At 59.3% G+C, this 57,486-nt stretch carries 52 protein-coding genes (1 of these 52 only partly in view); 28 read left to right on the top strand and 24 right to left on the bottom strand.

The annotated features are described in order from the left end of the window. Positions 1–246: the 5' portion of a 16S rRNA (guanine(527)-N(7))-methyltransferase RsmG gene (rsmG, locus tag PMI37_RS20275; protein WP_008084403.1), read on the bottom strand. It extends 399 nt beyond the left edge of the window; 246 of the gene's 645 nt are visible here — the first part of the coding sequence; the start codon lies at positions 244–246; its stop codon lies beyond the left edge, outside the window. Beyond that, the gene (gene mnmG / locus PMI37_RS20270) at positions 243–2,141 is read right to left on the bottom strand and encodes a tRNA uridine-5-carboxymethylaminomethyl(34) synthesis enzyme MnmG (protein ID WP_008084400.1); all 1,899 of its coding nucleotides are present in this window, start codon (positions 2,139–2,141) and stop codon (positions 243–245) included. The genes rsmG and mnmG overlap by 4 nt, the downstream gene beginning before the upstream one ends. A 570-nt stretch (positions 2,142–2,711) precedes the next feature. Here mnmG and PMI37_RS20265 point away from each other — a divergent pair. The 3 genes from PMI37_RS20265 (at position 2,712) to PMI37_RS20255 (ending at position 6,720) form a co-directional block, all read left to right on the top strand. Continuing rightward, complete coding sequence (locus PMI37_RS20265) at positions 2,712–3,218, top strand: sigma-70 family RNA polymerase sigma factor (RefSeq protein WP_008084399.1); 507 nt, start codon at positions 2,712–2,714, stop codon at positions 3,216–3,218. Next, positions 3,218–4,165, top strand: a complete 948-nt coding sequence (locus PMI37_RS20260) for a FecR domain-containing protein (RefSeq protein ID WP_008084396.1) — start codon at positions 3,218–3,220, stop codon at positions 4,163–4,165. The genes PMI37_RS20265 and PMI37_RS20260 overlap by 1 nt, the downstream gene beginning before the upstream one ends. A gap of 119 nt (positions 4,166–4,284) precedes the next feature. Continuing rightward, entirely contained in the window at positions 4,285–6,720 is a 2,436-nt protein-coding gene (locus PMI37_RS20255) for a TonB-dependent siderophore receptor (protein ID WP_008084394.1), read from the top strand. Positions 6,721–6,763: 43 nt separating this feature from the next. Here PMI37_RS20255 and mnmE read toward each other — a convergent pair whose 3' ends face one another. From mnmE to rpmH, 5 genes are all read right to left on the bottom strand, one after another. Beyond that, on the bottom strand, positions 6,764–8,134 hold the full coding sequence (mnmE, locus tag PMI37_RS20250) for a tRNA uridine-5-carboxymethylaminomethyl(34) synthesis GTPase MnmE (RefSeq protein ID WP_008084392.1): 1,371 nt from the start codon (positions 8,132–8,134) through the stop codon (positions 6,764–6,766). 79 nt (positions 8,135–8,213) lie between these two features. After that, the gene (gene yidC, locus PMI37_RS20245; protein WP_008084390.1) at positions 8,214–9,893 is read right to left on the bottom strand and encodes a membrane protein insertase YidC; all 1,680 of its coding nucleotides are present in this window, start codon (positions 9,891–9,893) and stop codon (positions 8,214–8,216) included. Between the two features lie 2 nt (positions 9,894–9,895). Continuing rightward, positions 9,896–10,141: a membrane protein insertion efficiency factor YidD gene (gene yidD / locus PMI37_RS31400; RefSeq protein ID WP_010465488.1), complete on the bottom strand. Its 246-nt coding sequence runs from the start codon at positions 10,139–10,141 to the stop codon at positions 9,896–9,898. Beyond that, on the bottom strand, positions 10,134–10,535 hold the full coding sequence (gene rnpA, locus PMI37_RS20240; RefSeq protein WP_016984072.1) for a ribonuclease P protein component: 402 nt from the start codon (positions 10,533–10,535) through the stop codon (positions 10,134–10,136). Before rnpA ends, yidD begins: the two co-directional genes overlap by 8 nt. A gap of 16 nt (positions 10,536–10,551) precedes the next feature. After that, complete coding sequence (gene rpmH, locus PMI37_RS31395) at positions 10,552–10,686, bottom strand: 50S ribosomal protein L34 (protein ID WP_003213577.1); 135 nt, start codon at positions 10,684–10,686, stop codon at positions 10,552–10,554. A gap of 567 nt (positions 10,687–11,253) precedes the next feature. Between rpmH and dnaA the strand changes: the two genes are divergently transcribed. The 5 genes from dnaA (at position 11,254) to dinD (ending at position 18,505) form a co-directional block, all read left to right on the top strand. After that, a complete protein-coding gene (dnaA, locus tag PMI37_RS20235; protein WP_008084386.1) occupies positions 11,254–12,780 on the top strand; it encodes a chromosomal replication initiator protein DnaA in 1,527 nt (508 codons plus the stop codon). 39 nt (positions 12,781–12,819) lie between these two features. After that, positions 12,820–13,923, top strand: coding sequence for a DNA polymerase III subunit beta (gene dnaN, locus PMI37_RS20230; RefSeq protein ID WP_008084384.1), 1,104 nt, complete (start codon positions 12,820–12,822; stop codon positions 13,921–13,923). A 14-nt stretch (positions 13,924–13,937) separates the two neighbouring features. Further along, the gene (gene recF, locus PMI37_RS20225) at positions 13,938–15,041 is read left to right on the top strand and encodes a DNA replication/repair protein RecF (RefSeq protein WP_007911886.1); all 1,104 of its coding nucleotides are present in this window, start codon (positions 13,938–13,940) and stop codon (positions 15,039–15,041) included. A gap of 5 nt (positions 15,042–15,046) precedes the next feature. Then, the gene (gyrB, locus tag PMI37_RS20220) at positions 15,047–17,464 is read left to right on the top strand and encodes a DNA topoisomerase (ATP-hydrolyzing) subunit B (RefSeq protein ID WP_008084382.1); all 2,418 of its coding nucleotides are present in this window, start codon (positions 15,047–15,049) and stop codon (positions 17,462–17,464) included. 204 nt (positions 17,465–17,668) lie between these two features. Next, complete coding sequence (dinD, locus tag PMI37_RS20215) at positions 17,669–18,505, top strand: DNA damage-inducible protein D (RefSeq protein ID WP_008084381.1); 837 nt, start codon at positions 17,669–17,671, stop codon at positions 18,503–18,505. Between the two features lie 14 nt (positions 18,506–18,519). Here the strand turns inward: dinD and PMI37_RS20210 are convergent, their stop codons facing one another. After that, positions 18,520–19,239 carry a response regulator transcription factor gene (locus PMI37_RS20210; protein ID WP_008084379.1) on the bottom strand — a complete coding sequence of 240 codons (720 nt, stop codon included), beginning with the start codon at positions 19,237–19,239 and terminating at the stop codon, positions 18,520–18,522. Between the two features lie 169 nt (positions 19,240–19,408). On the opposite strand from PMI37_RS20210, the gene PMI37_RS20205 reads away from it, so the two are divergent. Next, positions 19,409–20,941 carry a sensor histidine kinase gene (locus tag PMI37_RS20205; protein ID WP_045123213.1) on the top strand — a complete coding sequence of 511 codons (1,533 nt, stop codon included), beginning with the start codon at positions 19,409–19,411 and terminating at the stop codon, positions 20,939–20,941. Positions 20,942–21,110: 169 nt separating this feature from the next. Here PMI37_RS20205 and PMI37_RS20200 read toward each other — a convergent pair whose 3' ends face one another. The 4 genes from PMI37_RS20200 to glyQ all read right to left on the bottom strand — a co-directional run bounded on the left by PMI37_RS20200 (position 21,111) and on the right by glyQ (position 25,522). After that, on the bottom strand, positions 21,111–21,890 hold the full coding sequence (locus PMI37_RS20200) for a lysophospholipid acyltransferase family protein (RefSeq protein ID WP_008084363.1): 780 nt from the start codon (positions 21,888–21,890) through the stop codon (positions 21,111–21,113). Between the two features lie 83 nt (positions 21,891–21,973). After that, positions 21,974–22,513 (bottom strand): D-glycero-beta-D-manno-heptose 1,7-bisphosphate 7-phosphatase, encoded by a 540-nt coding sequence (gene gmhB, locus PMI37_RS20195; RefSeq protein WP_174245032.1) that lies wholly within the window; start codon positions 22,511–22,513, stop codon positions 21,974–21,976. Positions 22,514–22,517: 4 nt separating this feature from the next. Continuing rightward, on the bottom strand, positions 22,518–24,572 hold the full coding sequence (gene glyS / locus PMI37_RS20190) for a glycine--tRNA ligase subunit beta (RefSeq protein ID WP_008084361.1): 2,055 nt from the start codon (positions 24,570–24,572) through the stop codon (positions 22,518–22,520). Next, complete coding sequence (glyQ, locus tag PMI37_RS20185) at positions 24,569–25,522, bottom strand: glycine--tRNA ligase subunit alpha (protein ID WP_025112261.1); 954 nt, start codon at positions 25,520–25,522, stop codon at positions 24,569–24,571. The genes glyS and glyQ overlap by 4 nt, the downstream gene beginning before the upstream one ends. An 81-nt stretch (positions 25,523–25,603) precedes the next feature. On the opposite strand from glyQ, the gene PMI37_RS20180 reads away from it, so the two are divergent. From PMI37_RS20180 to PMI37_RS20170, 3 genes are all read left to right on the top strand, one after another. Continuing rightward, the gene (locus tag PMI37_RS20180) at positions 25,604–26,161 is read left to right on the top strand and encodes a DNA-3-methyladenine glycosylase I (protein WP_008084360.1); all 558 of its coding nucleotides are present in this window, start codon (positions 25,604–25,606) and stop codon (positions 26,159–26,161) included. A 40-nt stretch (positions 26,162–26,201) separates the two neighbouring features. After that, the gene (locus tag PMI37_RS20175) at positions 26,202–27,089 is read left to right on the top strand and encodes a lysophospholipid acyltransferase (protein WP_008084359.1); all 888 of its coding nucleotides are present in this window, start codon (positions 26,202–26,204) and stop codon (positions 27,087–27,089) included. Positions 27,090–27,196: 107 nt separating this feature from the next. Then, positions 27,197–27,436 carry a PilZ domain-containing protein gene (locus tag PMI37_RS20170; protein ID WP_008084358.1) on the top strand — a complete coding sequence of 80 codons (240 nt, stop codon included), beginning with the start codon at positions 27,197–27,199 and terminating at the stop codon, positions 27,434–27,436. A 4-nt stretch (positions 27,437–27,440) separates the two neighbouring features. On the opposite strand, the gene PMI37_RS20165 is transcribed toward PMI37_RS20170, so the two are convergent. The 5 genes from PMI37_RS20165 to def all read right to left on the bottom strand — a co-directional run bounded on the left by PMI37_RS20165 (position 27,441) and on the right by def (position 32,153). Continuing rightward, on the bottom strand, positions 27,441–27,755 hold the full coding sequence (locus PMI37_RS20165) for a tetratricopeptide repeat protein (protein WP_008084357.1): 315 nt from the start codon (positions 27,753–27,755) through the stop codon (positions 27,441–27,443). A 168-nt stretch (positions 27,756–27,923) separates the two neighbouring features. Continuing rightward, the gene (trkA, locus tag PMI37_RS20160; RefSeq protein ID WP_008084356.1) at positions 27,924–29,300 is read right to left on the bottom strand and encodes a Trk system potassium transporter TrkA; all 1,377 of its coding nucleotides are present in this window, start codon (positions 29,298–29,300) and stop codon (positions 27,924–27,926) included. Between the two features lie 22 nt (positions 29,301–29,322). Then, positions 29,323–30,633, bottom strand: coding sequence for a 16S rRNA (cytosine(967)-C(5))-methyltransferase RsmB (gene rsmB / locus PMI37_RS20155; RefSeq protein ID WP_008084355.1), 1,311 nt, complete (start codon positions 30,631–30,633; stop codon positions 29,323–29,325). Beyond that, positions 30,630–31,589, bottom strand: a complete 960-nt coding sequence (gene fmt / locus PMI37_RS20150) for a methionyl-tRNA formyltransferase (protein ID WP_008084354.1) — start codon at positions 31,587–31,589, stop codon at positions 30,630–30,632. The genes rsmB and fmt overlap by 4 nt, the downstream gene beginning before the upstream one ends. Before the next feature lie 57 nt (positions 31,590–31,646). Beyond that, positions 31,647–32,153 (bottom strand): peptide deformylase, encoded by a 507-nt coding sequence (gene def / locus PMI37_RS20145; RefSeq protein WP_008084349.1) that lies wholly within the window; start codon positions 32,151–32,153, stop codon positions 31,647–31,649. 158 nt (positions 32,154–32,311) lie between these two features. On the opposite strand from def, the gene PMI37_RS20140 reads away from it, so the two are divergent. The 3 genes from PMI37_RS20140 to PMI37_RS20130 all read left to right on the top strand — a co-directional run bounded on the left by PMI37_RS20140 (position 32,312) and on the right by PMI37_RS20130 (position 35,132). After that, the gene (locus PMI37_RS20140; protein WP_008084348.1) at positions 32,312–33,337 is read left to right on the top strand and encodes a LysM peptidoglycan-binding domain-containing protein; all 1,026 of its coding nucleotides are present in this window, start codon (positions 32,312–32,314) and stop codon (positions 33,335–33,337) included. Between the two features lie 84 nt (positions 33,338–33,421). Further along, on the top strand, positions 33,422–34,519 hold the full coding sequence (gene dprA / locus PMI37_RS20135) for a DNA-processing protein DprA (protein WP_008084347.1): 1,098 nt from the start codon (positions 33,422–33,424) through the stop codon (positions 34,517–34,519). A gap of 55 nt (positions 34,520–34,574) precedes the next feature. After that, a complete protein-coding gene (locus tag PMI37_RS20130; protein ID WP_008084346.1) occupies positions 34,575–35,132 on the top strand; it encodes an L-threonylcarbamoyladenylate synthase in 558 nt (185 codons plus the stop codon). 112 nt (positions 35,133–35,244) lie between these two features. On the opposite strand, the gene PMI37_RS20125 is transcribed toward PMI37_RS20130, so the two are convergent. After that, positions 35,245–36,222 (bottom strand): quinone oxidoreductase family protein, encoded by a 978-nt coding sequence (locus PMI37_RS20125; protein ID WP_008084345.1) that lies wholly within the window; start codon positions 36,220–36,222, stop codon positions 35,245–35,247. Between the two features lie 149 nt (positions 36,223–36,371). Between PMI37_RS20125 and hemF the strand changes: the two genes are divergently transcribed. Together hemF and aroE are read left to right on the top strand one after the other, a co-directional pair. Beyond that, complete coding sequence (gene hemF, locus PMI37_RS20120) at positions 36,372–37,286, top strand: oxygen-dependent coproporphyrinogen oxidase (protein WP_008084344.1); 915 nt, start codon at positions 36,372–36,374, stop codon at positions 37,284–37,286. A 9-nt stretch (positions 37,287–37,295) separates the two neighbouring features. Next, the gene (gene aroE, locus PMI37_RS20115; RefSeq protein ID WP_008084342.1) at positions 37,296–38,117 is read left to right on the top strand and encodes a shikimate dehydrogenase; all 822 of its coding nucleotides are present in this window, start codon (positions 37,296–37,298) and stop codon (positions 38,115–38,117) included. A gap of 91 nt (positions 38,118–38,208) precedes the next feature. Here aroE and PMI37_RS20110 read toward each other — a convergent pair whose 3' ends face one another. From PMI37_RS20110 to betC, 3 genes are all read right to left on the bottom strand, one after another. Further along, positions 38,209–39,777: a SulP family inorganic anion transporter gene (locus PMI37_RS20110; protein ID WP_008084340.1), complete on the bottom strand. Its 1,569-nt coding sequence runs from the start codon at positions 39,775–39,777 to the stop codon at positions 38,209–38,211. A gap of 212 nt (positions 39,778–39,989) precedes the next feature. Further along, entirely contained in the window at positions 39,990–40,910 is a 921-nt protein-coding gene (gene choX / locus PMI37_RS20105) for a choline ABC transporter substrate-binding protein (protein WP_008084338.1), read from the bottom strand. Between the two features lie 16 nt (positions 40,911–40,926). Next, positions 40,927–42,441, bottom strand: a complete 1,515-nt coding sequence (betC, locus tag PMI37_RS20100) for a choline-sulfatase (RefSeq protein ID WP_008084337.1) — start codon at positions 42,439–42,441, stop codon at positions 40,927–40,929. Between the two features lie 114 nt (positions 42,442–42,555). Between betC and PMI37_RS20095 the strand changes: the two genes are divergently transcribed. Next, the gene (locus PMI37_RS20095; RefSeq protein ID WP_008084334.1) at positions 42,556–43,506 is read left to right on the top strand and encodes a choline sulfate utilization transcriptional regulator; all 951 of its coding nucleotides are present in this window, start codon (positions 42,556–42,558) and stop codon (positions 43,504–43,506) included. A 30-nt stretch (positions 43,507–43,536) separates the two neighbouring features. On the opposite strand, the gene PMI37_RS20090 is transcribed toward PMI37_RS20095, so the two are convergent. Then, a complete protein-coding gene (locus PMI37_RS20090) occupies positions 43,537–44,205 on the bottom strand; it encodes an NAD(P)-dependent oxidoreductase (protein ID WP_008084333.1) in 669 nt (222 codons plus the stop codon). Positions 44,206–44,287: 82 nt separating this feature from the next. Here PMI37_RS20090 and PMI37_RS20085 point away from each other — a divergent pair, with 82 nt between their 5' ends. Continuing rightward, entirely contained in the window at positions 44,288–44,614 is a 327-nt protein-coding gene (locus PMI37_RS20085) for a DOPA 4,5-dioxygenase family protein (RefSeq protein WP_008084331.1), read from the top strand. On the opposite strand, the gene PMI37_RS20080 is transcribed toward PMI37_RS20085, so the two are convergent. Beyond that, positions 44,615–45,016, bottom strand: a complete 402-nt coding sequence (locus PMI37_RS20080; protein WP_008084329.1) for a GFA family protein — start codon at positions 45,014–45,016, stop codon at positions 44,615–44,617. A 323-nt stretch (positions 45,017–45,339) separates the two neighbouring features. On the opposite strand from PMI37_RS20080, the gene PMI37_RS20075 reads away from it, so the two are divergent. The 9 genes from PMI37_RS20075 to PMI37_RS20035 all read left to right on the top strand — a co-directional run bounded on the left by PMI37_RS20075 (position 45,340) and on the right by PMI37_RS20035 (position 56,016). Continuing rightward, positions 45,340–46,647, top strand: a complete 1,308-nt coding sequence (locus PMI37_RS20075; protein ID WP_008084326.1) for a CitMHS family transporter — start codon at positions 45,340–45,342, stop codon at positions 46,645–46,647. A gap of 69 nt (positions 46,648–46,716) precedes the next feature. Beyond that, entirely contained in the window at positions 46,717–47,484 is a 768-nt protein-coding gene (locus tag PMI37_RS20070; RefSeq protein ID WP_008084323.1) for a TerC family protein, read from the top strand. 451 nt (positions 47,485–47,935) lie between these two features. After that, complete coding sequence (locus PMI37_RS20065) at positions 47,936–49,594, top strand: Na/Pi cotransporter family protein (RefSeq protein ID WP_008084321.1); 1,659 nt, start codon at positions 47,936–47,938, stop codon at positions 49,592–49,594. Between the two features lie 177 nt (positions 49,595–49,771). After that, positions 49,772–51,151 carry a M16 family metallopeptidase gene (locus PMI37_RS20060; RefSeq protein ID WP_008084320.1) on the top strand — a complete coding sequence of 460 codons (1,380 nt, stop codon included), beginning with the start codon at positions 49,772–49,774 and terminating at the stop codon, positions 51,149–51,151. A gap of 270 nt (positions 51,152–51,421) precedes the next feature. Then, a complete protein-coding gene (locus PMI37_RS20055) occupies positions 51,422–52,450 on the top strand; it encodes a DUF5924 family protein (RefSeq protein WP_008084319.1) in 1,029 nt (342 codons plus the stop codon). A gap of 54 nt (positions 52,451–52,504) precedes the next feature. Next, positions 52,505–53,653, top strand: coding sequence for an ABC transporter permease (locus PMI37_RS20050; RefSeq protein ID WP_008084318.1), 1,149 nt, complete (start codon positions 52,505–52,507; stop codon positions 53,651–53,653). After that, positions 53,650–54,453 (top strand): ABC transporter ATP-binding protein, encoded by an 804-nt coding sequence (locus tag PMI37_RS20045; protein ID WP_008084317.1) that lies wholly within the window; start codon positions 53,650–53,652, stop codon positions 54,451–54,453. Before PMI37_RS20050 ends, PMI37_RS20045 begins: the two co-directional genes overlap by 4 nt. Before the next feature lies 1 nt (position 54,454). Next, on the top strand, positions 54,455–55,393 hold the full coding sequence (locus PMI37_RS20040; protein WP_008084316.1) for an MlaD family protein: 939 nt from the start codon (positions 54,455–54,457) through the stop codon (positions 55,391–55,393). Beyond that, the gene (locus PMI37_RS20035) at positions 55,390–56,016 is read left to right on the top strand and encodes an ABC-type transport auxiliary lipoprotein family protein (RefSeq protein WP_008084315.1); all 627 of its coding nucleotides are present in this window, start codon (positions 55,390–55,392) and stop codon (positions 56,014–56,016) included. Before PMI37_RS20040 ends, PMI37_RS20035 begins: the two co-directional genes overlap by 4 nt. A gap of 121 nt (positions 56,017–56,137) precedes the next feature. Here the strand turns inward: PMI37_RS20035 and PMI37_RS20030 are convergent, their stop codons facing one another. Then, a complete protein-coding gene (locus tag PMI37_RS20030; RefSeq protein WP_007911793.1) occupies positions 56,138–57,367 on the bottom strand; it encodes a nucleoside recognition domain-containing protein in 1,230 nt (409 codons plus the stop codon). Positions 57,368–57,486 lie beyond the last annotated feature (119 nt).

The raw sequence follows: 57,486 nt of genomic DNA, 5'->3' as shown, positions 1-57,486 counted from the left end.
GCTGCCGACGTCGAGCCAGCGACCGTTTTCGATGAACGACATCACGCTGAGACTATCGAGCAAGTGGCGCGAAACCATTTCGTCCGGATCGCGCACAGCGGTCAGGTTGTAGGCCTGGTTCCATTTGATCAACAGGGCCAGATAACCCAGCAGCAATTCGTGCTGGGTTTCAGTGAGGTTGACACCGAGCTCGCGGGCTCCTGTGGATAACTCTTCGGCGTGTTGCGAAGTGACCTTAGAACTCAAGCGCTTTGCTCCAACTGACGGCCCGCGCCGCGTTTTTTCAAATGAATCATCAACAGCGAAATCGCTGCCGGGGTCACACCCGGGATCCGCGAAGCCTGGCCCAGCGTCTCTGGTCGAGTCGCGCCGAGCTTGCTCTGGATCTCCTTGGAGAGACCGGAAATGTTGGTGTAATCGATATCCACAGGCAATTTCGTGTCTTCACTGGCGCGCAGACGGGCGATTTCGTCCTGTTGACGGTCGATGTAACCGGCGTATTTGGTCTTGATTTCAACCTGCTCGGCAACCTGTGGATCTTCGGCGCCGTTGCCGGTCACTTCGACCAGACCAGCGTAGTCGATTTCCGGACGGCTCAAGAGGTTGAGCAAGTTGTATTCGTGGGTCAGCGGCGTGCCGAATTTCTCGGCAATCGCATCGCCCTGCTGCGTGTTCGGGCGAACCCAGGTGCTTTTCAGGCGCTGCTCTTCGAGTTCGATGCTTTCGCGCTTCTTGCAGAAGGCCGCCCAACGCGCGTCATCGACCAAACCGAGCTCGCGACCTTTTTCGGTCAAACGCAGGTCGGCGTTGTCCTCGCGCAGGATCAGGCGGTATTCGGCACGGGAAGTGAACATGCGGTACGGCTCTTGGGTACCGAGGGTGATCAGGTCGTCGACCAAAACGCCGATGTAGGCTTCATCGCGACGCGGGCACCAGGCTTCTTTGCCCTTGGCACGCAGTGCCGCGTTCGCACCAGCGAGCAAACCTTGGGCGCCGGCTTCTTCGTAACCGGTGGTGCCGTTGATTTGCCCGGCGAAGAACAGACCGCCGATGACTTTGGTCTCGAGGCTGTACTTCAGATCGCGCGGATCGAAGTAGTCGTACTCGATCGCGTAACCCGGACGCACGATGTGTGCGTTTTCCATGCCGCGAATCGATTGCACGATCTGCAATTGCACGTCGAACGGCAAGCTTGTGGATATCCCGTTCGGATACAGCTCATGGGTGGTCAAACCTTCCGGTTCGATAAACACCTGATGGCTTTCCTTGTCGGCAAAGCGGTGGATCTTGTCTTCGATCGACGGGCAATAGCGCGGGCCGATGCCTTCGATTTCACCGGCAGCGGAATACATCGGCGAACGATCGAGGTTCGCGGCAATGATTTCGTGGGTGCGGGCGTTGGTGTGGGTAATCCAGCAGCTGACTTGGCGTGGATGCTGTTCTTTGTTGCCCATGAACGACATCACCGGGATCGGCGTATCGCCCGGTTGCTCGGTCATCACCGAGAAATCCACAGATTTGCCATCAATACGCGGCGGTGTGCCGGTTTTCAGGCGCCCGACACGCAGTGGCATTTCACGCAGACGGTGTGCCAGGGCGATCGACGGTGGATCACCGGCGCGACCGCCGGAAAAATTCTGCAAACCAATGTGGATAAGTCCGCCGAGGAACGTACCGGTGGTCAACACCACGGAATCGGCGAAGAACCGCAGACCCATTTGCGTGACAACACCGCGGACTTGTTCCTGCTCGACGATCAGGTCGTCAGCAGCCTGTTGAAATATCCACAGGTTGGGCTGGTTTTCCAGAATTTCGCGGACAGCGGCCTTGTACAGAATCCGGTCAGCTTGCGCACGGGTCGCCCGTACAGCTGGACCTTTGCGGCTGTTCAACACACGAAACTGGATGCCGCCCAAGTCGGTAGCTGTGGCCATCGCGCCGCCGAGGGCATCGATTTCCTTGACCAGATGGCTTTTGCCAATGCCACCGATGGCCGGGTTGCAACTCATGGCACCGAGGGTTTCCACGTTATGCGTCAGCAACAGGGTTTTTGCCCCCATACGTGCTGAGGCCAGTGCTGCCTCGGTACCGGCATGACCGCCGCCGATGACGATCACTTCAAAACGGGAAGGGAAATCCACCACGCACCTCGTGCCTGCTTAAGTAGGTAATTCAGGAATAGTTTGAGATCAGGTTTTTGAACCTGGTCGACAAGTATAGGGACTTCGCCCTTCCTAAAGAACCCTTTGCACAAAATTTAACCAGCTGTGGAGAACTCGAGGTTAAAAGAATAAAAAAGAGAGAAATTTATAAAACCTTTGTTTTTATGTTTATTTCTACTGAGCCTACTTTCTGTGGATAGATCTCTACAGGCCTTTGTTTTCAATGTGTACAGAGATTCAAAACCCTGTGTTCATGTGCCAATGAGGGCCTTGGATAACCGGTTTAAGCCTGTGGATGAAAGGGGTGGTTATCCACAGAGGGGTTTATATCCAGTTTTCAGGCCCTGTTATCAACTGCCCTTAGTGGCAGTTATTCACAGGGCTTAATCCACAGAAAAACCATAAAACGCCTTTTTCAGAGTGCAAAAAAAACACCAGCGAGGGTTCGCTGGCGATAAAGAAGCCGATGGAGGGAAGTGCGCGGGCTATTGTGAGAGAACGTAACAGGGGCTAATAATAGGCATTATCATTAACTCGTCAGTTTTCCCCATGTCCCTACCCGCCCACACTGCTGCGATCGAGCGAATCTACGAGCAACACCATTCGTGGCTACATGGCTGGCTCAAGGGCAAATTGCATGACGCCTGCGATGCGGCGGATGTGGCGCATGACACGTTTGTGCGGATTCTGGCGGCGCGTAATGCCGCGCAGATTCGTGATCCACGTGATTATCTGGCGACCATTGCACGCGGTCTGGTGATTGACCGTTATAGAAGACAGGCTATCGAAGCCGCGTATTTGCAGACCCTCGCGGCTCGACCGGAAGCCACCGCCATCAGCGAGGAAGACAAGGCGCTGATCATCGAAACCCTGGTCGCTGTGGATAAAGCTTTAGCCGGCCTTGGCGCCAGAAGCCAACAGATCTTCATGCTCTCGCAGATCGATGGCCTGACTTATCAACAGATTGCTCTGCAGCTGAAGGTTTCGCTGACCACGGTGAAGAAGCACATGATCCGCGCGCTGACGGAATGTGCCCTGATCATGGCGCAACGTTGATGGCCATCGCCCCCAATCGCCAGATCTTCGAAGCAGCCGCCAGTTGGTATGTGCAGTTTCAGGCTGATCCGCCAACGCTCGCCGAACAAAAGGCCTGGCAGTTGTGGATAGATAGCGACCCGGCGCATCTGGCGGCGTGGAACCAGATGGAACAATTGCAGCGCCATCTCGGCACCCTGCCGCAGGATCTGAAACGTCGCGCATTAAATACCGGTCAGCAACGCCGCCAAGTGCTGAAACTGTTGCTGCTCGCGGCGGGCACGGGGTTCGTTGGCTGGAATGTTCAGCAACACACTTCCTTGGGAAATGTCTGGGCCGACTATAAAACCGGCGTTGGCCAGCGTCGCAATATCACATTGGCGGATGGCAGCCAGATTCAACTCAACACCGACACTGCGATTGATGTGTCTTTCGACCCGGCGCAGCGGCTGATTCGCCTGCGCTCCGGCGAGATCCTCATTCAAACCGGAAAGCTGGGTGATCAACGGCCCTTTTTCGTCGAAACCCGGGATGGCCGGATTCAAGCACTCGGCACTCGTTTCTCCGTTCACCAGCTATCGAGTTCTACCCGAGTTGGAGTGCTGGAAGACCGGGTCAGTGTTCAGCCCGGTGATACTTCAACGACCGCAAAAATCTTGCAGGCAGGCGAAGGCGCTGATTTTGATCGTCAGCACATAGGGCTCATTCATCCATTCAAATCCTCCGAAGTGGCGTGGATCAACGGCCAATTGATCGTCCTCGATGCGCGCTTGGGCGATGTGATTGAAGAATTGGGCCGTTATCGCAGCGGGATTTTGCATTGCGACGCGCGTGCCCGGGAGTTGCGGGTTTCCGGGACATTCCGCCTCAATTCAACCGACGCTGTCCTGGCCAATCTTCAGGCATCACTGCCGATCAACGTGCGCTACTTCAGCCGTTACTGGGTTTCGATCAGCCACAACGCTTGACCGAAATGTCACTTGGGCAAAATAAATCGACAACAGGGTTATCTTTTTTTGCCCTGACCCGGCCCTACAGGTAATCGCGATAAACGCGGCTCTTTGCCACCTTCAGGGCTTATCCACACATGCGTCTTCCCACGTTTCGTCAGCGTTTTTCCTACCACTGCATTGCTTACAGCCTCCTAATGACCAGTGCCGCTTCCTGCCTGGTGGTCAGCCATAACGCCGTTGCTGCATCGGCAGCCCAGCGTTATGCCATCGCCGCCGGCCCGCTGGACAATGCATTGAGCCAGTTCGCCTCGGCCGCAAACGTGATCCTGTCATTCTCGCCGCAACAAACCAGCCGCTTGCGCAGTGCCGGGTTGAACGGCAATTTCACCGTCGACCAGGGATTCGCCCAACTGCTGCAAGGCTCGGGTTTGCAAGCCGTACCCCAAGCGCCGGGCAGTTACATTCTGCAGGCGCTGCCGAACGGTGATTCGCTGGAGCTGGCTCCGACCAACATCAATGGTCAGTTGGCCAACCCGATGAATCTGGATTACGCCGCCGACGTCGGTTACAAGGCGCAGAACAGTCGAATAGGTACGAAAACCAGTACGCCTTTGTCGGAAACGCCGCGTTCGGTGTCAGTCGTCACCGCCCAGCGCATGAAAGATCAGAAATCTCAGACACTCACCGAGGTGCTCGGCTACGTGCCGGGGATCTTTGCCCCACCGTTCGCCGCCGGCGACAGCCTGGCCGGAGACCTGTTCTATATTCGCGGTTTCAACGCCACCGATTATGGCTACGGTCTGTTGCGCGATGGACTACGCGTACAGGGCAACCGCTATGACACCAGCACCGAGCCGTACGGACTTGAGCGGGTAGAGATTTTCCGCGGCCCATCTTCTCTGCTGTATGGGGAAAACGCACCCGGCGGTCTGGTCAATCTGGTCAGCAAACGCCCGACTGCAGCACCGCAGGGCGAAGTGCAATTGGGTTATGGATCGAACAATCGCCGGCAGATCGGCGTCGATGTCTCCGGCCCGCTCAATGACAGCGGCAACGTGCTCGGGCGCGTGGTGATGCTTGGACGCAAGTCCGACACCCAGACCGACCACGTACCGGATGACCGTATCTACATCGCGCCATCGCTGACCCTGAATTTCGACGATTACAACACGCTGACCCTGCTGGCCAACTACCAGAAGGATCACACCAACATGGAACTTGGCCTACCGGCCGCCGGCACTTTGCTGACAAACCCCAACGGCAAGTTATCCAAAGGCACCATGCTCGGCGACCCGGACTGGAACACCTTCGAACGGGAAACCTGGAGTACCGGCTACGAATTTAGCCACTCGTTCAACGACGACTGGCAGTTCCGCCAGAATTCGCGCTACATGCAGTCGCGCATTACCCGCCACGAGACCTGGCCGGGAAACCTCAACAACGCCGGGTTTGGCACACGCCTGAACATGACGGCGTACGATCGCTTCAACAAATCGATGGTGTACTCGCTGGATAACCAACTGGAAGGCAAATTCCAGGTCGGTGGTCTGGAGAACACCGTGCTGTTTGGCGCCAGCTACGATCGCACTTCCTTCAATCAGGACTGGAACGCCGGCATCGTCGGGCCGATTGATATGTATAACCCGGTTTACCTGCGCGACCCGACCACGCCGATTGCGGTGCAAAACACTTTACTCGAACAGCAGATGAAAGGGGTTTATGCACAGATCCAGAGCAAGTACGACCACTGGCTGTTCCTGCTCGGTGGCCGTCAGGATTGGGTCGACAGTGATTTTCGCGACAAGGTCGCTCAGTCGAGCGACATCAGCTCCGAGGATAAGAAATTCACCTATCAGGGCGGGGTGATGTACCAGTTCGACAACGGCATGACGCCGTATGTCAGCTATTCCACCTCGTTCGTGCCGGTACAGCAGATCTCCAATGCCGGCGCGCCACTCGACCCCATCACCAGCAGCCAATATGAAGTGGGCCTGAAGTACGAACCGATCGGCTGGGACACCGCGTTCACGGCGTCGGTGTACGACCTGCGCAAAAAGGACGACACCTACTTCGACGCCACTACATCGAGCTATCGCCAAGTGGGTGAAAGTCGTTCCAAGGGCGTGGAACTGGAACTCAACAGCAACCTGACGCAGAACCTCAACTTGACTGCGGCTTATACCTACACCGACGCGCGAATCACCAAGGATGCCGCGACTTCATTGGTCAAAGGCCATCAAATGACCGGCGTGCCGCGTAATCAGGCTTCGGTCTGGGCGAAATACCGCTTCCTCGATGGCGATCTGAAAGGTTTGTATGTGGGTGGCGGTGTGCGTTATTTCGACAGTGCCTTCGCTTACACCTCGCCTTCTCTCTATGGAAAGCTGGATGCCGGCGACGTCACCTTGGTGGATGCGGCCATCGGTTATCAGATCGATACGCACTGGAGCGTCGACCTGAATGCGAAGAACCTGTTCGACAAGGAATATGTGTCGGGTTGCAACGACGCGGGTCGTTGCTACTGGGGTGAGGATCGCACCCTGCTCGGTACGGTTTCCTACAACTGGTAAAACGAAAAAGGGGCTGTGGATAAATTGTCCACAGCCCCTTTTTTCATTTGCCGATACAGAAACTGGAAAAAATTCGTCCCAACAGATCATCAGAGCTGAAAGCCCCGGTTATTTCGCCGAGAGAATGCTGAGCCTGGCGCAAATCCTCCGCCAGTAACTCTCCGGCGCCAGCCAAGGTCAGCTGGGCGCGGCCGTGTTCCAGTGCCGCACTGGCGTGGCGCAGAGCCTCCAGATGCCGGCGGCGTGCGCTGAAACTACTTTCCGAGGTTTGCTCGTAACCCATGCAGGCCTTGAGATGGTCGCGTAACAGGTCCAGACCTTCACCGGCCGACTTGGCGCTGAGACTGATGGTCACGTGCCCGTCTTCACTGGTTTCCAGAACAATGGCCTCGCCAGTTAGATCGGCTTTGTTGCGGATCAAGGTGACTTTGGCCGGATCCGGCCGGGTTTCGAGGAATTCCGGCCACAGGGCAAACGGATCCAGCGCTTCCGGCGCGGTCGCATCGACCACTAACAACACTCGGTCGGCTTCACCAATGGCTTTCAATGCCCGTTCAACCCCGATCTTTTCCACATGATCATCGGTATCACGCAGGCCAGCGGTATCGACAACGTGCAACGGCATGCCGTCGATGTGGATATGTTCACGGAGGATGTCGCGAGTGGTGCCGGCGATCTCGGTAACGATTGCCGCTTCCCGTCCTGCCAACGCATTCAACAAGCTCGACTTGCCAGCATTCGGCCTACCGGCAATCACCACGGTCATTCCATCGCGCAGCAACGCGCCCTGCCCGGCTTCGCGCAGCACTGTGGATAATTCATCGCGCACTTTGTCGAGCATGCTCAGCACATGGCCATCGGCGAGGAAGTCGATTTCTTCTTCCGGGAAGTCGATGGCGGCTTCGACGTAGATGCGCAGGCCGATCAGCTGTTCGGTCAAGTTATGCACACGTTGCGAGAACGCGCCCTGCAGAGAACGCAGCGCATTACGTGCAGCCTGTGCAGAACTGGCTTCGATCAAATCGGCAATCGCCTCGGCTTGCGCCAGGTCGAGTTTGTCATTGAGGAAGGCGCGTTCGCTGAATTCCCCCGGGCGCGCCAGACGGCAGCCCAGTTCCAGGCAGCGCTTGAGCAACATGTCCAGAACGATCGGGCCGCCATGGCCCTGCAGTTCCAGAACGTCTTCACCGGTGAACGAGTTCGGCCCGGGAAAATACAGCGCCAGACCTTCGTCGAGCACCTGTTTGTCGTCAGTGAAAAACGGGCCGTAATGGGCGTAACGCGGTTTCAGTTCGCGGCCGCTGATGGCTTTTGCCGCCACGCTGGCCAACGGCCCGGAAATACGGACGATGCCCACACCACCACGACCTTGAGCGGTGGCGACAGCGGCGATGGTTTCACGAGGTACGCTCATTAACCGGAATCCAGACAGAAATGACAGATAGCAAAACGCCCCACTAGGGGGCGTTTTGAGTGGTTATCCACAGTGTAAATCAAGCGGCTGCTTTGGTAGCCCGTTCGATCTTACGTGTGATGTACCACTGTTGGGTGATGGACAGGCAGTTGTTCACAACCCAGTACAGCACCAGACCCGCCGGGAACCACAGGAAGAAGAAGGTGAAGATGATTGGCATCATTTTCATGACCTTCGCCTGCATCGGATCCGGAGGAGTCGGGTTCAGTTGCTGCTGGATAAACATGGTTGCGCCCATGATGATCGGCAGAATGAAGAACGGATCCTTGATCGACAGGTCCGTGATCCACAGCATGAACGGCGCCTGGCGCATTTCCACGCTTTCCAGCAGAACCCAGTACAGAGAAAGGAAAACCGGCATCTGCACGAGGATTGGCAAGCAACCACCCAGCGGATTGATCTTCTCTTTCTTGTACAGCTCCATCATGGCTTGCGACATTTTCTGCCGGTCATCGCCATGTTGTTCTTTCAAAGCAGCCAGTTTCGGTGCAACGGCACGCATGCGCGCCATCGATTTGTAGCTGGCAGCCGACAGAGGGAAGAACAGACCCTTGATCAGCATGGTCAGGAAAATGATCGACCAGCCCCAGTTACCAACGATCGCGTGGATGTGTTGCAGCAACCAGAAGATTGGCTGGGCAATGAACCACAGAATGCCGTAGTCGACGGTCAGTTCCAGACCTGGGGACAACTCTTTCAGCACAGCCTGGCTTTTCGGACCGGCATACAGCACAGCGCTGGTTTCAACTTTGGCACCTGGTGCAGCGGTCAGTGTTGGACCGGTGTAACCGATGATGTAGTTGCCTTTGCTGTCTTTACGGGTCTGAACGACGTTGTTTTCGCCCTTCGCCGGAATCCACGCGGTCACGAAGTAGTGTTGCAGCCAGGCTACCCAACCACCGGTGACGGTTTCTTTCAACTGCGCCTTGTCCATGTCCTTCATGGACACTTTCTTGTACGGCTCCGAACTTGTCCACAGGGCAGCGCCCAGGTAAGTCGCGGTGCCAGTAGCAGTGGTGGACGAAGGGTCAGCGCTGTTATCACGCTTCAACTGAGCAAACATTGCGCCGTTCCAGGGCTGAGCGCTCTGGTTATCCACAATGTAGGAAACGGCTACATCATACAGGCCGCGTTTCAGGGTGAAACGCTTGATGTAATTGACGCCGTCCTTGCTGAACTTCAGGTCTACGACCAGTTGGTCCTGACCGTCAGCCAGTTGATAAGTCTTCTTCTCCGAGGAGTAGATCGGACGACCGGCCGGATTTGCGTCCGGGCCGTTGGTGCCGATCAGACCGCTTTGGGCCAGATAAACACGTTCGCCGCCGTTATCGAACAGCTGGAACGGAACATCAGGACGATCCTGACGACGTGGATACAGAGGCAAGGTCAGTTGAGCAACATCACCACCTTGTGGATCGATCGCGAGATCGAGCACGTCGGTTTTGATCTGGATCAGATCCTTGCTGGCGGCTACCGGCGTTTCGGCAGGTGCGCTGGTATCGCTAGCGGCGCGCGGAATATCGTCACTGGCGGCAGCATTATTGCCAGTGGCGGTGTCCGGCAAACCGGATGTAGTCGTACTGGAAGCAACATTCTGAGTCGGCAGGGCAGCCTGACCGTAGTCCTGGTTCCATTTAAGGACCATAACGTAGGCCACGATTGCCAGGGCGACGATCAGGATCGTGCGTTTGATATCCATGATTACTCGGCCATCGAAGAAGAACGGGAGGTAGGGATAGGTGGAACCGGGTCATAACCACCGGGATTCCACGGATGACAGCGACCTAAACGACGAAAGGTCAGCCAGCCACCGCGCAGAAGGCCATGATTTTCGATGGCTTCATACGCGTAGCAGGAACAACTGGGGTAGAAACGACAGTGGCTGGCCATCAAAGGACTAATGGCATAGCGATAAAACTGGATCGGAACGAGGGCCAGTTTACGCATCGGTACTGTCTACCCCTACAGTTTCGGTTTTGACTTCTGGAACTGGCTTGCTGCGTGCCAGACGCTTCCAGAGCTTGCCGAAATGCTGAATCAATTCGGGGTTTTCTACATCGCCCAGACCTTTGCGCGCGACGATAACGATGTCCCAGCCGACCAGTGAATCCTGGTGCAGACGGAACGATTCGCGCATCAAACGTTTGAGGCGATTGCGCTCAACGGAGAGCTTTACGCTCTTTTTCCCGATAACCAGCCCGAGACGGGGGTGATCAAGATCGTTGTTGCGTGCAAGGAGCAGGAGATTTTTCCCCGGAACCTTGCCGGTAGGGGAGTCAAAGACTGCCTTGAAATGCCGGGGGGTAAGCAAACGCTTTTCCCGACTGAAGTCCTGACTCACCTCCAGTACCGGATTATCAAACTGCCAGACGCGCACGACCTTTGGCGCGGCGACGCGACAGGACAGCACGGCCGTTCTTGGTAGCCATGCGAGCACGGAAGCCGTGGGTACGGGCGCGTTTGATAGTGCTTGGTTGGAAAGTACGTTTCATTGTCGTGTTACCTGGTTCGTCCACAACGGGCCGGAATGGCCCCCGTTTTAAGAGACCGGGGATTCTAGAGAAAGCAAGCCCTCAGGTCAATTTCCAACCAGCGTTTCCTTATAAATAGATCTCGAGGTGTTCTTTGCCTGATCACCCGCTCGCCATACATAAAAATAAAGAAGGGAATTATTTAAAGCTTTTCTGTAAAGCTTATAAAAGCTAGGCACGCCATCCTCTGTGGATAACTGCCATCAAGCCTTGTTTCACCTGATGTACAGCGAATGACAACTACAGTGGAAAACCGTGTTCAGCCTGTGCTGCGCTGTCGGATAACCTGTGTGTGGAATGGCCTGTTATCCACAGGCAGGTTATCCACCGAGTTCAACCCCCAGTTGTCCAGTGCCCTTAGAGGCGGTTATCCACAGAGCTTATTCACACACCGTTGGTCGCTTTCTCATCGGTTAACGCATTGATAAATCATGGTCACCGCGCAACCTGCATGTGGATAAGTGGGCGGCTCGCCGCTACAATGGCCGCTTGTTTTTGCCTCACCGGCTTTCAACTTAGGGGATATCCGTGTCAGTGGAACTTTGGCAGCAGTGCGTGGAGCTTTTGCGCGAGGAGCTGCCTGCCCAACAATTCAACACCTGGATCCGTCCACTACAGGTCGAAGCCGAAGGCGACGAGTTGCGCGTCTACGCACCGAACCGTTTTGTGCTGGACTGGGTCAACGAAAAGTATCTGGGCCGCGTCATTGAACTGCTGGATGAGCATGGCAACGGCATGGCGCCCGCGCTTTCCTTATTAATAGGCAGCAAACGCAGTTCCGCTCCGCGTGCCGCACCGAACGCGCCGCTGGCGGCCGCGCAGGTTTCCCAGGCCCAGGCAAATGCCGCACCTGTGAGCGCGCCGGCACCTACGCAAGCGCCAGCACCGGCGGCCAAGCGCTCGACGCAGAAAAGCCCCGAGGTCAGCGACGAACCGTCTCGCGACAGTTTCGACCCAATGTCCGGCGCGGCTTCGCAACAGGCGCCGGTTCGCGCCGAACAGCGCACCGTGCAGGTCGAAGGTGCGCTCAAACACACCAGCTACCTGAACCGCACCTTCACTTTCGAGAACTTTGTCGAAGGTAAGTCCAACCAGCTCGCCCGTGCGGCGGCCTGGCAAGTGGCGGATAACCCAAAGCACGGCTACAACCCACTGTTCCTTTATGGTGGCGTTGGCCTGGGTAAAACCCACTTGATGCACGCTGTGGGTAACCACCTATTAAAGAAGAACCCGAATGCCAAGGTCGTGTACCTGCATTCCGAGCGTTTCGTGGCCGACATGGTCAAGGCGCTGCAACTGAACGCGATCAACGAGTTCAAGCGTTTCTACCGTTCGGTGGATGCTCTGTTGATCGATGACATTCAGTTCTTCGCCCGCAAAGAGCGCTCGCAAGAAGAGTTTTTCCACACCTTCAACGCCCTGCTTGAAGGTGGCCAGCAGGTCATTCTCACCAGTGACCGCTACCCGAAAGAAATCGAAGGCCTTGAAGAACGTCTCAAATCCCGCTTCGGCTGGGGCCTGACCGTTGCCGTCGAGCCGCCGGAACTGGAAACCCGCGTCGCGATCTTGATGAAGAAGGCCGACCAGGCCAAAGTCGACTTGCCGCACGACGCCGCGTTCTTCATTGCCCAACGCATTCGCTCCAACGTCCGAGAGCTGGAAGGCGCGCTGAAACGCGTGATCGCCCACTCGCACTTCATGGGCCGCGACATCACCATCGAGTTGATTCGCGAATCCCTGAAAGACCTGTTGGCGCTGCAAGACAAACTGGTCTCTGTGGATAACATTCAGCGCACCGTCGCCGAGTACTACAAGATCAAGATCTCGGACTTGCTGTCCAAGCGCCGTTCGCGCTCGGTAGCGCGCCCGCGTCAGGTGGCCATGGCGTTGTCCAAGGAACTGACCAACCACAGCTTGCCGGAAATCGGCGACGTGTTTGGCGGCCGCGACCACACCACCGTGCTGCACGCCTGCCGCAAGATCAACGAACTTAAGGAATCCGACGCGGACATCCGCGAGGACTACAAGAACCTGCTGCGTACACTGACCACTTGATGAACACCAGCGCAGCTTATTAAGGCAAGGGACTAGACCATGCATTTCACCATTCAACGCGAAGCCCTGTTGAAACCCCTGCAACTGGTCGCAGGCGTCGTCGAGCGTCGACAGACCTTGCCGGTACTGTCCAACGTGCTGTTGGTAGTCGAAGGCCAGCAGCTGTCGCTGACCGGTACCGACCTCGAAGTCGAACTGGTCGGTCGTGTGCAACTTGAAGAGCCTGCGGAAACAGGTTCCATCACCGTGCCTGCGCGCAAGCTGATGGACATCTGCAAAAGCCTGCCCAACGATGCCCTGATCGACATCAAGGTCGACGAGCAGAAGCTGGTGGTGAAGGCTGGCCGTAGCCGTTTCACCCTGTCGACGTTGCCCGCCAACGATTTCCCGACCGTTGAAGAAGGTCCGGGCTCGCTGACTTGCAGCCTTGAGCAAAGCAAACTGCGTCGCCTGATCGAGCGCACCAGCTTCGCCATGGCCCAGCAGGATGTTCGTTACTACCTCAACGGCATGTTGCTGGAAGTGTCGAGTGGGCTGATGCGTGCCGTTGCCACCGATGGTCACCGCTTGGCCATGTGCAGCATGAAAGCCGCGATCGACCACCCTGATCGTCATCAGGTCATTGTTCCGCGTAAAGGTATTCTGGAATTGGCGCGCCTGCTGACTGAGCCGGAGGGCACGGTTGCCATCGTTCTCGGCCAGCACCACATCCGCGCCACTACCGGCGAATTCACCTTCACCTCGAAACTGGTCGACGGCAAGTTCCCGGATTACGAGCGCGTTCTGCCGAAGGGCGGCGACAAGCTGGTATTGGGCGATCGTCAGGCGCTGCGTGAAGCGTTCAGCCGTACCGCGATTCTGTCCAACGAGAAGTACCGTGGTATCCGTCTGCAATTGGCCAACGGTCAGTTGAAAATCCAGGCCAACAACCCGGAGCAGGAAGAAGCGGAAGAAGAAGTGGGCGTTGAATACAACGGCGGCTCGCTGGAAATCGGTTTCAACGTGAGCTATCTGCTCGACGTGCTGGGCGTGATGACCACCGAGCAGGTTCGTCTGATCCTGTCCGACTCCAACAGCAGTGCGCTGGTGCAAGAGTCTGACAACGACGATTCGGCTTACGTTGTCATGCCGATGCGTCTGTAATCAGCTGACCCTGGATGTCCTTAAGTCGTGTTTCGGTCACCGCGGTGCGCAATCTGCACCCGGTGACCTTCTCCCCCTCCCCCCGCATCAACATTCTTTACGGCGCCAACGGCAGCGGCAAAACCAGTGTTCTGGAAGCCATTCATCTGCTGGGGCTTGCCCGTTCGTTTCGTAGCACGCGTCTGTTGCCGGTCATCCAGTACGAACAGCTCGCCTGTACCGTGTTCGGTCAGGTTGAATTGGCCGAGGGTGGCCACAGTGCGTTGGGAATCTCGCGCGATCGTCAAGGCGAGTTCCAGATCCGCATCGACGGGCAGAACGCCCGCAGCGCTGCGCAACTGGCGGAGATCCTGCCACTGCAGTTGATCAACCCGGACAGCTTCCGCCTGCTCGAAGGTGCACCGAAGATTCGCCGGCAGTTTCTCGACTGGGGCGTGTTCCACGTTGAGCCACGGTTCATGGCTACCTGGCAGCGTTTGCAGAAGGCCTTGCGCCAGAGAAACTCCTGGCTGCGGCATGGTACACTTGACGCCGTTTCGCAAGCGGTTTGGGACAGGGAACTGTGCCAGGCCAGCGCTGAAATCGATGAATACCGCCGCGCTTACATCAAAGCCTTGAAACCAGTCTTTGAACAAACCTTGAGCGAACTGGTTGAGCTCGAAGGTTTGACGCTCAGCTATTACCGAGGCTGGGACAAAGACCGGGAATTGAGCGCCGTACTGGCTGGGTCCCTGCAACGGGATCAGCAAATGGGTCATACCCAGGCCGGACCGCAACGGGCTGATTTGCGTCTTAGATTGGGCGCACACAACGCCGCGGACATTTTGTCCCGGGGTCAGCAGAAGTTGGTGGTCTGTGCACTGCGGATTGCCCAAGGCCATCTGGTCAGCCAGGCCCGCCGCGGTCAGTGTATTTATCTGGTGGATGACTTGCCGTCCGAGCTGGACGAGAGCCACCGTCGCGCGCTGTGCCGCTTGCTGGAAGACTTACGCTGCCAGGTGTTTATCACCTGTGTAGATCACGAATTATTGAGGGAAGGCTGGCAGACGGAAACGCCAGTCGCTTTGTTCCACGTGGAACAGGGCCGTATCACCCAGACCCACGACCATCGGGAGTGAAGGCATTGAGCGAAGAAAATACGTACGACTCAACGAGCATTAAAGTGCTGAAAGGCCTGGATGCCGTACGCAAACGTCCCGGTATGTACATTGGTGACACCGACGATGGCAGCGGTCTGCACCACATGGTGTTCGAAGTGGTCGACAACTCGATCGACGAAGCCCTCGCTGGCCACTGCGACGATATCAGCATCATCATCCACCCGGATGAGTCCATCACCGTTAAAGACAACGGTCGTGGCATCCCGGTCGACGTGCACAAAGAGGAAGGCGTTTCCGCCGCCGAGGTCATCATGACCGTCCTCCACGCTGGCGGTAAGTTCGACGACAACTCCTACAAAGTTTCCGGCGGTCTGCACGGTGTAGGTGTTTCGGTAGTGAACGCGCTGTCCGAAGAACTGGTTCTGACCGTTCGCCGCAGCGGCAAGATCTGGGAACAGACCTACGTCCACGGCGTGCCTCAGGCACCGATGGCCATCGTTGGCGACAGCGAAACCACCGGCACCCAGATTCACTTCAAGCCATCGGCTGACACCTTCAAGAATATCCACTTCAGCTGGGACATCCTGGCCAAGCGTATTCGTGAGCTGTCCTTCCTCAACTCCGGTGTCGGCATCGTCCTCAAGGATGAGCGCAGCGGCAAGGAAGAGCTGTTCAAGTACGAAGGCGGCCTGCGTGCGTTCGTTGAATACCTGAACACCAACAAGACTGCGGTCAATCAGGTGTTCCACTTCAACATTCAGCGTGAAGACGGCATCGGCGTGGAAATCGCCCTGCAGTGGAATGACAGCTTCAACGAGAACCTGTTGTGCTTCACCAACAACATTCCACAGCGCGACGGCGGCACTCACCTGGTGGGCTTCCGTTCGGCACTGACGCGTAACCTGAACACCTACATCGAAGCCGAAGGCCTGGCGAAGAAGCACAAAGTCGCCACCACCGGTGACGATGCGCGCGAAGGCCTGACCGCGATCATTTCGGTGAAAGTACCGGATCCGAAGTTCAGCTCGCAGACCAAAGACAAGCTGGTCTCTTCCGAAGTGAAGACCGCGGTCGAACAGGAAATGGGCAAGTACTTCTCCGACTTCCTCCTGGAAAACCCGAACGAAGCCAAGCTGGTCGTCGGCAAGATGATCGACGCTGCCCGTGCCCGTGAAGCCGCGCGTAAAGCCCGTGAGATGACCCGCCGCAAAGGCGCGCTGGACATCGCCGGTCTGCCAGGCAAGCTCGCTGACTGCCAGGAAAAAGACCCGGCGCTGTCCGAACTGTACCTCGTGGAAGGTGACTCCGCGGGCGGCTCTGCCAAGCAGGGACGTAACCGCAAAACCCAGGCGATCCTGCCGTTGAAGGGCAAGATCCTCAACGTCGAGAAAGCCCGTTTCGACAAGATGATCTCTTCTCAGGAAGTGGGCACCTTGATCACTGCGTTGGGCTGCGGTATCGGTCGCGACGAGTACAACATCGACAAGCTGCGCTATCACAACATCATCATCATGACCGATGCTGACGTCGACGGTTCGCACATCCGTACCCTGCTGCTGACCTTCTTCTTCCGTCAGTTGCCGGAGCTGATCGAGCGTGGCTACATCTACATCGCTCAGCCGCCGCTGTACAAGGTCAAGAAAGGCAAGCAAGAGCAATACATCAAAGACGACGACGCCATGGAAGAGTACATGACGCAGTCGGCCCTGGAAGATGCGAGCCTGCACCTGAACGAAGAAGCCCCGGGCATTTCCGGTGAAGCGCTTGAGCGTCTGGTGAACGACTTCCGCATGGTGATGAAGACGCTCAAGCGTCTGTCGCGCCTGTACCCGCAGGAACTGACCGAGCACTTCATCTACCTGCCGGCCGTGAGCCTGGAAAAGCTCGGCGACCACGCAGCGATGCAAGAGTGGCTGGCCCAGTACGAAGCGCGTCTGCGCACCGTCGAGAAGTCCGGTCTGGTCTACAAGGCCAGTCTGCGTGAAGACCGCGAACGTGGCGTGTGGCTGCCAGAGGTCGAACTGATCTCCCACGGCCTGTCGAACTACGTCACCTTCAACCGCGATTTCTTCGGCAGCAACGACTACAAAACCGTCGTCACCCTCGGTGCTCAGTTGAGCACCCTGCTCGACGAAGGCGCGTACATCCAGCGTGGCGAACGCAAGAAAGCAGTCACCGAGTTCAAGGAAGCACTGGACTGGCTGATGGCTGAAAGCACCAAGCGCCACACCATTCAGCGATACAAAGGTCTGGGCGAAATGAACCCGGATCAGCTGTGGGAAACCACCATGGACCCAAGCGTGCGCCGCATGCTGAAAGTCACCATCGAAGACGCCATTGGCGCAGACCAGATCTTCAACACCCTGATGGGTGATGCGGTCGAACCTCGTCGTGACTTCATCGAGAGCAATGCGTTGGCGGTTTCGAACCTGGATTTCTAACGAATTCTGTTCGGGCTTGAAGTAAAAAATAAACCCCGGTGAGTTTTGGCTCATCGGGGTTTTTACGTTTTCAAGCATCCCTCCATACATACAAGTCTGCGTCATGATTTGTATGTACATGTTTTCCGGATTGATAACTCCTCGCGTCAGTGCAACGCTCTGTCTGGCTACTTTCGACTTATTCATCCAGTAGAGGATTTACCGTTGAGCGAACAGCATCAGACGTTTGAAGGCCTCAAGTACCGAACCGACGGTGGAGTGGAGTACTGGTCTGCCCGAGACCTTGCTCCGCTGCTGGAATACAGAACGTGGCGTAACTTCGAGAACGTTATCGCCAAGGCTATACAAGCTTGTGAACACGGTGATCATTCGGTATCCGACCATTTTGTTGAAGCCAGCAAAATGGTCTCCTTGGGGTCTGGTTCTCTGCGAGAACTGAAGGATTTTCACCTCTCCCGCTATGCCTGCTATTTAGTTGTCCAGAACGGAGATCCATCCAAGCCCGTCATCGCCGCAGGGCAAACCTACTTTGCGATTCAGACCCGACGTCAGGAGCTGACAGACGATGCCGAATTTCAAAGTCTAAGGGACGATCAGAAGCGTTTGCTGCTGCGCAATGAGTTGCGCGAGCACAACAAGCTTCTGGTTGAAACGGCACAGCAGGCAGGCGTTGAGACAGAATTGGATTTCGCCGTTTTCCAGAATCATGGATATCAAGGGCTCTACGGAGGACTTGATCAGAAAGCGATCCACCAGCGCAAAGGCCTCAAAAAAAGCCAAAAAATTCTTGATCACATGGGCTCGACTGAACTGGCCGCTAATTTATTTCGAGCGACTCAGGCTGAAGATAAATTGCGTCGCGACAATGTTCAGGGCAAGCAACAAGCTAACGAAGTTCACTTGCAGGTTGGTCGAAAAGTCAGAGAAACCATTTCCGAACTTGGCGGCACCATGCCAGAGGATCTTCCAATGCCGGCTACCAGCATCAAGCAGTTGGAATCTGCGATCAAAAAATTGAAGGGTCGCGCCGAAGAAGAGTGAAACGGCCAGAACCATTACTGCGAGTTCGACGCCACACTCTCCAACCGATACCCATACCCATAAATCGTCAGCAACTGCCAACCCCGATCCGCCGTCAGCCCGAGCTTGTTCCGCAGCCGATAGATATGCGTATCCAGCGGCCGCGACGAAGCCATCTCCTCATGCGGCCAAAACCGCTCATACAGATAATCCCGCGACAGCGGCCGCCCCAGATTGCTGAACAGACACCGCGCCAGCCGATACTCGCGCTCGGTCATGACAATCGGCTTTCCCTCGCGGGTAACGGTCAATTCAGCGTCATCAAACGTCAGATCATTAAAGCTCAGCACTTCTGTCGCCGCCGCACGTTGCTGGCTGTGCCGCCGCAATACCGCAGCCACCCGCGCCTTCAGTTCATTCGGCCGAAACGGCTTGCTCACATAATCATCCGCCCCCGCATTCAACGCCTGGACGATATCGTTTTCGCCATCGCGGCTGGTGAGCATGATCGCCGCTGGTGGCGCTTCCATGTGTTCGCGGGTCCAGCGCAGCAGGGCCAGGCCGGTGAGGTCGGGCAGTTGCCAGTCGAGGATCAGCAGGTCGAAGGTTTCCCGGCGCAGTTGGCGCAGCAGGTCTTCGCCACGCTCGAAGCTGTGCAGTGACCACGGCTGTTCGCCGGCATCGGCCATTTGCTGCAGGGTTTGCTCGACCCGGCGCAGTTCGGCGGGTTCGTCGTCCAGAATCGCAACGCGCATTCGCGGTTATTCCTTGTTGCTTGGGCAGTTGGCGGACAACCATAGTCGCTCGGCCCTCGCAGTGAAAGTAAGCGGCCCGCCGTTGGTCGACGTCCGCTATGATTCTTCGGGTCTACGTCTCAGACCTGTGGCCTATGAAACCATTCACACTGCCCTGCCCTTTTTCCACATGAACCACGATCGTCGGCGTGAAAGCCGAGAGCCGAGTCAGGTGCAGCGCCTGTTTCGCCAATTGGTGCGCGAATGGTTGTGGATAAGTCTAGTGCTGTTGCCGCTGACTGCGCTGCTGTCTTATCGCGCGCAGATCAACTTGCACGATGCGACTCCCGCCATCGGCGCCCTGTTGTCGGTTGCCTTGGTCGCCGGCAGTCTTGGCCTGCTGTTATGGCGTCCGCGTTGGGCGCTCTGGATCACGTTGATCGGCATGGCGTGCGCGCTGCTGGCCAGTGCGGGGTTAGCGGAAATGCGCCGTTGGTGGTCGCCGACACCGGCGGTGCTGGGGATGTTGTTCGGTTATCTGATCTGGAATTGGCGGCGCTTAAGCGTGGTGCTGACCTACTTTGGTTGGGAACTGGCACGGCTGGATCGCGAACCTAAAGTGTTTCCTGAACGCCGTCGCTCGCAATTCACCGGCGCTGATCGCCTGCAGGGCCAGATCATGGCGCTTGAGCAGGCCATGAGCCGCACCCGCGATACGCGGCGGTTCATTGCCGATGGCCTGGAGTACTTGCCGGTCGCCACGCTGATTACTGATCCCAAGGGGCAGATCCTGTTGGGTAACCGCAAGTCCCGCGCGCTGTTTGATCATGCGCTGGTGGGGGATGACGTGCTTGATCAGCTGGCGCGCCTGGGTTATCCGGAATTATCCACAGCGGCGCGACCGACGCTGTCCGCCCTGCCGCTGCTTGAATTCCGCGACAACAAGGAGCGCAGCCTGCGCTTGGAGCGTGCCGCGTTGCTGCCGGTGGACGGCGACACCCCGATCGGCTGGCTGCTCAGCCTGACCGACCTCAGCGCCGAACGGGCCGCCGAGGAGCAACGCGGAGTTCTGCTGCGGTTCCTCTCGCACGATCTGCGTGCTCCGCACTCGGCGATCCTTGCCTTGCTCGATGTCCACCGGCACCAGGCTGGCGCCGATACACCGCTGTTCGAACAGATCGAACGTCAGGTGCGTCGCGCGCTGGATTTGACTGACGGTTTTGTTTTGCTGGCGCGAGCCGAGTCTGAAACTTACCAATTTCAGCCGACACTGTTCGCGATGCTGGTGCTGGATGTGCTGGATCAGGCGTTGCCCATCGCCCAGCAGAAACGCCTCGACCTCCTGCATGACATGGATGAGGAATCGCAGGAACGTCTGATCAATGCTGACCAAGGCTTGCTGACCCGCGCGCTGTTCAACCTTTTGGAGAACGCGATCAAGTACAGCCCGGCCGACACCTCGATCACCCTGCGCGTCTGTTGCCGCGAGGAGTGGTTGCACTGTGAATTGATCGATCAAGGCAAAGGCATCGCCGCCGATGAATTGCCCGATCTGTTCAGTCAGTACCGCCGTTTTTCCTCGGCTCAGGGCATCGATGGCGTGGGCCTGGGGCTGTCGATGGTCAAAGCAGTGATCGATCACCATGGCGGGAAAATCGAATGCCTGAGTGTGGTCGATCAAGGCACCACGTTCCTGCTGGAACTGCCGCTGATCGCCGAGTGATCAGGCACAAAAAAAACCGGCTATATCAGCCGGTTTTTTTACATCCGAAAAAAACTTATGCACGTTTTACAGCGTTTTATGATCTTGAGAAATATATAAGTAATTCAATCACTTAATTCCAATATTCAAGCCTTTTCAACAAAACCGTACACAGGTTATCCACAAAATCTCAGACAGCGATCTGATCATTGGCGGCCGGTGCCTGCGGGGCCGGTGGCAGTGAGCCCATTTCGCGTTGAGTCTTCTCGTTCCAGGCTTGCACCCGGTCGTTCAGCTCGGCGATGGCGCGCGGGCCTGTACCTTCGGCGTACATCGGTTCACCGATGACTACGGTGATCACGCCGGACTTCTTGCCCCAGCCGATTTTCGGCCAGAATTTGCCGGCATTGTGTGCAATCGGCAGCACCGGAAGCGCCGCATTCACCGCCAAAGCGCTACCACTGCGCGAGAACTTGCCGACAGTGCCAAACGGCACCCGAGTGCCTTCCGGAAAGATCAGCACCCAAACGTTGTCCTTCAGCAGCTCATCACCCTTGGCCGCGACTTGTTTCAGCGCCGCTTTCGGGTTGTCGCGATCAATCGCGATCGGCCGCAACATGGCCATTGCCCAGCCGAAAAACGGCACGTACAGCAATTCGCGTTTAAGCACTTGGCTCAGCGGCGAGAAATAAGCAGAGAGAAAGAACGTCTCCCAGGTGCTCTGGTGGTTCGATTGAATCACGCAGGGCCGGTCAGGCACATTTTCCGCGCCTTTGATTTCGTAACGGATACCGAGAAACACCTTGGTCAACCACAAGGCGCAACGGCACCAGTACACGTTGATAAAACGATAACGCGCCTTGAACGGCAGAAACGGCGCGATGAAAAAACTCAAACTGCACCACAGCAGGGAAGTGGTGCCCAGCAGCAGGTAAAAGAGAAAAATTCTGATGGCCCGCAGTATCGACATAGTGACGTTTACCGTGACGGGGCAATGCCCGAGTGTTCAAGCGCACTCCCGATCAATCCCTGGTCAGGAACTTCAGAAGTACTCTAGTTGTGGATAAGTTCTGCGGCAATCGCCGCCAGATCGTCAAAAATCAGAGTGCCAACCGGCAGGGTTTTGCCCTGAGTCTTTGCGCCTTTTCCGGTCTTTACCAAAACTGGCTGTGAATCGACGGCTTTGGCCGCCTCCAGGTCACCAAGGCTGTCGCCGACGAACCAGACATTCGTCAACTCCACGTCGTAATGCGCCGCGATGGTTTTCAACATCCCCGGTTTCGGCTTGCGGCAATCGCAGCCTTCGTCCGGCCCATGCGGGCAATACACGATCAGCCCGACCTCACCGCCCTGCTCCGCGACCAGCTCACGCAAGCGCGCGTGCATGGCATCGAGGGTGGCGAGGTCGTAGTAGCCGCGAGCAATGCCCGACTGGTTGGTGGCGACCGCCACCGTCCAGCCGGCCTTGCTCAACTGCGCAATCGCTTCGATCGAGCCGGGCAACGGAATCCACTCCGCCACTGACTTGATATAAGCGTCGGAGTCGTAGTTGATCACTCCGTCCCGATCGAGAATCAGCAGTTTCAACAGCAATCCCTCAACCCAGCAGCGAAATGTCGGCAACGCCGAGGAACAGACCACGCAGACGCGCCAGCAGCGCGTAACGGTTGGCCCGCACATTGGCGTCGTCGGCATTGACCATTACCGCGTCGAAGAACGCATCCACCGGCTCACGCAATGCCGCCAGGCGTGCCAGCGATTCGTTGTACTGACGCGCCGCAGCCATCGGCTGTACGGCCTGATCCGCTTGCTGGATCGCCGAGTACAGCGAGAACTCGTTGGCGTTGTCGAAATACTTGGCTTGGACTTCGGTCGGTACCGCGCCTTCGAGTTTGCTCAACAGGTTCGATACACGCTTGTTCACCGCCGCCAGCGCAGCCGCTTCCGGCAGTTTGCGGAAGGCTTGCACCGCTTGCACACGCTGGTCGAAGTCCAGCGCCGAACCCGGCTTCAGGGCACGTACCGACAGGTAAGTAGCGACTTCAACGCCTTCGTCTTCATAACGCGCACGCAGACGGTCGAAGATGAATTCCAGCACGGACTCGTTGAGGCCGGCAGCCTTGACCTTGGCACCGAACGCATTCACGGCGAAAGCCACAGCGTCGTTGAGGTCGAGGTCGAGTTTCTTCTCGATGAGGATACGCAGCACGCCGAGTGCCGCACGGCGTAGGGCGTACGGGTCTTTGCTGCCGGTTGGCAGCATGCCGATACCGAAGATACCGACCAGGGTGTCGAGCTTGTCAGCGATCGCAACGGCGGCACCGGTCAGGGTGGCTGGCAGTTCAGCACCGGCACCGCGTGGCATGTACTGCTCGTTCAGCGCCAGCGCGACGTCTTCCGGCTCGCCGTCATTGAGGGCGTAGTAGTAACCGGCGACACCTTGCATCTCCGGGAACTCGCCGACCATTTCGGTGGCCAGGTCGCACTTCGACAGCAGGCCAGCGCGAGCAGCCCACGAAGCGTTGCCGCCAATGCGAGCGGCGATGTAAGCAGCCAGTTTCGATACGCGCTCAGCCTTGTCGTAGACGCTGCCGAGTTTTTCCTGGAACACCACGTTCTTCAGGCGATCGTTGAAGGCTTCGAGTTTCTGCTTCTTGTCTTGCTTGAAGAAAAACTCGGCGTCGGTCAGACGTGGGCGAACCACTTTCTCGTTACCGGCGATGATCTGTTGCGGGTCTTTGCTTTCGATGTTGGCCACAGTGATGAAACGTGGCAGCAACTTGCCGTCGGCATCCAGCAGGCAGAAGTACTTCTGGTTGTCCTGCATGGTGGTGATCAGCGCTTCTTGCGGCACGTCGAGGAAACGTTCCTCGAACGAGCACACCAGCGGCACCGGCCATTCAACCAGCGCGGTCACTTCGTCGAGCAGTGCCGGCGGCACGATTGCCGTGCCTTCCTGACGGGTGGCCAGCTCTTCGGTGCGCTTGCTGATGATCTCGCGACGTTCGTTGGCGTCGGCCAGCACGTAAGCGGCACGCAGGTCGGCGAGGTAGCTCGACGGCGAACCGATGCGCACGCTTTCCGGGTGATGGAAACGGTGACCACGGGAATCACGGCCAGCCTTCTGCGCGAGGATGGTGCAATCGATGACCTGGTCACCGAGCAGCATCACCAGCCATTGGGTCGGACGCACGAACTCTTCCTTGCGCGCACCCCAACGCATGCGTTTCGGGATCGGCAGGTCGTTCAGCGAATCTTCGACGATGGTTGGCAGCAGGCTCGCGGTCGGCTTGCCGGCGATGCTCTGGCTGTAACGCAGTTTCGGGCCGCTCTGATCGATTTCGCTCAGATCAACGCCGCATTTCTTGGCGAAACCCAACGCTGCCTGAGTCGGATTGCCTTCAGCGTCGAACGCCGCCTGACGTGGCGGGCCGTCGAGGTTGATGCTGCGATCCGGTTGCTGGGTGGCCAGCGCGGTGATCAGCACAGCCAGACGACGCGGCGCGGCGTAGACGGTTTTAGTCTCGTAGCTCAGGCCAGCGGCTTGCAGGCCCTTGTCGATACCGGCGAGGAACGCGTCAGCCAGGGTGTTCAGGGCTTTCGGTGGCAGTTCTTCGGTGCCCAGTTCAACCAGAAAATCTTGCGCACTCATTGTGCTGCCTCCAGCTTGGCCAGTACTTCGTCACGCAGATCCGGGGTCGCCATCGGGAAGCCCAGCTTGGCGCGTGCCAGCAGGTAGGCTTGCGCAACGGAACGCGCCAGGGTGCGTACGCGCAGAATGTATTGCTGACGCGCGGTCACCGAGATCGCCCGGCGCGCATCCAGCAGGTTGAAGGTGTGCGACGCCTTCAGGACCATTTCGTAGCTCGGCAACGGCAGCGGCTGGTCGAGTTCGATCAGGCGCTTGGCTTCGCTTTCATAGAAGTCGAACAGTTCGAACAGTTTGTCGACGTTGGCGTGTTCGAAGTTGTAAGTGGACTGCTCCACTTCGTTCTGGTGGAACACGTCGCCGTAGGTGACTTTGCCCATCGGGCCGTCAGCCCAGACCAGGTCGTAGACCGAATCCACGCCTTGCAGGTACATGGCCAGACGCTCGAGACCGTAAGTGATCTCGCCGGTCACCGGGTAGCACTCGATGCCGCCCGCCTGCTGGAAGTAAGTGAACTGAGTCACTTCCATGCCGTTCAGCCAGACTTCCCAGCCCAGACCCCAGGCGCCGAGGGTCGGCGATTCCCAGTTGTCTTCGACGAAGCGGATGTCGTGAACCAGTGGATCGAGGCCGACATGCTTGAGGGAGCCCAGGTACAGTTCCTGAAAGTTGTCCGGGTTCGGCTTGAGCACGACCTGGAACTGATAGTAGTGCTGCAGACGGTTCGGGTTTTCGCCGTAACGGCCGTCAGTCGGACGGCGGCTTGGCTGCACGTAAGCGGCGTTCCAGGTTTCCGGGCCGATGGCACGGAGGAAGGTCGCGGTGTGGAAAGTGCCGGCGCCTACTTCCATATCGTAGGGCTGAAGTACCACGCAACCTTGCTCGGCCCAGTATTGCTGGAGCGCGAGGATCAAGTCTTGGAAGGTACGCACGGCTGGCGTAGGCTGGCTCACGAAATTCACCTGTTTCTTGGGCTGCGATTTAAAGAGCGGGAGTATACCCGATTCATTGCTGCGCACGCCCCCTGGAGCCTTATGCCACGCTGCTTTTGGTGTACCGAAGATCCGCTGTACATGGCTTATCACGACCAGGAGTGGGGCACGCCGCTACGCGATGCGCAGGGTTTGTTCGAGTTGCTTTTGCTCGAAGGGTTCCAGGCTGGCCTGTCCTGGATCACCGTGCTGCGCAAACGCGAGCGTTATCGCGAGGTGTTGTTCGGCTTTGACGTACAGCGCGTGGCGCAAATGAGCGACGCCGAAATCGACGAATTGATGCTCGATCCGGGGATCATACGCAACCGCCTCAAACTCAATGCCGCCCGGCGTAATGCCCAGGCCTGGCTGGCGCTGGAGGATCCGGTGGCCTTCCTCTGGTCGTTCGTCAACGACCAACCGATCATCAATCATTTCAAGGATCGCAGCGAAGTCCCGGCGATCACCGCCGAAGCGCTGGCGATGAGCAAAGCCCTGAAAAAGGCCGGGTTCACGTTCGTCGGCCCGACCATTTGCTACGCGCTGATGCAGGCCTCGGGGATGGTCATGGACCACACCCAGGATTGCGACCGCTACGCGCAGCTCGCCAACGGCGGTTAGAATGGCCGCCTCGCGCACCGCACAAGATCAGGAGTGACCTGTGGAAAAGTTTAAAGGCGCCTTGCTGGTAGGCGCTCTGCGGCTGTTTGCCCTGCTGCCATGGCGGGCCGTGCAGGCCGTGGGTTCGGCGATTGGCTGGATCATGTGGAAAACCCCCAACCGCTCCCGCGACGTGGTGCGGATCAACCTCGCCAAATGTTTTCCACAGATGGATCCGGCCGAGCGTGAGCGTCTGGTCGGACAAAGCCTGAAAGACATCGGCAAGTCGCTGACTGAAAGCGCCTGCGCGTGGATCTGGCCGGCGCAGCGCTCAATCGATCTGGTGCGCGAAGTCGAAGGCCTCGACGTGCTGAAAGATGCTTTGGCCTCGGGCAAAGGCGTGGTCGGCATCACCAGCCACCTCGGCAACTGGGAAGTGCTCAACCACTTCTATTGCAGCCAGTGCAAACCGATCATTTTCTACCGCCCGCCGAAGCTCAAGGCTGTGGATGAATTGTTGCGCAAACAGCGCGTGCAACTGGGCAACAAGGTCGCCGCCTCCACCAAGGAAGGCATCCTCAGCGTCATCAAGGAAGTGCGCAAAGGTGGTGCAGTGGGCATTCCCGCTGACCCGGAACCGGCCGAATCCGCCGGGATCTTCGTGCCGTTCTTCGCCACGCAGGCGCTGACCAGCAAGTTCGTGCCAAACATGTTGGCCGGTGGCAAAGCGGTCGGCGTGTTCCTGCATGCGCTACGCCTGCCGGACGGTTCCGGCTACAAAGTGATCCTCGAAGCCGCGCCGGAAGCCATGTACAGCACCGATACCGCCGAATCCTGCGCAGCAATGAGCAAAGTCGTCGAGCGCTATGTCGCCGCCTATCCGAGCCAGTACATGTGGAGCATGAAACGCTTCAAAAAGCGTCCACCCGGCGAAGAACGCTGGTACTGACGAAGTTGGCACACTCTGTGGATAACTTGTAGGAGCTGCCGCAGGCTGCGATCTTTTGATCTTGCTTGGGGTTATCCACAGAACCGTTCAAAAAAGGGCGCACCAAGATGTCCGAACACCGCAAATCCTTCCGCATCAAAATCACCCACGACAGCCTCGGCGAATGCCTCGGGCAAACCCGCAATCTGTCGCCAACCGGGGTCTATGTGCAGCATCCGAGCCTGGCGTCGTTGCCCAAAGGCGCGGTCGTCTATGGCCAGGTGCAGGACTTACCCACAGGCGCGCCACGGGTGCGAATGGAAGTGGTGACGGTCGATGCGGAAGGCATCGGCCTGCGGTTTCTGTAAAACCTTACAGCGCCTGACGATCGAGTTTCTTCAGAAACACCGTCATTTCCTTCTCGGCCTGCTTGTCGCCATGGGCGCGGGCGGCTTCCAGACCTTGTTCCCACGCCTGACGTGCGGCGGCAGTGTCGCCCAGCGCCAGTTGCGCCTTGCCTAACAGTTTCCACGCGCCCGAGTACTTGGGATCAAAGCCGACGCAGCGCTGGAAATGCTCGGCGGCCTTGGCGTTTTCGCCCAGATCCAGATAGCCCTTGCCCAGGCCGAAGCGCAGCAGAGAGTTATCCACACCCTTGGCGAGCATTTTTTCCAGGGATTCGAGCATTGGTGGATTCCTTTTCGGGTGTGTCAGGGGAGATTTGTGGCGCCGCCATCGCTGGCAAGCCAGCTCCCACAGGGTTTTGGGTTGTTCACAAATGTGATGTACACCGAAGATCCCTGTGGGAGCTGGCTTGCCAGCGATGAGGCCATAACAGACACAGAAAGTTTCGGATCAGAAGAAGCTCAACCCCACATGAAACAGCTTCTCCACATCACGAATATGCTTTTTATCCACAAGGAACAGAATCACATGGTCGCCCGCTTCGATCACCGTGTGGTCGTGGGCGATGATCACTTGTTCGTTGCGGATTACCGCGCCAATCGTGGTGCCCGGCGGCAGGCCGATTTTCTCGATCGGTTTACCAATCACTTTGCTCGACTTCGCATCACCGTGGGCAATTGCCTCGATGGCTTCCGCCGCACCGCGCCGCAATGAGTGCACGCTGACGATATCGCCACGACGCACGTGGGCCAGCAGGGTGCCGATGGTCGCCAGTTGCGGGCTGATGGCAATGTCGATGTCGCCGCCCTGAATCAGGTCGACGTAGGCCGGGTTGTTGATGATCGTCATGACCTTCTTCGCCCCCAGCCGTTTCGCCAGCAGCGACGACATGATGTTGGCTTCGTCATCGTTGGTCAGGGCGAGGAAGATATCGGCGTCGGCGATGTTCTCTTCCAGCAGCAAATCGCGGTCGGACGCGCTGCCCTGCAACACCACGGTGCTGTCGAGGGTGTCGGAGAGGTAGCGGCAGCGCGCCGGGTTCATCTCGATAATCTTCACCTGATAACGGCTTTCGATGGCCTCGGCCAGACGCTCACCGATCTGCCCGCCGCCGGCAATGACAATGCGCTTGTATGTTTCGTCGAGACGGCGCATTTCGCTCATCACCGCGCGAATATTCTCACGGGCGGCGATGAAGAAGACTTCGTCGTCGGCCTCGATCACCGTGTCGCCCTGCGGCAGGATCGGTCGGTCGCGGCGGAAGATCGCCGCCACGCGGGTTTCGACATTCGGCATGTGCTCACGCAACTGCCGCAGTTGCTGACCGACCAGCGGCCCGCCGTAATACGCGCGCACCGCCACCAGTTGCGCCTGGCCCTCGGCGAAGTCGATGACCTGCAACGCACCCGGATACTCGATCAGGCGCTTGATGTAGTTGGTCACCACTTGCTCGGGGCTGATCAGCACGTCGACCGGAATCGCTTCGTTCTGGAACAGTTGCTCTTCGCGGTTCAGGTAGGACGCTTCGCGCACCCGGGCGATTTTCGTCGGGGTGTGGAACAGCGTGTGAGCGACCTGGCAGGCGACCATGTTGGTTTCGTCGCTGTTGGTCACGGCCACCAGCATGTCGGCATCATCCGCGCCGGCCTGGCGCAATACCGACGGCAACGAGCCACGGCCCTGGATGGTGCGGATGTCGAGGCGGTCGCCGAGGTCGCGCAGGCGTTCGCCGTCGGTGTCGACGACGGTAATGTCGTTGGCCTCGCTGGCCAAATGCTCGGCCAGCGAACCGCCGACCTGTCCCGCACCGAGGATGATGATTTTCATCCAGTCACTCCATTGAATCCGTTTAGCCGCGCGCGGCAGCGATCTTGATCAGCTTGGCGTAGTAGAACCCGTCATGCCCGCCCTGCTGGGCCAGCAATTGGCGACCATGGGGCTGCTTGATCCCGGCCGTGGTGGCCAGATCCAGTTCACGGGCGCCCGGCGTACGCTCAAGGAACGCGGCGATGACTTCGGTGTTCTCGGTCGGCAGCGTCGAGCAGGTGGCGTACAGCAGAATGCCGCCGACTTCGAGGGTCTTCCACATGGCGTCGAGCAGTTCGCCTTGCAGTTGCGCGAGGGCGGCGATGTCGTCGGGCTGACGGGTCAGCTTGATGTCCGGATGGCGGCGGATCACGCCGGTGGCCGAGCATGGCGCGTCGAGCAGAATGCGCTGGAACGGTTTGCCGTCCCACCATTTCTCGGTGTCGCGACCGTCGGCGGCGATCAGTTCGGCGTTGAGGCCGAGGCGTTCAAGGTTTTCCTTCACGCGCACCAGACGCTTGGCTTCCAGATCCACCGCGACCACGCCGGCCAGCGCCTGTTCGGCTTCGAGGATGTGGCAGGTCTTGCCACCCGGCGCGCAGCAGGCGTCGAGCACGCGTTGGCCTGGCGCCAGGTCGAGCAGGTCGGCGGCCAGTTGCGCCGCTTCGTCCTGCACGCTGATCCAGCCTTCGGCGAAACCCGGCAGGCTGCGCACGTCGGCGGCGACTTCGAGGATGATGCCGTCGCGGCTGTACACGCACGGTGTCGCAGCAATGCCGGCCTCAGTCAGCAGACCGAGGTAAGCGTCGCGGCTGTGGTGACGACGATTAACGCGCAGGATCATCGGCGGATGCGCGTTGTTCGCCTCACAGATGGCTTCCCACTGTTCCGGCCAGAACGCCTTGAGGGATTTTTGCAGCCAGCGCGGGTGAGCGGTACGCACCACCGGATCACGCTCAAGCTCGGCAAAAATCGTTTCGCTTTCGCGCTGAGCGTTACGCAACACAGCGTTGAGCAGACCTTTGGCCCAGGGCTTTTTCAGTTTGTCGGCGCAACCGACGGTTTCGCCGATGGCGGCGTGGGCCGGCACGCGGGTGTAAAGCAATTGGTAGAGACCGACCAGCAGCAACGCCTCGACATCGGCGTCGGCAGCCTTGAACGGTTTCTGCAGAAGTTTTTCCGCCAGTGCCGACAGGCGTGGCTGCCAGCGCGCGGTGCCGAACGCCAGATCCTGGGTAAAACCGCGATCGCGATCCTCGACCTTGTCCAGTTGTGTCGGCAAAGAGCTGTTCAGCGAGGCTTTGCCGCTGAGCACGGCGGCGAGTGCCTTGGCGGCGGCCAGACGCGGGTTCATTGCGCGTCCACCGCTGCGCCGAGCAGCGTGCCGACAGCGAACTTCTCACGACGGCTGTTGAACAGGTCGCTGAAATTCAGTGCTTTGCCGCCGGGCAATTGCAGGCGGGTCAGGCACAGCGCTTGTTCGCCGCACGCGACGACCAGGCCGTCCTTGCTGGCGCTGAGAATTTCACCCGGCGCGCCTTTACCGTCGGCGAGTGTCGCCGCCAGCACTTTCAGCGCTTCACCGTTGAGGGTGCTGTGGGTGATCGGCCATGGGTTGAAGGCGTGCACCAGTCGCTCCAGTTCAACCGCCGGACGGCTCCAGTCGATGCGTGCTTCATCTTTGTTCAATTTGTGCGCGTAGGTGGCGAGCTCATCGTTCTGCACTTCGCCTGCCAGCGTGCCTGCGGCCAGACCGGCAATCGCTTGCACCACGGCCGGCGGGCCCATCTCGGCGAGGCGATCATGCAAGGAGCCGCCAGTGTCTTGGCCCGTGATCGGCGTGACGACCTTGAGCAGCATCGGCCCGGTGTCGAGGCCGGCTTCCATGCGCATCACGGTCACGCCGCTCTCGGCATCACCGTGTTCGACGGCGCGCTGGATCGGCGCCGCACCGCGCCAGCGTGGCAGCAACGAGGCGTGACTGTTGATGCAACCCAGGCGCGGAATATCCAGCACCACTTGCGGCAGGATCAGGCCGTAGGCGACCACCACCAGCAAATCCGGTTTCAACGCGGCCAGTTCAGCCTGAGCGTCAGCGTTACGCAAAGTCGGAGGCTGCAACACCTGGATATTATTTTCCAGCGCGAGCTGTTTGACCGGGCTCGGCATCAGTTTTTGCCCGCGACCGGCCGGACGATCCGGTTGGGTGTAGACCGCAACGATCTCGTAAGGGCTGTTCAGCAGGGCCTTGAGGTGTTCGGCGGCAAATTCCGGGGTACCGGCAAAAACGATGCGCAGTGGCTCAGTCATGAAGGGAGTCTCATAAAAAGAAAAAGGCTTGCCGCAGCAAGCCTTTGAAGAGGGGCATCAAGCGTTCTGGCGGTGCTGCTTTTCCAGTTTCTTCTTGATCCGGTCGCGTTTGAGCGTGGACAGGTAATCGACGAACAATTTGCCGTTGAGGTGGTCGCATTCGTGCTGGATGCACACCGCGAGCAGGCCTTCGGCGATCAGTTCATAGGGCTTGCCGTCGCGGTCCAGCGCCTTGATCTTGACCTTCTGCGGGCGGTCGACGTTTTCGTAGAAACCCGGTACCGACAGGCAGCCTTCCTGGTATTGCTCCATTTCTTCGGTCAGCGATTCGAACTCGGGGTTGATGAACACCCGGGGCTCGGTACGGTCTTCGGAAAGGTCCATCACGACGATACGTTTGTGCACGTTGACCTGGGTCGCGGCTAGGCCGATGCCCGGCGCTTCATACATTGTTTCAAACATGTCATCGACCAACTGACGCACTTCGTCGTCCACTACAGCCACAGGCTTGGCGATAGTGCGCAGACGCGGGTCCGGGAATTCGAGGATGTCTAAAATGGCCATAGGCTGATTGCTGCACGTGTTGAGTAAAGTCGGGCGATGGCCTGGCAGGTCCGAAGATGCAGGCTACCGTTGTGAAGCGTAGCTTGTGCATTTTGCACAAGCGAGCCACGGGGGCTCTGACGGTTCACGCGAACGCACATGATAAAGGGATTCACTGCATGAGGAAAACACTACTCGCCCTGCTGTTGCTGGCTTCGGCCGGCGTAGCGCACGGGCAAGTGCAGCTCAGGGATGGTTTTCCACAGCAATACACAGTGGTTACGGGTGACACACTCTGGGACATTTCCGGCAAATACCTGCGCGAGCCCTGGCAATGGCCACAGTTGTGGCGGGCTAATCCGCAGATTGAAAACCCCAATCTGATCTATCCCGGCGACACGCTGACGCTCAGCTACGTCAATGGCCAGCCGCGTCTGACGCTCAATCGCGGCGAGTCGCGCGGCACCATCAAACTGTCGCCACGGATTCGCACCAGCCCGGTGGCCGAGGCGATTCCGAGCATCCCACTGAAATCGATCAACAGTTTTCTGCTGAGCAACCGCATCGTCGACAAGGCCGAAGATTTCGACAAGGCGCCGTACATCGTCGCCGGCGATGCCGAACGAGTGCTCAGCGGCACCGGCGACCGTATTTACGCGCGCGGCCATTTCGACCCGAATCAACCGGTCTACGGCATCTTCCGCCAGGGCAAGGTCTACACCGATCCGCAGACCAAGGAGTTTCTCGGCATCAATGCCGACGACATCGGCGGCGGTGAAATCGTCGCGACCGAAGGCGACGTTGCCACCCTCGCCCTGCAACGCACCACGCAGGAAGTGCGCCTCGGCGACCGCTTGTTCAGCGGTGAAGAGCGCTCGATCAACTCGACCTTCATGCCCAGCGCGCCGACCACCAGCATCAACGGCGTGATCATTGACGTACCACGCGGCGTCACCCAGATCGGCGTGATGGACGTGGTCACCCTGAACAAAGGCAAACGCGACGGGCTGGTCGAAGGCAACGTGCTGGAGGTGATGAAAACCGGCGAAACCGTGCGCGACCGCGTCACCGGCCAACCGCTGAAAATTCCCGACGAACGCGCCGGTTTGCTGATGGTGTTCCGTACCTACGACAAACTCAGTTACGGCCTCGTCCTTAACGCATCGCGCTCGCTGGCGGTGCTCGACAAGGTGCGAAATCCGTAAGCTTGCTTCACAAGTTACCAACAGAGTTATCCACAGCTTGTTCCGAATGGTTCGGGGCTTATAACGATCAAGGATGATCCAATCATGCTGTCTGTCTGCACGTCGGTTTCGCCGGCGGAACTGGAAGCGCGTCTGCGCCTGCACCGCTTGCCGGACATCGGCCCCAAGCGTTTTACAAAATTGCTCGAAGCCTTTGGCTCGGCTTCGAAAGCCATCAGCGCGCCGGCCAGTGCCTGGCGCTCGTTGGGCTTGCCAACGTCGAGTGCCGAAGCGCGCCGTAGTCCCGAAGTGCGCGATGGCGCCAGCCACGCAATGCGCTGGCTAGAGCGGCCGGAGCATCATTTGCTGATGTGGGATCAGGCAGATTACCCGGCGCTGCTGGCGCAAATTCCGGATCCGCCACCGTTGCTGTTTGTCGCCGGTGATCCGCTGATTCTCGAAAAACCGCAACTGGCGATGGTCGGCAGCCGCCGCGCTTCGCGTCCGGGAATGGACACCGCAGCGGCGTTTTCCCGCAGCTTGGCCGGGGCTGGTTTTGTCATCACCAGCGGTCTGGCGCTGGGCATAGATGCCGCTGCGCATCAGGCCGCGCTGGATGTCGGGGGGCTGACTGTCGGGGTGCTCGGCACCGGGTTGGAAAACTTTTATCCACAGCGCAATCGTCGCTTGGCCGACGCGATGATTGCATCCGGCAGCGCGGTGCTTTCGGAGTTTCCGCTGGACGCCGGGCCGACCGCGAGCAACTTCCCCCGGCGCAATCGGATCATCAGCGGTTTGTCCCTCGGCGTGTTGGTGGTCGAGGCCAGTGTCGCCAGCGGTTCTTTGATCACGGCAAGGCTGGCGGCGGAACAGGGGCGCGAGGTTTACGCGATTCCCGGCTCGATCCATCACCCCGGCGCACGGGGCTGTCACCAGTTGATTCGCGATGGCGCGGTGCTGGTGGAAACAATTGAGCACATCCTCGAAGCGCTGCGCGGCTGGCAGCGTTTGCCGCTGTCCGCAGACACGCCGAAAGTCGATCATCCACTGCTTATGTTGCTGCACGCCGCGCCGCACACCAGCGAAGGTCTGGCCGACAGCAGCGGCTGGGCTTTACCGAAAGTGCTGGCAGCGCTGACCGAACTGGAAATGGACGGCCGCGCGGTGAGTGAAAACGGCCGCTGGTTTGCGCGGGTGAGCTAGGTTTTACAAGGAAGATCGGTAAACTGCGCGAAACCTGTTTGTGGAGAGTTTTTTCATGGTCAACAGTTGGCGTGTGCAACAAGCCGCACGAGAGATTCGCGCCGGGGCGGTGATTGCCTATCCAACCGAAGCCGTCTGGGGGCTGGGTTGCGACCCGTGGAATGAAGAAGCGGTGGATCGGCTGCTGGCGATCAAGAATCGCTCGGTCGACAAGGGCCTGATTCTGGTCGCCGACAACATTCGCCAGTTCGACTTCCTGTTCGAAGACTTCCCGCAAGAATGGCTCGATCGCATGGCCAGCACCTGGCCGGGGCCGAACACCTGGCTGGTGCCGCACCAATGCCTGCTGCCGGAATGGGTGACGGGTGTGCACGACACGGTGGCGCTGCGGGTCAGCGATCATCCGCAGGTGCGTGATCTGTGCTCGATGGTCGGGCCGCTGATTTCGACCTCGGCCAACCCGCAAGGACGTCCGGCAGCGCGCACGCGGTTGCGCGTCGAGCAGTATTTCCGGGGGCAGATTGATCTGGTGCTGGGCGGGGAGTTGGGTGGGCGCAAGAACCCGAGCCTGATTCGCGATCTGGCCACGGGCAAAGTCGTGCGCCCGGCTTAGAACCGAGTTGCTCCCATCGCTGGCAAGCCAGCTCCCACAGGTTCGGCGTTGTACATAAAATCTATGTCCACCGAAGATTCTTGTGGGAGCTGGCTTGCCAGCGATGGCGTCCTCAAGGCAACAGAATGGTCGAACCTGTAGTGCGTCGAGCCGACAACTCAGTCTGCGCCTTGGCCGCCTCAGCCAACGAATAGCGCTGACTGATATCCACCTTCAACTTGCCGCTGATGATCATCTCAAACAACTCATCCGCCATCCGCTGCAAGTTCTCCGCGTTATTGGCATAAGTCGCCAACGTCGGCCGCGTCACGTACAGCGAACCCTTCGCCGCAAGAATCCCCAGGTTCACCCCGTCCACCGCGCCCGACGCATTACCGAAACTCACCAGCAAACCACGCGGTGCAACGCTGTCCAGCGACGTCAGCCACGTGTCCTTGCCCACACCGTCGTAAACCACCGGTACTTTCTTGCCATCGGTCAGCGCCAGCACACGCTCGGCGACGTTCTCGTGGCTGTAATCGATGGTCGCCCAAGCGCCATTGGCCTTGGCCAGCTCAGCCTTCTCTTTCGAGCTGACGGTGCCGATCAACTTTACGCCCAGGGCCTTGGCCCATTGGCAGGCCAGCGAACCGACACCACCGGCTGCGGCGTGGAACAAAATGGTTTCGCCACCCTTCAGCTCATAGGTCTGGCGTAATAGGTACTGCACGGTCAGACCCTTGAGCATCACCCCCGCCGCCGTTTCGAAACTGATTTCATCCGGCAGTTTCACCAGATTGGCTTCGGGCAAAACGTGCAACTCACTGTAAGCGCCCAACGGGCCGCTGCCGTAGGCAACGCGATCACCGACCTTGAAACGGGTAACGCCGCTGCCGACCGCATCAACCACGCCTGCACCTTCGGCGCCGAGGCCGGACGGCAAGGCTGGCGGCGCATACAGACCGCTGCGGTAATAGGTGTCGATGAAATTCAGGCCGATCGCCTTGTTCGCCACGCGCACTTGATTCGGGCCGGGCGCGGCGGGTTCGTAGTCAACAAATTCGAGCACTTCGGGGCCGCCGTGGGCGCGGAACTGGATACGCTTTGCCATCTGCCTGCTCTCCTTGGGTCTTTCGTGAGCCCCCTATCCAACTCCCATGCTTGATCTTCGTCAACTGCGGCGCGCTGTTCTGCGGTGGTATGCTACGCGCCCATTTGCGTCGCCCGCCTGCGGGGCGCCGCCCGATTCAAGGTGAAGCCATGACGACCCGCACCGACGCCGTAAAGGCCTATCTGCTCGACCTGCAAGACCGCATCTGCGCCGCCCTCGAAAACGAAGACGGCGGCACGCGCTTCGTCGAAGACGCCTGGACCCGGCCGGCTGGCGGTGGCGGTCGCACCCGCGTGATCGAGAACGGCACGCTGATCGAAAAGGGCGGCGTCAACTTCTCCCACGTCTTCGGCAGCGGTCTGCCACCGTCGGCCAGCGCCCATCGGCCGGAATTGGCCGGTCGCGGTTTTGAAGCCCTCGGCGTGTCGCTGGTGATCCACCCGCACAACCCGCATGTGCCGACGTCTCACGCTAACGTGCGCTTTTTCATCGCTGAGAAAGAAGGTGAAGAGCCGGTCTGGTGGTTCGGTGGCGGCTTCGACCTGACCCCGTATTACGGCAACGAAGAAGACTGCATCCACTGGCATCGCGTCGCCGAACAGGCCTGCGCGCCGTTCGGCACGGACGTCTACCCGCGCTACAAAGCCTGGTGCGACACCTACTTCCACATCAAGCATCGCCACGAACCGCGCGGCATCGGCGGGCTGTTCTTCGATGACCTGAACGAGTGGGACTTCGACACCAGCTTCGCTTTCATGCGCGCGATCGGCGACGCCTACATCGATGCGTATTTGCCAATAGTGCAGCGCCGTAAAAACGCTGCGTTCACCGCGCAGCAGCGTGAATTCCAGGAATTCCGCCGTGGCCGTTACGTTGAATTCAACCTGGTCTACGACCGTGGCACATTGTTCGGCCTGCAATCGGGCGGGCGTACCGAGTCGATCCTGATGTCGCTGCCACCGCAAGTGCGCTGGGGTTACGACTGGAAAGCCGAACCGGGCAGCGAAGAAGCGCGTCTGACCGAGTACTTCCTGCAAGACCGCGACTGGTTGGCCGAGGCCTGAGGATTTCTGATGGATCGTTACGTCGTTTTCGGTAACCCGATCGGCCACAGCAAATCGCCGATGATTCACAAGTTGTTCGCTGAACAGACCGGTCAGAGCCTCGACTACGGCACCCTGCTGGCGCCGCTCGACGATTTTTCCGGCTGCGCTAAAGCCTTTTTTGTAGAGGGTCGCGGCGCCAATGTGACCGTGCCGTTCAAGGAAGACGCCTACCGTCTGGCCAACAACCTCACCGCGCGAGCACAGCGTGCTGGCGCGGTGAATACCTTGAGCAAACTCGCCGACGGTTCATTGCTCGGCGACAACACTGACGGCGCCGGACTGGTGCGGGATCTGACGGTAAACGCCGGGTTCAGCCTGACCGGCAAACGCATTTTGCTGCTCGGTGCGGGCGGCGCAGTACGTGGCGCGCTGGAGCCGTTGCTGGCGGAGCAACCGGCCTCGGTGATCATCGCCAATCGCACGGTGGACAAGGCTGAGTTGCTGGCCGAGTTGTTCTGCGATCTGGGGCCTGTGTCGGCGAGCGGGTTTGACTGGTTGCGTGAGCCGGTGGACGTGATCATCAATGCCACGTCGGCGAGCCTGACCGGTGATGTACCGCCGATTGCGCCGAGCCTGATCGAGCCGGGTAAAACCCTGTGCTACGACATGATGTACGGCAAGGAGCCGACGGCATTCTGCCGCTGGGCCAGCGAGCATGGCGCGGCGGTGTCGATGGATGGTTTGGGGATGCTCGCCGAGCAGGCGGCTGAGGCGTTCTTCCTGTGGCGCGGTGTGCGTCCCGATACGGCGCCAGTGCTGGCCGAACTGCGTCGCCAGTTGGCCCTTTAAAAGCATCGCTGGCAAGCCAGCTCCCACAAGGATCACCTAATTCCCTGTGGGAGCTGGCTTGCCAGCGATTGAAGTCGACACCGATATCCGATCAATCCTCAAACCGGATCGGACATTTCTCCGGCCCCTCAAGCTTTCTCAATTCCTCCACCACCTGCGGCCGCGCCCGGCGCAAGGTCAAACTGCGACTCTGGCTGAGCAAGCGCCGCGCCTCCTGATGCAGCATCTCCACCCCCGAATAATCGATGAAGTTGATCTGCTGCGCCTCGATCACCACGCGCGCGCCGTGCATCCGCTGCAAGCGCACTTGCAAGTAATGGCTGGCGCCGAAAAAAATCGAGCCGCCAACCCGCAATACATCATCCTCACCGTCGCGCCAATGCTGCACGCGCGGTTGCGAGGTGCGCTTGAGATAGAAGAACAGCGACGCCAACACCCCGGCATAAATCGCCGTCTGCAATTCCAGCAGCAATGTCGCCAGGCAAGTCAGCGCCATGACCACAAACTCGGCACGGCTGACCCGCAGCAACGCGCGAATGCCGCGATGATCGACCAGGCCCCAGGCGATCAGCAGAATGCTGCCGGCCATCGCCGGAATGGGAATGTGCGAAATCAGCCCGGCGCCGAAAATCGCAAACAACGCCACCCAGATCGCTGAAAAGATCCCGGCCAATGGCGAGCAGGCGCCCGCCTCGTAGCTCAACCCAGAACGGGTAAACGATCCGGCTGACAGCGACCCGGAAAAGAACGCCCCGACGATATTCGATAAGCCCTGCGCGCGAACTTCCTGATTGGCATCGAGCAACTGCTGCGAGCGCGCCGAAATCGAGCGCGCGATCGACAGGCTGGTGACCAAACCGAGCATGCCCACCGCCACAGCGCTGGGCAGCAAGCGCAGGATCAAGTCCAGATCCAGCGGCAAGCCACTGAATGGCGGCAGGCGACCGACAAACGCACTGACCAGGTGCACATGGCCGAACATCGCCGGCCACAACCACACCAGCAGACTGGCCAGCACTAATGTGATCAACAGCGTCGGCCAGCGCGGCAGCAGTTGTTTCAGCACCACGCCGACCACCACCGTGGCTACGCCCAGAACTAACGACGGTTTATCCACAGCCCTGAGGTGTTGCAGCAGATCCATCAAACTCGCCAGCGCCGTGGCTTTGGCCGGCAACTCCAGCCCCAGCAGGTTCGGCAATTGCCCGATGGCGATCACCACGGCCGCGCCGAGAGTGAAACCGAGTACCACCGAATGCGAGACGAAATTCACCAGCGCACCGAAGCGCAGCAGGCCGAGCAGCCACTGGAAAATCCCCGCGAGCAAGGTCAGCAGCAGGATCAGCGTGATGTAGTCCTGCGACGCCGGCACGGCCAAAGGGCTGACGCTGGCGAACAGCACGATGGAAATGGCCGCTGTCGGGCCGCAGATCAGGTGCCATGACGAACCCCACAGGCAGGCGATCAACACCGGGATGATCGCAGCGTAGAGACCGTATTCAGGTGGGAGGCCGGCGATCAGTGCGTAGGCAATCGACTGGGGTAACGCGAGAATTGCGCCGCTGAGGCCGACGATCAGATCCCGTCCTACGCTGGCGCGGGTTTGCCGCGGTAGCCAGGTCAGGAAGGGGAAGAGAGAGTGGCGGCTGGGGAAGGCCATGGATCCTCGCGGTTGGGGTTTTCAGGCAAAGCCTAACAGGACAGCACGATCATTGTGGTGAGGGGATTTATCCCCGATGGGCTGCGAAGCGGCTGCAAAACCGGCGGTCTCGGTGAGTCAGGTATACCGAGAACAGAGACTTTGCGACTGCTGCGCAGCCGATCGGGGATAAATCCCCTCGCCACAGGGAAGTCGTCATCAAGTAGAAAGCATTACAGCTTGGCTTTTACTGCCGCCAACGCATCCTTCCCTTCTACCGTCTTCACCCCGTCCAGCCACTTGTCCAACACTGCCGGATTGGCCTTGATCCACGCCTTCGCCGCCGCGGCATTAGTGACCTTCTTGTTCACCACCTCAGCCATGATGCTGTTCTCCATCTCCTGAGTGAACGACAGATTGGTCAGCAATTTACCCACATTCGGACACGCCTCGGCATAGCCCTTACGCGTCAACGTGAACACGCTGCCAGTATCGCCAAAATACTTCTCGCCACCCTTCAGGTAATGCATCTTCAACTGCACGTTCATCGGGTGCGGCGTCCAGCCGAGGAAGGTGACGAATTTCTGTTTCTTCACCGCCCGCGACACTTCGGCCAACATCGCCTGTTCGCTGGACTCGATCAGCTTCCACTGGCCCAGGTCGAAGTCGTTCTTCTTGATGATTTCCTGCAACGAGATATTCGCCGGCGCGCCCGAGCCGATGCCGTAGATCTTCTTGTCGAACTTGTCGGCGTATTTGTTCAGGTCGGCAAAGTTATGCACACCCGCATCCCACACGTAGTCCGGCACGGCGAGGGTGAATTCGGTGCCGTCGAGGTTCTTCGCCAATTGCGTGACGTCGCCGGTGGCGACGAACTTGTCGTAGAAGCCTTGCTGCGCCGGCATCCAGTTGCCGAGGAACACGTCCACCTGGCCGTCCTTCAACCCGCCAAAGGTGATCGGCACCGCGAGGGTGTCGACTTTGGCCTTGTAGCCCATGCCGTCCAGCAGAAACCCGGTGATCGCATTGGTCGCGGCGATGTCGCTCCAGCCCGGGTCGGCCATTTTCACCGTGTCGCAACTCTGCTCGGCGAAGGCCGCAGCGCTGCTCAGCGCGAGCAGGCCAACCGTCACTACTGTGGATAACTTACGCATGGACTTCCCCTTAACATTATTGGTTTTGGCAGGGTTGTGGATAACGTGCTTTGCGTTCCAGATCATCGAGGTCGATGTGGTTGCGCATGTACTGCTGACTGGCGTCCACCAGCGGCTGGTGATCCCAGCTCTTCAGCTTGCCGATAGTTAATGCCTCGGCAACGAAACGGCGGCGGCGCTGGCTGGCGAGTACCTCCTGATGGATCGCTGGTATGTCCCATTTGGCCCGCGCCTCGGCGAGAAAATCGTCGAACAGCTGGCGATGTTGCGGCGATTGACTGAGTTCTTCCAGTTCGCGCGGATCGTTGCTTACGTCGAAGAGTAGGCAAGGGTCGCTTTCACTGTAGATAAATTTGTAGGCGCCGCGACGGATCATCATCAACGGGCTGACGGTGCCTTCGGCCATGTATTCGCCGAACACTTCGTCGTGGCCGCCCCGCCCTTGCAGATGCGAGACTAGCGAGCGGCCATCCAGTGGCAAGCCCGGCTCCAGGGTGCCGCCGGCCAGTTCCACAAAGGTCGGCAACAGGTCAGCAGTAGACACAGCCGCGCTGACCCGACCGGCACCAAATTGGCCCGGCGCACTGATCAACAACGGCACGCGGGCGGCCATTTCATACCAGTGCATTTTGTACCAGAGGCCTTTCTCGCCGAGCATATCGCCGTGGTCACCGGAGAACACAATGATGGTGTCATCCATCAGCCCGGTTTCCTCGAGGGTTTGCAGAAGTTTGCCGACGTTGGCATCGATATAGCTGCACGCTCCGAAGTAAGCCCGGCGCGCGTCGCGGATCTTATCCACAGGCAGCGGTTTATCCCACAAGTCGTAAACCTTGAGCAGGCGCTGCGAGTGCGGATCGAGTTCGTGTTGATCCGGGGTCGTAGGCAAAGGGATATCGGCATCGTCGTACAAATCCCAGAAAGCCTTGGGAATCGTGTACGGGTCGTGTGGGTGAGTCATTGAAACAGTCAGGCAGAACGGCTGATCGCCATCTTCGCGGATGTGATCGAACAGGTACTGCTGCGCTTTGAACACCACCTCTTCGTCGAAATCGAGCTGGTTAGTGCGCACGCACGGCCCGGCCTGCAATACCGAGGACATGTTGTGATACCAGGTCGGCCGCACGTCCGGCTCATCCCAATTCACCGCCCAACCGTAATCGGCCGGGTAGATGTCGCTGGTCAGACGCTCTTCATAACCGTGTAACTGATCCGGGCCGCAGAAATGCATCTTGCCCGACAGCGCCGTGCGGTAGCCGAGACGGCGCAAGTAGTGGGCGTAGGTCGGCACATCGGCAGGGAAATCGGCAGCGTTGTCGTAGGCGCCGATCTTGCTCGGCAACTGGCCACTGACCAGGGTGAAACGCGACGGCGCGCACAACGGGCTGTTGCAGTACGCAGCATCGAACACCACGCCTTGTTCGGCGAGGCGGGAAAGATTCGGCAGTTTGATTGGCGATGGGCCGTAGAACGGCAACATTGGCGCGGCCATCTGATCGGCCATGATGAAAAGAATATTCTTGCGCTTCATGTGATCGCGGCATTCCATAGTGAATATTTATGCGACATTGCTGCGATCGAGCATGGAGTCCATGATCTGAGTGGTAAAGCCCGCGTCGGGCAATGACTAGGATAAGCACAGCTTATGTATGAAGCTTTGGGCGATCTGTCGCTTGACCTGCTGCGCGCCTTCGAAGCCGCCGCTCGTCATCGCAGTTTTACTGCGGCGGCAGTCGAGTTGGGCACCACTCAACCGGCAATCAGCCAGCAGATCAAACGGTTGGAGGAACAGCTCGGCACGCGGTTGTTTGATCGCATCTACCGAGGCATCGAGTTAACCGAAGTCGGTGCGATCCTTTTCGAGCAAGTTAGCTTGGGTTTGCAGAATATCGACGCAGGATTAAGCGCGATCAGCGCGCAGCAGCAACACGAGGTGCTGCAAGTCGCCACCGACTTCGCCTTTGCAGCATATTGGCTAATGCCGCGCCTGCATCGCTTCCATGAAGCCAATCCGCATGTCGACGTCAGCCTGGTTACTAGCGAACGCAACCACAACATGCTGCGCACCGACATCGACGTGGCGATCCTGTTTGGCGACGGGCGCTTCAAGCAGGGCGAGAGCCATTGGTTGTTCAGCGAGGAAGTATTCCCGGTGTGCAGCCCGCAATTGCTCAAGGAACGCGCCCTGCCCTTGCCCGCTCAGGCGTTGCTGGAGTTGCCGCTGCTGCACCTGCGTGGCGAAAACAGCAGCAACTGGTTCGACTGGAGCGGACTGTTTCGCGAGTTGGGTATCAGCACGCCGCCGGCGCCGGGGCAGTTGCGGTTCGACAATTACACGCTGTTGATTCAAGCGGCGATTGGCGGGCAAGGCGTGGCGATTGGTTGGCGGCACCTTGTGGATAACTTGCTGAGTCAGGGTTTGTTGTGTCGGCCGATTGCTGAAACGACGCTGTCGCGGCTGGGGTATTACGTAGTGTTGCCGCAGCGCAAACGGCGCGGGGTGTTGATTCAACAGTTTGTGGATTGGTTGATGGCGGAGCAGGCGAGCAGCGCCGAATCCCTGAACGGGTTGGCGCTGCCTTCGATTGCGGTTTGAAGATCAAAAGATCGCAGCCTTCGGCAGCTCCTACATGGGATCTGTGGCGGCGATGAAATTGACGTGTTGGCCCTCGTGCAAATTCAGCCGCAGCTCATCAGCAATCCCCACCGCCACGCGATTCAGGCGTTCCAGCGGTTCCGCCAAGCCTGGCTCCAGATTGCCGCCGACCTGACTGAAATGCTCAATCGTCAGCCCGGCCACGCCATGGGGCGCATTGACCAGCGTCCACTGCAGCGGGCTGCTTTGCAGCGCTTCACGGATTTCCTCGGCGGCGTGGCGTTGCAGGCGATCGTCCAGTTCCGGTTCGTCGAGCACCGAGAACTCTCCTACCAAAAACAGTCGCGAAACATTCGCCGCTTGTAGGCCATCGACCAAAGCATCTACGGCCAGTACCTGCTCCACCGGCCCGAGCACCACCGAGCGTTCAACGTGATCACTGCTGAACGGCAACCCCGGCGCATCCAATAAACAGATGACCGCCGAACTGCCTGCCACACTTTGATTGACCCGCTCGGAATCGAACAGATCACCGCTTTTGGTGCGCAAACCCGGACGCGGCGCAAGCGCGGTGAGGTCGTCGAGGATAGCGATGACTTCGTGCTGACGGCGCAGCAACTCAGCCATCAACGCACCGCCCAGGCTACTCATGGCACCATAGAGCACCACTTTTACCGCCGGGGTTTCGGCATTTTTCATGGCTGATCCCTTTTGTTTTCCCTTGTATGGCGTGTGACATACGGGCAACGCCGAGGGTTCGAACCGATTCAGAGGCTTTCAGATGCAAGTGATCAAGGGTTACCACGCCCACGTCTATTTCGACGCCAGCAGCATTGGGCAGGCGCGGGATTTGTGCGAACAGGCAGCGCAGTTGTTTGCGCTGAAAATGGGCCGGGTCCACGAACGCCCGGTCGGCCCGCACCCGGACTGGAGTTGCCAACTGGCCTTCGGCCCCGAGCTGATCGGCGAGGTGTTGCCGTGGCTGGCGCTGAACCGCAAAGGCCTGGTGGTGTTTCTGCACCCGGACACTGGCGATGATTTGCTCGATCACACTGAGCACGCGATCTGGATGGGCGCCGTGCGACCGTTGGACCTGTCTATTTTTTGATCAAATGGTTTCTTCGGCTTCACTCGGCAGTTGTTCGTCCAGATGCAGCCAGGGCAGTTGGCTGTCGGTCCAGATATGCCGCTCGGCCGGCGCCAGTTCCGGGTGATCAAGGGTGGCGATGGTCACGTCGATGCTTTCCGGGCTGAGCAACGTCGCCAGCGCCAGTTGCGCGCCGCAGTTCGGGCAGAAGAACCGCGCGCAACTCTGCGACGAGTCATACCGCGACGGCGTACCCGCCAACCACTGGAAACTCGCCACCGGCACGGTGATCCACGTCGTCACAATCCCGCCGCTGACCTTGCGGCAGATCGAGCAATGACAATGGGCGATGTCCTGCAGCGCCCCGCTGAACTGATAACGAATGTGTCCACAATGGCAGCCGCCGCTGTGCAATTGGCTCATGGCTGAAGCCCTCCTTCCCGTGTTCATTGACTCTAGTTCGCATCCGACGGCCGGTTGACCGTTCATTCAAAGCTTTCTCCAGCGAAAGCTGGCTGAAAGCTTCCCCGATTAGGATCGCCCCACTTCCGGCAACAGACCGGTTGGCCAAACCGTGTGATCGCTCGCACGCAAGGCCCAATTAACAACAACAATGGTGATTCCGATGTCCTCTGTAGCCCGCCTCCTCGCTCCCACTCCGCCCGTACGTTTCGTGCTTGCCGTTCTGCGCTGATCCCTCACTGATCCGCTCACTCAACTAGCCGCGCTACGCCTGGAGTATTCCCATGCTGACTTTCCTTGGCTTCGCCATGGTCATCACGTTCATGTTTTTGATCATGACCAAGCGCCTGTCCGCGCTGATTGCCCTGATCATCATCCCGATTCTGTTCGCCCTGTTCGGTGGTTTCGCCCCGAAGATCGGCCCGATGATGCTCGAAGGTATCACCAAGCTGGCGCCGACCGGCGTGATGCTGATGTTTGCCATTCTGTATTTCGCCCTGATGATCGACTCCGGCCTGTTCGACCCGGCCGTGCGCAAGATCCTCAAACTGGTCAAGGGCGACCCGTTGAAAGTTTCGGTCGGCACCGCCGTACTGGCGCTCGTCGTCTCCCTCGATGGGGACGGCGCGACCACTTATATGATCTGCGTGGCCGCCATGCTGCCGCTGTACAGCCGCATCGGCATGAGCCCGCGGATCATGGCCGGCCTGATCATTCTGGCCGGTGGCGTGATGAACATGACCCCGTGGGGTGGCCCGACCGCCCGTGCCGCGAGTGCGTTGCATGTCGATCCGTCGGACATTTTCGTGCCGATGATCCCGGCGATGGCCGCCGGCGTCGTGGCGATCCTGCTGATTGCCTACTTCTACGGCAAACGTGAACGTGCGCGTCTGGGTGAGCTGCACCTGATCGGCGACGAAATCGATCACAGCGAAATCAGCGTGTCGCAGTTCCCGGATGCCCGCCGTCCGAAACTGATCTGGTTCAACGCCCTGCTGACCCTGGCGCTGATGTGCACGCTGATCGCTGGCCTGCTGCCACTGCCGGTGCTGTTCATGGTCGCGTTCAGTATCGCGATGATCGTCAACTACCCGTGCCTGCAGATGCAGAAGGACCGCGTCGCGGCCCACGCCGGCAGCGTGCTGTCAGTGGTCAGTCTGATTTTCGCTGCCGGTATCTTCACCGGTATCCTCTCCGGAACAGGCATGGTCGACGCCATGTCGAAAAGTCTGCTGGCAGTGATTCCGGACTTCCTCGGCCCGTACCTGGCGGTGATCACGGCGCTGGTGAGCATGCCGTTCACGTTCTTCATGTCGAACGACGCGTTCTACTACGGCGTGCTGCCGGTGCTCTCCGAAGCGGCCAGCCATTACGGCATCACTGCCGTGGAAATGGCCCGTGCCTCGATCGTCGGTCAGCCCGTCCACTTGCTGAGTCCGTTGGTACCGTCGACGTACCTGCTGGTGGCGCTGGCCGGTATCGAGTTCGGTGACCATCAACGCTTTACCCTGAAATGGGCCGTGCTGGTGTGCCTGTGCATCCTGGTTGCAGCCCTGCTGTTGGGGACTTTCCCGCTGTTCAGCACTTTGTAACGGCATCAACTCACCAGGCGCCAGCTGCTGGCTGGCGTTCTGGTTTAACACACGCTCAAAGGAATACACATGGAATGGCTGACCAACCCCGAAATCTGGGTTGCCTTCTTCACCCTGACGGCCCTGGAGATTGTCCTCGGCATCGATAACATCATCATGATTTCGATCCTGGTCAGCCGCATGCCCAAGCACATGCAGCAGCGCACCCGGATTTTCGGACTTGGCCTGGCCATGATCACCCGGATCATGTTGCTGCTTTCGATCACCTGGGTCATGCGCCTCACCGCCGACCTGTTCGAAGTGTTCGGCCAGGGCATTTCCGGTCGCGACCTGATCCTGTTCTTCGGTGGCCTGTTCCTGCTGTGGAAGAGCTCGCAAGAGATGTACCACGCGCTGGAAGGTGAAGACGAAAGCGACGATTCGCCTGGCGGCAAGGGCGGCAACTTCCTCTACACCATCATCCAGATTGCGATCATCGACATCGTCTTCTCGCTGGATTCGGTGATCACGGCGGTGGGCATGGTCTCCCATGTGCCGGTGATGGTCGCCGCGATCATTGTGGCGGTGCTGGTGATGATGCTGGCGTCGGGCAAGATCAGTGAGTTCATCGACAAGCACCCGTCGTTGAAGATGCTGGCGCTGTCGTTCCTGCTGGTGGTCGGTACCGTGCTGATTGCCGAGTCGTTCGACGTGCATGTACCGAAAGGCTATGTCTACTTCGCCATGGCGTTCTCGCTGGCGGTCGAGGCGATCAACATCAAGTTGCGCGGCGCGATGGCCAAGAAGAAAAAGCAGCAGGACCCGGTGAAACTGCGCAAGGACATCCCGGGCCAGTAACCCCTACGCCACAACCCTGTAGGAGTGAGCCTGCTCGCGATGGCGGCCTGTCAGTCAACAACAATGTTGAAGCTGATGGCCCTATCGCGAGCAGGCTCACTCCTACATTTGTTTTGGGCTATATCCAGACTTTTTTGTACCCGCAAAAACCTGTGGCGAGGGGATTTATCCCCGATGGACTGCGCAGCAGTCCCCTGCTTTTGGGTTAAACAACGGGGGCCGCTGCGCGACCCATCGGGGATAAATCCCCTCGCCAAGGATCATTGGTGGATTCGAAATCTGAAGGGTGGATGAAGCGCTTTTCATGACACTTTTGTTTCAATCAACACTTTAGCTGTGCAATGCTGGCGCCCAGTCCGTTAGCCAACTACAGCTTAAGTATCAAAAACGTAGAAACCGCGCGGTACCGTCAACTTGCCTCTCTGAGGCACTGCTATTACAGGGGGTCTGCATGCTCACCCTGCTCAATCTGCTTTCCGCCGTCGCCCTGCTGATCTGGGGCACGCACATCGTCCGAACCGGCATCCTGCGGGTGTACGGCACCAATCTGCGCCATGTGATTGGCCAGAACATGTCCAAGCGCTGGCTCGCGTTCGTCGCCGGTATCGTCGTCACCGCGATGGTGCAGAGCAGCAACGCCACGGCGATGCTCGTCACCTCCTTCGTTGGTCAGGGCCTGATGGCGCTGACCCCGGCGCTGGCGACCATGCTCGGCGCCGATGTCGGTACCGCGCTGATGGCGCGGGTGCTGACGTTCGACCTGTCGTGGCTGTCGCCGCTGCTGATTTTCCTCGGGGTGATTTTCTTTCTGTCGCGCAAACAGACGCGCCTCGGACAAATGGGCCGGGTGTCCATTGGTCTGGGGCTGATCATTCTTGCGCTGCAATTGATCGTCGAGGCCGCCGCGCCGATCACCCACGCGCAAGGCGTGAAGGTGATTTTCGCCTCGCTGACCGGCGACATCCTTCTCGACGCCTTGGTCGGCGCGCTGTTCGCGATGATTTCCTACTCCAGCCTTGCCGCGGTGCTGCTGACCGCCACACTGGCCGGCGCAGCGGTAATCAGCTTGCCGGTGGCGATCGGTCTGGTGATCGGCGCCAACATCGGCAGCGGCGTGCTGGCGTTCATGAGCACCAGCATGCAGAACGCCGCCGGCCGGCAAGTGGCGCTGGGCAGCCTGTTGTACAAACTGATCGGCCTGCTGCTGATCATCCCGGTGCTCGACCCGCTGGTGCACTGGATCGACAGTCTCGATTTCAGCCCGCAGGAAATGGTCATCGGCTTCCACCTGCTCTACAACACCGCGCGCTGCCTGATTCTGCTGCCGAGCGTCGGGCCGATGGCACGTCTGTGCGCTTGGCTGCTGCCGGAACGCCCGGAGGTCAACGGCAGGGCCAAGCCACGGCATCTCGACGCCACCGCGCTGGTCACACCGAGTCTGGCACTGGCCAACGCCGCGCGGGAAACCCTGCGCATGGGCGATCTGCTGGAGAACATGCTCGACGCGACCCTCGATGTGTTGCGCGGCAAGCAGACCGCCGTCACGCAGGAAATACGCCGGCTGACCGATGACGTCGAAGCGCTGTACAGCGCGATCAAACTGTATCTGGCGCAGATGCCCCGCGAGGATCTCGGCGAGCAGGACAGTCGGCGCTGGGCGGAGATCATCGAGCTGGCGATCAACCTGAAACTCGCCGCTGACCTGATCGAACGCATGCTGCGCAAAATCCAGCAGCAGAAGACCTCGCAGCGTCGCTCGTTTTCCGAGGAAGGCCTGGAGGATCTGGCCGGGTTGCAGCAGCAATTGATCTCCAACTTGCGTTTGGGCCTGTCGGTATTCCTCAGCGGTGATCGTGAAAGCGCTCGCCAGTTGCTGCGCGAGAAGCGTCGCTTCCGCGCACAGGAACGCCGTTTGGCCCATGCGCATGTCAGCCGTTTGCAACGCAAGATCGTGCAGAGTATCGAGACCAGTTCGCTGCACCTGGAGTTGATTGCCGACATGAAACGCTTGAATTCGCTGTTTTGCGGCAGTGCGTATGTGGTGCTGGAAACGGCGGACACCGGGGCGCTGGCGGCGGATGATATTGCCGACATTACGCATTCGCCTTGAACGTCTGGGGCCAGGGTCAGTCAGTAACACAGAGTTCAGTCTCAAGGGCCCCATCGCTGGCAAGCCAGCTCCCACAGGGTTTTGTGAGCACCCAAAATCCTTGTGGGAGCTGGCTTGCCAGCGATGGGGCACTGACTGACGACACGGATCTCCAAATCAGCCGTATGGAAGCCTGTTATGCGTTGCCTGTTGTTCGCCTGTCTGTTGCTCGGTTCCCTGCCTGCCTTTGCCCTGGATCGCTTTCAGGTCGAAGGCTATGCGCTGCCCAACGGTTTGCAGCTGATGCTCAAACCCGGCACCGAACGTGGGCATGTGGCGATTCGCTTGGTGGTCGGCGTCGGCCTTGATGATTTCGATTGCGCGGACAAAGAGCTGCCGCACCTGCTCGAACACTTGTTGTTCAGCGGCATCGACGCCACGGGCGAAGGTGGTCTGGAAGAACGCATGCAGGCACTGGGCGGTGACTGGAATGCCTTTACCAGCAACGCCGACACCACCTTCGTCATCGAAGCCCCGGCGAAGAACCAGCGCAAGGTCCTCGACCTGCTGCTCGACCTGCTGACCCAGACGCGCATCGACGACAACGCGATCAACGCCGCCAAACGCGTGGTCGAACGCGAGGACGGCGGCCATTACACGCGTCTGCAACGCTTCCTCGATCGCCAGGATCTCGGCCACACCGCGAGCAATCAACTCGCCGTCGAACTGGGCCTGAAATGCCCGCAACGCGCCGAAGTCGGTCACCTGACTCAGGAACAACTGGAGAAGGTGCGCAAGGCCTGGTACGCGCCGAACAACATGACGCTGATCGTCGTCGGCGAACTCGACAAGCTGCTGCCGGCCTACCTGGAACGCACCTGGGGCGCGCTCGAAGCGGTCGATCCGAGCGAACACAGGCCACTGCCGGACATTCGCACCAGCGCGGCCCATGAACGCACCCTCACCCGTGGTTTCATCGGCGACAGCGCCAAGCTGCACTGGCTGGTGCCGGAACCGGTGATTGACGATCAGTACGACCAGACCTTCGACATCCTCAAGGATTATCTGGATTGGGCGCTGTATCGGCAGATCCGCCTCAATCACGGCTTGTCCTACGGGCCGTGGGCTGAGCGCGAAGTGTTTGGCGGTGTTGGTTTCATGAGCCTGAACGCTGATCTCGATCGTGATGACGTCGACGAAGCCATCCAGGTGCTGGAAGACCTCAAGGCCGATCTGCTGAAAAACGGCCTCGACCCGGACACCTTCGCGCGGATCAAACAGGCGTCCATCGCCCATCAGGCGTGGGCGGTGCAGGGTAATAGCGCGATGGCGGATTATTACTGGAGCGCGCTGGGCGATTATGAGGACGGCCGTTTTGCCAACCCGGCCCGCGAGCTGCAAGGGGTGACGCTGGAGGCGGCGAACAAAGCCATGCGTGAATTGCTGCTGCAACCGGGGTATTTGCGGATCGAGAAGCCGTTGATCAGTGATGATCAGGTGTTGTGGTTGAGTGCGGGTGGCTTAGGTCTGGTGTTGTTGATCCTGATCGGCTGGCGTTTGCATCGTAAGCGGGGTTGAAGATCAAAAGATCGCAGCCTTCGGCAGCTCCTATATGGAACACCATGTTGTGATGATGAGGTTCTTGTGGCGAGGGGATTTAGCGAAACGTCGCACCGCCCCGTTCGGCGGCGCAGCCGTCGTAAATCCTGCGAATGCGTTTTGTCTGGATGAATCGCGTTGCAGGGTTTGGGGCTGCTTCGCAGCCCAACGGGGATAAATCCCCTCGCCACAGGGGCTAGGCGGCGGTAACCTTTCCGGGATTTTTCCTACAGCGTTGTGAACCCCGACATGCCGAAAATACAGCTCCTGATCCAGCGCATTCTCGAACTGATGAAGCGCTATCCCGGGGTCATTGCGCTTGGCGGTTTCATCTCCGGCGTCGGCAGTTTTATCATGGTCGATCGTCAGCAGGGGCTGGCGAGCTGGATCACGGTGATCATGCTGCTCAGCTGGATCTGGCTGATGCTGGAAAACACCCTCACCGGCCTGTTCACCCGCGTGTTCAAACGCGAGATTCCCCAGCCGCTGCTGCGTTACGCGACGCAGATGATCCATCAGGAAAGCCTGTTTTTCGTCCTGCCGTTCTTCTTCATCACCACGACGTGGAACAGCGGCCAGTTGTTCTTCACCGGCCTGCTCAGCGTCGCGGCACTGATCTCGATTGTCGATCCGCTCTACTACAAATGGCTGGCGCCACGGCGCTGGGCGTTCCTCGCGTTGCACACCCTGACCCTGTTCGCCGCCCTGCTCACCGCGTTGCCGGTGATCATGCACCTGACCACGGCGCAGAGCTTCAAATGGGCGCTGGGCATTGCCGTGCTGCTGTCGTTCCCCAGCCTGGCGTCGATCTTTCCGATCCGCACGCTGCGCAATGCGCTGGCGATCCTGTGCATCACCGTCGGCATTGGCGGCGTCGGTTGGGCGCTGCGTTCGTGGGTGCCGCCGGCGACGCTGTGGATGACCGACGTGGCGATCAGCACGCAAATGCAGGATCGCACCCCCGGTGCCAGCCTCGACACGGTCAGCGCCGAGCAGATCCGCAACGGCGGGCTCTACGCCTACACTGCGATCAACGCGCCGCGCGGCCTTGATGAGCGGATTTATCACGTCTGGCAGTTCAACGGCAAAGAGGTCGACCGCATCGCCCTCGATATCCATGGCGGGCGCAAGGAAGGCTACCGGGCGTGGACGCACAAGCAGAATTTCCCTGGCAACCCGGCGGGCAAATGGCAGGTGCGGGTGCTGACCGAGGATGGCCAGGTGATCGGCGTGCTGCGCTTCGAAGTCACCGACAGCACAGCGATCAAAGAAAAGTAATCCGGTTCGTGCTATTACGTTAGTTCGCATAAAGGCCGAACAAGCACGGAGCTTATGACCAGCAGCTCGATCAGCGGCAATGCCCAACTGGACACGTCGTTCAGCCCTGCCCGCCTGCGGGTCACCGGGGACTGGACGCTTGCCCATTACGCCGAGCTGAAGACCCTGAGCGAAAAGCTCCACGGCCAGTACGACGCCAATACCCCGATCGACCTCAACAGCCTCGGCGCACTCGACACTGCCGGCGCTTCGCTGCTGGTGGAACTGCTCGGCTCCGAGCGCCTCGGTAAATCTGCCGAGCACCCTGATTGCACGATTTCCACCGCCGACCGCGCGCTGCTGCAAACCGTGTATCGCTCGATGACCGACTTCTGCGTGCCAATCAAGGAGCCGGAAATCAGCGTCAGCGTGCAGTTGCTGACGCGCATCGGCCGCGCTGTCGACACCATCTGGCAAGACACCCTGCAACTCCTCGGTTTCATCGGCCTGATCCTGGAAACCATCGCGCGCAGCCTGTTCCGGCCCAAGCGCTGGCGCATCACGCCAATGATTGCGCACATCGAGCAGACTGGCCTCGACGCTGCACCCATCGTGGCACTGCTGACCTTTCTGGTCGGCGCGGTGGTGGCGTTTCTCGGCGCGACGGTGCTGGCCAGTTTTGGCGCGACGATTTTTACCGTGGATCTGGTCGGTTTCTCGTTTTTGCGGGAATTCGGCGTGCTGCTCACGGCGATCCTCATGGCCGGGCGCACCGCCAGTGCCTTTACCGCGCAAATCGGCTCGATGAAGGCCAACGAAGAAATCGACGCAATCCGCACACTCGGCCTCGACCCGATGGAGCTGCTGGTGGTGCCGCGCGTGCTGGCGATGCTGGTGGCGCTGCCGATGCTGACCTTTCTCGCGATGCTCTGCGGGATTATCGGTGGCGGCGTGGTCTGCGCGGTGTCGCTGGATATCTCGCCGGCGATGTTCCTGACGCTGTTGCAGTCGGACATCGGCGTTCAGCACTTTCTGGTCGGCTTGGTAAAAGCGCCGATTTTCGCCTTCATCATTGCCGCGATTGGTTGCCTGGAAGGCTTCAAGGTCAGCGGCAGCGCCGAGTCGGTCGGCGCGCACACGACGTCTGCCGTGGTGCAGTCGATTTTCGTGGTGATCGTGCTCGACGCGGTGGCCGCACTGTTCTTCATGGAGATGGGCTGGTGAGTCGTCTACCCCGCGCGCCCTCGGAGGCGGTGATTGAAGTCCGTGGCCTGTGCAATCGCTTCGGCAGCCAGAGCGTGCACGAGAACCTCGATCTGGATTTGTACAAAGGCGAGATTCTTGCCGTGGTCGGTGGTTCCGGCAGCGGCAAATCGGTGCTGCTGCGCAGCATTGTCGGTTTGCGCCGGCCCAGCGAAGGCATCGTCAAAGTGTTCGGTAAGAACCTGCCGAGCCTGTCCGAGCATGAGCGCTCGTTGGTCGAACGCCGCTTCGGTGTGTTGTTCCAGAAGGGCGCGCTGTTTTCCTCGCTGACGGTCACCGAGAACGTCGCCCTGCCCCTCATTGAACACGCCGGCCTCAGCCGTAACGACGCCGAACATTTGGCCGCCGTGAAGCTGGCGTTGGCCGGGCTGCCATTGTCGGCGGCGGATAAATATCCTTCGTCGCTGTCCGGCGGCATGATCAAGCGCGCCGCTCTGGCGCGGGCTTTGGCGCTGGATCCGGACATCCTGTTTCTCGATGAACCCACCGCCGGCCTCGATCCGATTGGCGCGGCGCAGTTCGATCAATTGATCCTGACCCTGCGCGATGCGCTCGGCCTCAGCGTGTTTCTGGTGACCCACGACCTCGACACGCTCTACACCATCACCGACCGCGTCGCGGTGCTGGCGCAGAAGAAAGTCCTGGTCGCCGGCCCGATCGACGTCGTTTCGGAAACCGACGACGCGTGGATTCACGAATACTTCCACGGCCCGCGCGGCCGCTCGGCGCTGGACGCCGCCAAATTGCTCAACGAGGTCTGACATGGAAACCCGAGCGCATCATGTGTTGATCGGCCTGTTCACCGTGATTGTGGTGGCAGGCGCCCTGCTCTTCGGTCTGTTCCTGGCCAAGTCCAGTGTCGACACCGAGTTCAAGGATTACGAGATTGTCTTCAGCGAGGCAGTCAGTGGCCTGTCCAAGGGCAGCCCGGTGCAGTACAGCGGGATCAAGGTCGGCGATGTGATCAATTTGCGCCTTGATCCGAAAGACCCACGGCGGGTGCTGGCGCGGATTCGTCTGGCCGGTGACACCCCGGTCAAGGAAGACACCCAGGCGAAACTGGCACTGGCCGGGATCACCGGCACGTCGATCATCCAGCTCAGCGGTGGTACGCCAGAGAGCCCGAAACTGACCGGCCATGACGGTAAGCTGCCGCTGATCGTAGCCTCGCCCTCGCCGATTTCGCGTTTGCTCAATGACAGCAACGATTTGATGACCGGCATCAGCGCGCTGCTGCAGAACGCCAATCAGATGTTTTCCCCAGAGAACGTTGAGCGCGTCAGCAAAACCCTTGCGCATCTGGAGCAAACCACCGGCACCATCAACGATCAGCGCGGCGACATCAAACAGGCGATGCAGCAACTGGCGAGCGTTGGCAAACAGGCTGGCAGCATGCTCGAACAGACTTCGCTGCTGATGCGCAACGCCAACGGCCTGATCAACGATCAAGGCAAGCAAGCACTGGGCAGCGCCGAGCAGGCGATGAAGTCGCTGGAGCAAAGCACCGCGACCATCAGCACCTTGCTCAGCAAAAACGAAAACTCCCTCGACAACGGCATGCAGGGCCTCAATGGCCTGGCCCCGGCGATCCGCGAACTGCGCGAGACGCTGACTTCGTTGCGCGCCATTTCGCAACGCCTTGAGGCCAACCCCAGCGGCTATTTGCTGGGCCGTGACAAGAACAAGGAATTCACGCCATGAAGCTGACTCGCCTCGCCCTTCTCGCCGCCGGCATTTCCCTGATCAGCGCATGCTCGATTTTGCCCAAATCCGAGCCTTCGGATGTCTATCGCCTGCCGACGGCACAGGCGCCCGCCTCGGCCAGTTCGGCGGCAGCACAGCATTGGTCGTTGCGACTGAACAAATTGCAGGCCAGTGAGGCTTTGAACAGGCCGACGATCGCGGTGATCCCGCAGGGTGACGTGATCAGCAGCTACAAGGGCTCGCGCTGGAGCGACCCGGCGCCGGTGCTGGTGCGTAATCGTCTGCTGGATGGGTTTGCGCGTGATGGCCGGGTGACGTTGCTGAGTACCGATGACAGCAACTTTGCGGCGGATCTCGAATTGGGCGGGAGTTTGCAGGCGTTTCAGACCGAGTATCAGGGATCGCAGGCCAGCGTCGTGGTGCGGGTCGATGCGTTGCTGGTGCGCGGTTATGACCAGCGGATTCTGGCCAGTCGGCGCTTTGAAGAGCGTCAGCCTCTGAACGACGTGCAGGTGCCGGCGGTGGTCGCAGGCTTTGGCCAGGCCAGTGATCGCCTGACCGCCAAGGTCGTCGCGTGGGCCGTCGACCAAGGCCAGAAACTCGCTCCCCCAAAACCCTAAGCCCAACACAAAACCCCTGTAGGAGTGAGCCTGCTCGCGATAGCGGTGTATCAGTCACCGATGATGGCGATTGATAAACCGCTATCGCGAGCAGGCTCACTCCTACAGTTTTGATCTGTGGTTAGCCGAAGAACCAGTAGCAGACAAAGATAGCGCCAACGACGCCGGCAAACTCCGCCAGCAACGCACACCCCACCGCATGCCGCGCTCGCTGAATGCCCACCGCACCGAAATACACCGCCAACACATAGAACGTGGTCTCGGTACTGCCTTGAATCGTCGCGGCGACCAACGCCGGGAAGCTGTCGACCCCCGAGGTCTTCATGGTCTCGATCAACATCGCTCGCGCCGCACTGCCGGAGAACGGTTTGACCATCGCCGTTGGCAACGCATCGACAAACCGCGTGTCCCAACCGGCCCACTCGACCAGATGGCGAATACCGTCCAGCCCGAAGTCCAGCGCCCCGGAAGCACGCAGTACGCCAACCGCACAGAGCATCGCCACCAGATACGGCAGCAGATTCTTCGCCACGTCGAAGCCTTCTTTGGCGCCTTCGACAAACGCCTCGTAAACCTTCACTTTCTTTAACGCGCCGATCAGCAAAAACAGCATAATCAACCCAAACAGCGTGAGATTGCCGAGGATCGACGACAATCCCGCCAAAGCCGTGGCGGAAAGCGTGCCGAGCAGTGCCATGAACCCACCGAGGATCAACGCACCGGGAATCAAATAGGCCAATACCACCGGATCCCAGATCCGCAGGCGCTGCATGAACGCCACCGAGAGGAAGCCGACAATCGTCGAGCAACTGGTCGCCAACAGAATCGGCAGGAACACCAGCGTCGGGTCCGGCGCGCCTTGCTGGGCGCGGTACATGAAGATCGTCACCGGCAGCAGGGTCAGGGAGGAGGCGTTGAGCACCAGGAAGAGGATTTGCGCGTTACTGGCGATGGTCGCGCTGGGATTGAGCTCCTGCAGCGCCTTCATGGCTTTCAGGCCGATTGGCGTCGCGGCGTTGTCGAGGCCCAGACCGTTGGCAGCGAAGTTCAGGGTGATCAGGCCAAGGGCAGGGTGCCCGGCCGGGACTTCCGGCATCAGCCGCAAGAACAGCGGGCCGAGCACCTTGGCCAGCCATTCGACGATCCCGGCCTTCTCGGCAATGCGCAGGAAACCCAGCCACAGGGTGAGGGTGCCAAACAGCAGCACCATGACTTCGACCGAGAGCTTGGCCATGGCGAAAATGCTTTCCACCATCGCCGCAAAGATCCCGGCGTTGCCGCCGATCAGCCACTGCGCCAGCGCCGACACGGCTGCCACGATGAAGAAGCCAAGCCACAGGCCATTAAGCATCAGTCAAATCCCCCGAAGAATGCCGCGAATGATAGCGGGGTCGCCAGAAACGACAAACCCCGGATTTCTCCGGGGTTCGTCTACAGGCTCGTGGCCCCAATCTCATGTAGGAGCTGCCG

It is taken from the genome of Pseudomonas sp. GM80 (assembly GCF_000282515.1).
In the GTDB taxonomy this organism is placed as follows: Bacteria; Pseudomonadota; Gammaproteobacteria; order Pseudomonadales; family Pseudomonadaceae; genus Aquipseudomonas.
Note: the sequence above shows the minus strand (reverse complement) of the source record. Positions and strands in the feature narration are given on the sequence as shown.

Bases quoted from the DNA above. Each gene is read 5' to 3' on its own strand.
- betC (WP_008084337.1), bottom strand. From the start codon at position 42,441: ATGAAGCGCAAGAATATTCTTTTCATCATGGCCGATCAGATGGCCGCG.
- aroE (WP_008084342.1), top strand. From the start codon at position 37,296: ATGGATCGTTACGTCGTTTTCGGTAACCCGATCGGCCACAGCAAATCG.
- yidC (WP_008084390.1), bottom strand. From the start codon at position 9,893: ATGGATATCAAACGCACGATCCTGATCGTCGCCCTGGCAATCGTGGCC.
- PMI37_RS20090 (WP_008084333.1), bottom strand. From the start codon at position 44,205: ATGAAAAATGCCGAAACCCCGGCGGTAAAAGTGGTGCTCTATGGTGCC.
- PMI37_RS20070 (WP_008084323.1), top strand. From the start codon at position 46,717: ATGGAATGGCTGACCAACCCCGAAATCTGGGTTGCCTTCTTCACCCTG.
- PMI37_RS20040 (WP_008084316.1), top strand. From the start codon at position 54,455: ATGGAAACCCGAGCGCATCATGTGTTGATCGGCCTGTTCACCGTGATT.
- PMI37_RS20200 (WP_008084363.1), bottom strand. From the start codon at position 21,890: ATGTCGATACTGCGGGCCATCAGAATTTTTCTCTTTTACCTGCTGCTG.
- recF (WP_007911886.1), top strand. From the start codon at position 13,938: ATGTCCTTAAGTCGTGTTTCGGTCACCGCGGTGCGCAATCTGCACCCG.
- rsmB (WP_008084355.1), bottom strand. From the start codon at position 30,633: ATGAACCCGCGTCTGGCCGCCGCCAAGGCACTCGCCGCCGTGCTCAGC.
- PMI37_RS20085 (WP_008084331.1), top strand. From the start codon at position 44,288: ATGCAAGTGATCAAGGGTTACCACGCCCACGTCTATTTCGACGCCAGC.
- PMI37_RS20265 (WP_008084399.1), top strand. From the start codon at position 2,712: ATGTCCCTACCCGCCCACACTGCTGCGATCGAGCGAATCTACGAGCAA.
- PMI37_RS20065 (WP_008084321.1), top strand. From the start codon at position 47,936: ATGCTCACCCTGCTCAATCTGCTTTCCGCCGTCGCCCTGCTGATCTGG.
- PMI37_RS20050 (WP_008084318.1), top strand. From the start codon at position 52,505: ATGACCAGCAGCTCGATCAGCGGCAATGCCCAACTGGACACGTCGTTC.
- fmt (WP_008084354.1), bottom strand. From the start codon at position 31,589: ATGACTGAGCCACTGCGCATCGTTTTTGCCGGTACCCCGGAATTTGCC.
- PMI37_RS20140 (WP_008084348.1), top strand. From the start codon at position 32,312: ATGAGGAAAACACTACTCGCCCTGCTGTTGCTGGCTTCGGCCGGCGTA.
- PMI37_RS20130 (WP_008084346.1), top strand. From the start codon at position 34,575: ATGGTCAACAGTTGGCGTGTGCAACAAGCCGCACGAGAGATTCGCGCC.
- choX (WP_008084338.1), bottom strand. From the start codon at position 40,910: ATGCGTAAGTTATCCACAGTAGTGACGGTTGGCCTGCTCGCGCTGAGC.
- PMI37_RS20125 (WP_008084345.1), bottom strand. From the start codon at position 36,222: ATGGCAAAGCGTATCCAGTTCCGCGCCCACGGCGGCCCCGAAGTGCTC.
- hemF (WP_008084344.1), top strand. From the start codon at position 36,372: ATGACGACCCGCACCGACGCCGTAAAGGCCTATCTGCTCGACCTGCAA.
- PMI37_RS20110 (WP_008084340.1), bottom strand. From the start codon at position 39,777: ATGGCCTTCCCCAGCCGCCACTCTCTCTTCCCCTTCCTGACCTGGCTA.
- PMI37_RS20180 (WP_008084360.1), top strand. From the start codon at position 25,604: ATGCCACGCTGCTTTTGGTGTACCGAAGATCCGCTGTACATGGCTTAT.
- PMI37_RS20055 (WP_008084319.1), top strand. From the start codon at position 51,422: ATGCCGAAAATACAGCTCCTGATCCAGCGCATTCTCGAACTGATGAAG.
- PMI37_RS20205 (WP_045123213.1), top strand. From the start codon at position 19,409: ATGAACCACGATCGTCGGCGTGAAAGCCGAGAGCCGAGTCAGGTGCAG.
- mnmE (WP_008084392.1), bottom strand. From the start codon at position 8,134: ATGAGCGTACCTCGTGAAACCATCGCCGCTGTCGCCACCGCTCAAGGT.
- PMI37_RS20035 (WP_008084315.1), top strand. From the start codon at position 55,390: ATGAAGCTGACTCGCCTCGCCCTTCTCGCCGCCGGCATTTCCCTGATC.
- PMI37_RS20030 (WP_007911793.1), bottom strand. From the start codon at position 57,367: ATGCTTAATGGCCTGTGGCTTGGCTTCTTCATCGTGGCAGCCGTGTCG.
- glyS (WP_008084361.1), bottom strand. From the start codon at position 24,572: ATGAGTGCGCAAGATTTTCTGGTTGAACTGGGCACCGAAGAACTGCCA.
- PMI37_RS20095 (WP_008084334.1), top strand. From the start codon at position 42,556: ATGTATGAAGCTTTGGGCGATCTGTCGCTTGACCTGCTGCGCGCCTTC.
- PMI37_RS20260 (WP_008084396.1), top strand. From the start codon at position 3,218: ATGGCCATCGCCCCCAATCGCCAGATCTTCGAAGCAGCCGCCAGTTGG.
- yidD (WP_010465488.1), bottom strand. From the start codon at position 10,141: ATGCGTAAACTGGCCCTCGTTCCGATCCAGTTTTATCGCTATGCCATT.
- trkA (WP_008084356.1), bottom strand. From the start codon at position 29,300: ATGAAAATCATCATCCTCGGTGCGGGACAGGTCGGCGGTTCGCTGGCC.
- PMI37_RS20060 (WP_008084320.1), top strand. From the start codon at position 49,772: ATGCGTTGCCTGTTGTTCGCCTGTCTGTTGCTCGGTTCCCTGCCTGCC.
- PMI37_RS20255 (WP_008084394.1), top strand. From the start codon at position 4,285: ATGCGTCTTCCCACGTTTCGTCAGCGTTTTTCCTACCACTGCATTGCT.
- def (WP_008084349.1), bottom strand. From the start codon at position 32,153: ATGGCCATTTTAGACATCCTCGAATTCCCGGACCCGCGTCTGCGCACT.
- PMI37_RS20210 (WP_008084379.1), bottom strand. From the start codon at position 19,239: ATGCGCGTTGCGATTCTGGACGACGAACCCGCCGAACTGCGCCGGGTC.
- PMI37_RS20075 (WP_008084326.1), top strand. From the start codon at position 45,340: ATGCTGACTTTCCTTGGCTTCGCCATGGTCATCACGTTCATGTTTTTG.
- PMI37_RS20080 (WP_008084329.1), bottom strand. From the start codon at position 45,016: ATGAGCCAATTGCACAGCGGCGGCTGCCATTGTGGACACATTCGTTAT.
- dnaN (WP_008084384.1), top strand. From the start codon at position 12,820: ATGCATTTCACCATTCAACGCGAAGCCCTGTTGAAACCCCTGCAACTG.
- PMI37_RS20165 (WP_008084357.1), bottom strand. From the start codon at position 27,755: ATGCTCGAATCCCTGGAAAAAATGCTCGCCAAGGGTGTGGATAACTCT.
- PMI37_RS20170 (WP_008084358.1), top strand. From the start codon at position 27,197: ATGTCCGAACACCGCAAATCCTTCCGCATCAAAATCACCCACGACAGC.
- rpmH (WP_003213577.1), bottom strand. From the start codon at position 10,686: ATGAAACGTACTTTCCAACCAAGCACTATCAAACGCGCCCGTACCCAC.
- dprA (WP_008084347.1), top strand. From the start codon at position 33,422: ATGCTGTCTGTCTGCACGTCGGTTTCGCCGGCGGAACTGGAAGCGCGT.